The 55995-nt window shown below is 65.1% G+C and carries 54 protein-coding genes and 2 pseudogenes (2 of these 56 only partly in view); 33 read left to right on the top strand and 23 right to left on the bottom strand.

Annotated elements, in window-relative coordinates:
* Nucleotides 1-205, top strand: partial view of an MFS transporter gene (locus tag ACN0TP_RS07370; RefSeq protein WP_417218179.1) — the final stretch only. Its footprint begins 1118 nt before the window's first position; 205 of the gene's 1323 nt are visible here — the last part of the coding sequence; the start codon falls outside the window, past its left edge; its stop codon occupies nucleotides 203-205.
* 213 nt (nucleotides 206-418) lie between these two features.
* On the top strand, nucleotides 419-991 hold the full coding sequence (locus ACN0TP_RS07365) for an NADPH-dependent F420 reductase (protein ID WP_417218177.1): 573 nt from the start codon (nucleotides 419-421) through the stop codon (nucleotides 989-991).
* On the opposite strand, the gene ACN0TP_RS07360 is transcribed toward ACN0TP_RS07365, so the two are convergent.
* Complete coding sequence (locus tag ACN0TP_RS07360; protein WP_417218175.1) at nucleotides 988-1488, bottom strand: GNAT family N-acetyltransferase; 501 nt, start codon at nucleotides 1486-1488, stop codon at nucleotides 988-990. The genes ACN0TP_RS07365 and ACN0TP_RS07360 overlap by 4 nt on opposite strands.
* A gap of 73 nt (nucleotides 1489-1561) precedes the next feature.
* Between ACN0TP_RS07360 and ACN0TP_RS07355 the strand changes: the two genes are divergently transcribed.
* Both ACN0TP_RS07355 and ACN0TP_RS07350 read left to right on the top strand, forming a co-directional pair.
* Entirely contained in the window at nucleotides 1562-2812 is a 1251-nt protein-coding gene (locus tag ACN0TP_RS07355) for a phospholipase D-like domain-containing protein (protein ID WP_417218173.1), read from the top strand.
* Between the two features lie 150 nt (nucleotides 2813-2962).
* A complete protein-coding gene (locus ACN0TP_RS07350) occupies nucleotides 2963-3427 on the top strand; it encodes an SRPBCC family protein (protein ID WP_417218171.1) in 465 nt (154 codons plus the stop codon).
* Nucleotides 3428-3523: 96 nt separating this feature from the next.
* On the opposite strand, the gene arr is transcribed toward ACN0TP_RS07350, so the two are convergent.
* Together arr and ACN0TP_RS07340 are read right to left on the bottom strand one after the other, a co-directional pair.
* The gene (gene arr / locus ACN0TP_RS07345; RefSeq protein WP_417218169.1) at nucleotides 3524-3937 is read right to left on the bottom strand and encodes an NAD(+)--rifampin ADP-ribosyltransferase; all 414 of its coding nucleotides are present in this window, start codon (nucleotides 3935-3937) and stop codon (nucleotides 3524-3526) included.
* Nucleotides 3938-3948: 11 nt separating this feature from the next.
* Entirely contained in the window at nucleotides 3949-4512 is a 564-nt protein-coding gene (locus ACN0TP_RS07340; RefSeq protein ID WP_417218167.1) for a dihydrofolate reductase family protein, read from the bottom strand.
* Between the two features lie 78 nt (nucleotides 4513-4590).
* On the opposite strand from ACN0TP_RS07340, the gene ACN0TP_RS07335 reads away from it, so the two are divergent.
* The 4 genes from ACN0TP_RS07335 (at nucleotide 4591) to ACN0TP_RS07320 (ending at nucleotide 7315) form a co-directional block, all read left to right on the top strand.
* Nucleotides 4591-4935 carry a DMT family transporter gene (locus ACN0TP_RS07335; protein ID WP_417218165.1) on the top strand — a complete coding sequence of 115 codons (345 nt, stop codon included), beginning with the start codon at nucleotides 4591-4593 and terminating at the stop codon, nucleotides 4933-4935.
* Nucleotides 4935-5255 (top strand): DMT family transporter, encoded by a 321-nt coding sequence (locus ACN0TP_RS07330; RefSeq protein WP_417218163.1) that lies wholly within the window; start codon nucleotides 4935-4937, stop codon nucleotides 5253-5255. Before ACN0TP_RS07335 ends, ACN0TP_RS07330 begins: the two co-directional genes overlap by 1 nt.
* A 363-nt stretch (nucleotides 5256-5618) precedes the next feature.
* Complete coding sequence (locus ACN0TP_RS07325; RefSeq protein WP_417218162.1) at nucleotides 5619-6746, top strand: Fic family protein; 1128 nt, start codon at nucleotides 5619-5621, stop codon at nucleotides 6744-6746.
* 290 nt (nucleotides 6747-7036) lie between these two features.
* A complete protein-coding gene (locus tag ACN0TP_RS07320) occupies nucleotides 7037-7315 on the top strand; it encodes a hypothetical protein (protein ID WP_417218160.1) in 279 nt (92 codons plus the stop codon).
* Between the two features lie 164 nt (nucleotides 7316-7479).
* Here ACN0TP_RS07320 and ACN0TP_RS07315 read toward each other — a convergent pair whose 3' ends face one another.
* From ACN0TP_RS07315 to ACN0TP_RS07275, 9 genes are all read right to left on the bottom strand, one after another.
* Complete coding sequence (locus ACN0TP_RS07315) at nucleotides 7480-8340, bottom strand: ABC transporter substrate-binding protein (RefSeq protein WP_417218158.1); 861 nt, start codon at nucleotides 8338-8340, stop codon at nucleotides 7480-7482.
* Between the two features lie 27 nt (nucleotides 8341-8367).
* Complete coding sequence (locus ACN0TP_RS07310) at nucleotides 8368-9132, bottom strand: amino acid ABC transporter ATP-binding protein (protein WP_417218156.1); 765 nt, start codon at nucleotides 9130-9132, stop codon at nucleotides 8368-8370.
* Nucleotides 9132-10031: an amino acid ABC transporter permease gene (locus tag ACN0TP_RS07305; protein ID WP_417218155.1), complete on the bottom strand. Its 900-nt coding sequence runs from the start codon at nucleotides 10029-10031 to the stop codon at nucleotides 9132-9134. The genes ACN0TP_RS07310 and ACN0TP_RS07305 overlap by 1 nt, the downstream gene beginning before the upstream one ends.
* Nucleotides 10032-10041: 10 nt before the next feature.
* Nucleotides 10042-11490, bottom strand: a complete 1449-nt coding sequence (gene argH, locus ACN0TP_RS07300; RefSeq protein ID WP_417218153.1) for an argininosuccinate lyase — start codon at nucleotides 11488-11490, stop codon at nucleotides 10042-10044.
* 304 nt (nucleotides 11491-11794) lie between these two features.
* Nucleotides 11795-12856, bottom strand: coding sequence for a LacI family DNA-binding transcriptional regulator (locus ACN0TP_RS07295; RefSeq protein ID WP_417218151.1), 1062 nt, complete (start codon nucleotides 12854-12856; stop codon nucleotides 11795-11797).
* 345 nt (nucleotides 12857-13201) lie between these two features.
* The gene (locus ACN0TP_RS07290; protein ID WP_417218149.1) at nucleotides 13202-14344 is read right to left on the bottom strand and encodes a M20/M25/M40 family metallo-hydrolase; all 1143 of its coding nucleotides are present in this window, start codon (nucleotides 14342-14344) and stop codon (nucleotides 13202-13204) included.
* Complete coding sequence (locus ACN0TP_RS07285; RefSeq protein ID WP_417218148.1) at nucleotides 14260-14703, bottom strand: hypothetical protein; 444 nt, start codon at nucleotides 14701-14703, stop codon at nucleotides 14260-14262. Before ACN0TP_RS07285 ends, ACN0TP_RS07290 begins: the two co-directional genes overlap by 85 nt.
* A gap of 382 nt (nucleotides 14704-15085) precedes the next feature.
* Nucleotides 15086-15553 carry a hypothetical protein gene (locus ACN0TP_RS07280; RefSeq protein WP_417218146.1) on the bottom strand — a complete coding sequence of 156 codons (468 nt, stop codon included), beginning with the start codon at nucleotides 15551-15553 and terminating at the stop codon, nucleotides 15086-15088.
* Nucleotides 15550-16710: a hypothetical protein gene (locus tag ACN0TP_RS07275; protein WP_417218144.1), complete on the bottom strand. Its 1161-nt coding sequence runs from the start codon at nucleotides 16708-16710 to the stop codon at nucleotides 15550-15552. The genes ACN0TP_RS07280 and ACN0TP_RS07275 overlap by 4 nt, the downstream gene beginning before the upstream one ends.
* Nucleotides 16711-16852: 142 nt before the next feature.
* On the opposite strand from ACN0TP_RS07275, the gene ACN0TP_RS07270 reads away from it, so the two are divergent.
* From ACN0TP_RS07270 to ACN0TP_RS07260, 3 genes are all read left to right on the top strand, one after another.
* Nucleotides 16853-17170: a calcineurin-like phosphoesterase C-terminal domain-containing protein gene (locus tag ACN0TP_RS07270; protein WP_417218142.1), complete on the top strand. Its 318-nt coding sequence runs from the start codon at nucleotides 16853-16855 to the stop codon at nucleotides 17168-17170.
* A gap of 177 nt (nucleotides 17171-17347) precedes the next feature.
* Nucleotides 17348-18187: a GIY-YIG nuclease family protein gene (locus ACN0TP_RS07265; RefSeq protein WP_417218140.1), complete on the top strand. Its 840-nt coding sequence runs from the start codon at nucleotides 17348-17350 to the stop codon at nucleotides 18185-18187.
* 258 nt (nucleotides 18188-18445) lie between these two features.
* Complete coding sequence (locus ACN0TP_RS07260) at nucleotides 18446-18808, top strand: hypothetical protein (protein WP_417218138.1); 363 nt, start codon at nucleotides 18446-18448, stop codon at nucleotides 18806-18808.
* Here the strand turns inward: ACN0TP_RS07260 and ACN0TP_RS07255 are convergent.
* Both ACN0TP_RS07255 and ACN0TP_RS07250 read right to left on the bottom strand, forming a co-directional pair.
* Entirely contained in the window at nucleotides 18805-19836 is a 1032-nt protein-coding gene (locus tag ACN0TP_RS07255) for an IS30 family transposase (RefSeq protein ID WP_417218225.1), read from the bottom strand. The two genes, ACN0TP_RS07260 and ACN0TP_RS07255, sit on opposite strands and share 4 nt — an antisense overlap.
* Before the next feature lie 169 nt (nucleotides 19837-20005).
* A protein-coding gene (locus tag ACN0TP_RS07250) for an IS3 family transposase (RefSeq protein ID WP_417218136.1) occupies nucleotides 20006-21390 on the bottom strand; the annotation gives its coding sequence in 2 pieces (ribosomal slippage) (nucleotides 20006-21072 and nucleotides 21072-21390; 1386 coding nt in all).
* Nucleotides 21391-21636: 246 nt separating this feature from the next.
* On the opposite strand from ACN0TP_RS07250, the gene ACN0TP_RS07245 reads away from it, so the two are divergent.
* From ACN0TP_RS07245 to ACN0TP_RS07235, 3 genes are read left to right on the top strand one after another with little or no spacing between them, the layout of a single operon-like run.
* Nucleotides 21637-22074, top strand: a complete 438-nt coding sequence (locus ACN0TP_RS07245) for a hypothetical protein (RefSeq protein ID WP_417218134.1) — start codon at nucleotides 21637-21639, stop codon at nucleotides 22072-22074.
* A 42-nt stretch (nucleotides 22075-22116) separates the two neighbouring features.
* The gene (locus ACN0TP_RS07240) at nucleotides 22117-24108 is read left to right on the top strand and encodes a site-specific DNA-methyltransferase (protein ID WP_417218133.1); all 1992 of its coding nucleotides are present in this window, start codon (nucleotides 22117-22119) and stop codon (nucleotides 24106-24108) included.
* The gene (locus ACN0TP_RS07235) at nucleotides 24105-27041 is read left to right on the top strand and encodes a DEAD/DEAH box helicase family protein (protein WP_417218132.1); all 2937 of its coding nucleotides are present in this window, start codon (nucleotides 24105-24107) and stop codon (nucleotides 27039-27041) included. Before ACN0TP_RS07240 ends, ACN0TP_RS07235 begins: the two co-directional genes overlap by 4 nt.
* Nucleotides 27042-27153: 112 nt before the next feature.
* Here ACN0TP_RS07235 and ACN0TP_RS07230 read toward each other — a convergent pair whose 3' ends face one another.
* The 4 genes from ACN0TP_RS07230 to pdxA all read right to left on the bottom strand — a co-directional run bounded on the left by ACN0TP_RS07230 (nucleotide 27154) and on the right by pdxA (nucleotide 31387).
* Nucleotides 27154-27786, bottom strand: a complete 633-nt coding sequence (locus ACN0TP_RS07230) for a type IIL restriction-modification enzyme MmeI (RefSeq protein ID WP_417218224.1) — start codon at nucleotides 27784-27786, stop codon at nucleotides 27154-27156.
* 27 nt (nucleotides 27787-27813) lie between these two features.
* On the bottom strand, nucleotides 27814-28269 hold the full coding sequence (locus ACN0TP_RS07225; RefSeq protein WP_417218223.1) for a type IIL restriction-modification enzyme MmeI: 456 nt from the start codon (nucleotides 28267-28269) through the stop codon (nucleotides 27814-27816).
* Between the two features lie 68 nt (nucleotides 28270-28337).
* A complete protein-coding gene (locus ACN0TP_RS07220) occupies nucleotides 28338-29138 on the bottom strand; it encodes a DeoR/GlpR family DNA-binding transcription regulator (protein WP_417218131.1) in 801 nt (266 codons plus the stop codon).
* 29 nt (nucleotides 29139-29167) lie between these two features.
* Nucleotides 29168-31387, bottom strand: a complete 2220-nt coding sequence (pdxA, locus tag ACN0TP_RS07215; protein ID WP_417218129.1) for a 4-hydroxythreonine-4-phosphate dehydrogenase PdxA — start codon at nucleotides 31385-31387, stop codon at nucleotides 29168-29170.
* A gap of 297 nt (nucleotides 31388-31684) precedes the next feature.
* Between pdxA and ACN0TP_RS07210 the strand changes: the two genes are divergently transcribed.
* From ACN0TP_RS07210 to ACN0TP_RS07165, 10 genes are read left to right on the top strand one after another with little or no spacing between them, the layout of a single operon-like run.
* Nucleotides 31685-33235 carry an ABC transporter substrate-binding protein gene (locus ACN0TP_RS07210; protein WP_417218127.1) on the top strand — a complete coding sequence of 517 codons (1551 nt, stop codon included), beginning with the start codon at nucleotides 31685-31687 and terminating at the stop codon, nucleotides 33233-33235.
* A 2-nt stretch (nucleotides 33236-33237) separates the two neighbouring features.
* Nucleotides 33238-34173: an ABC transporter permease gene (locus tag ACN0TP_RS07205; RefSeq protein WP_417218125.1), complete on the top strand. Its 936-nt coding sequence runs from the start codon at nucleotides 33238-33240 to the stop codon at nucleotides 34171-34173.
* Nucleotides 34170-35105, top strand: coding sequence for an ABC transporter permease (locus ACN0TP_RS07200; RefSeq protein ID WP_417218123.1), 936 nt, complete (start codon nucleotides 34170-34172; stop codon nucleotides 35103-35105). Before ACN0TP_RS07205 ends, ACN0TP_RS07200 begins: the two co-directional genes overlap by 4 nt.
* Entirely contained in the window at nucleotides 35102-35983 is an 882-nt protein-coding gene (locus ACN0TP_RS07195) for an ABC transporter ATP-binding protein (protein ID WP_417218121.1), read from the top strand. Before ACN0TP_RS07200 ends, ACN0TP_RS07195 begins: the two co-directional genes overlap by 4 nt.
* On the top strand, nucleotides 35976-36806 hold the full coding sequence (locus ACN0TP_RS07190) for an ATP-binding cassette domain-containing protein (RefSeq protein WP_417218119.1): 831 nt from the start codon (nucleotides 35976-35978) through the stop codon (nucleotides 36804-36806). Before ACN0TP_RS07195 ends, ACN0TP_RS07190 begins: the two co-directional genes overlap by 8 nt.
* Nucleotides 36807-36855: 49 nt before the next feature.
* Nucleotides 36856-37851, top strand: a complete 996-nt coding sequence (locus ACN0TP_RS07185; protein WP_417218117.1) for an aldo/keto reductase — start codon at nucleotides 36856-36858, stop codon at nucleotides 37849-37851.
* A 46-nt stretch (nucleotides 37852-37897) separates the two neighbouring features.
* The gene (locus tag ACN0TP_RS07180) at nucleotides 37898-38674 is read left to right on the top strand and encodes an HpcH/HpaI aldolase family protein (protein WP_417218115.1); all 777 of its coding nucleotides are present in this window, start codon (nucleotides 37898-37900) and stop codon (nucleotides 38672-38674) included.
* A complete protein-coding gene (locus tag ACN0TP_RS07175) occupies nucleotides 38671-39942 on the top strand; it encodes a sialidase family protein (protein WP_417218113.1) in 1272 nt (423 codons plus the stop codon). Before ACN0TP_RS07180 ends, ACN0TP_RS07175 begins: the two co-directional genes overlap by 4 nt.
* Entirely contained in the window at nucleotides 39942-40178 is a 237-nt protein-coding gene (locus tag ACN0TP_RS07170; protein ID WP_417218111.1) for an SDR family NAD(P)-dependent oxidoreductase, read from the top strand. The genes ACN0TP_RS07175 and ACN0TP_RS07170 overlap by 1 nt, the downstream gene beginning before the upstream one ends.
* Before the next feature lie 42 nt (nucleotides 40179-40220).
* Nucleotides 40221-40394 (top strand): hypothetical protein, encoded by a 174-nt coding sequence (locus tag ACN0TP_RS07165; RefSeq protein WP_417218110.1) that lies wholly within the window; start codon nucleotides 40221-40223, stop codon nucleotides 40392-40394.
* A gap of 862 nt (nucleotides 40395-41256) precedes the next feature.
* Here the strand turns inward: ACN0TP_RS07165 and ACN0TP_RS07160 are convergent.
* Complete coding sequence (locus tag ACN0TP_RS07160) at nucleotides 41257-42213, bottom strand: hypothetical protein (RefSeq protein ID WP_417218108.1); 957 nt, start codon at nucleotides 42211-42213, stop codon at nucleotides 41257-41259.
* Nucleotides 42214-42418: 205 nt separating this feature from the next.
* On the opposite strand from ACN0TP_RS07160, the pseudogene ACN0TP_RS07155 reads away from it, so the two are divergent.
* A pseudogene (locus tag ACN0TP_RS07155) lies at nucleotides 42419-42553 on the top strand (IS3 family transposase); the annotation flags it as partial.
* Nucleotides 42554-42640: 87 nt separating this feature from the next.
* Here the strand turns inward: ACN0TP_RS07155 and ACN0TP_RS07150 are convergent.
* Nucleotides 42641-43846: a Fic family protein gene (locus ACN0TP_RS07150; protein ID WP_417218106.1), complete on the bottom strand. Its 1206-nt coding sequence runs from the start codon at nucleotides 43844-43846 to the stop codon at nucleotides 42641-42643.
* Nucleotides 43847-44315: 469 nt separating this feature from the next.
* Between ACN0TP_RS07150 and ACN0TP_RS07145 the strand changes: the two genes are divergently transcribed.
* The 6 genes and pseudogenes from ACN0TP_RS07145 to ACN0TP_RS07120 all read left to right on the top strand — a co-directional run.
* Nucleotides 44316-45560 carry an alanine racemase gene (locus ACN0TP_RS07145; protein WP_417218104.1) on the top strand — a complete coding sequence of 415 codons (1245 nt, stop codon included), beginning with the start codon at nucleotides 44316-44318 and terminating at the stop codon, nucleotides 45558-45560.
* Nucleotides 45561-46886, top strand: coding sequence for a D-arabinono-1,4-lactone oxidase (locus ACN0TP_RS07140; RefSeq protein WP_417218102.1), 1326 nt, complete (start codon nucleotides 45561-45563; stop codon nucleotides 46884-46886). It abuts the gene before it with no gap.
* Between the two features lie 159 nt (nucleotides 46887-47045).
* On the top strand, nucleotides 47046-48680 hold the full coding sequence (locus tag ACN0TP_RS07135; protein ID WP_417218100.1) for a CocE/NonD family hydrolase: 1635 nt from the start codon (nucleotides 47046-47048) through the stop codon (nucleotides 48678-48680).
* A gap of 165 nt (nucleotides 48681-48845) precedes the next feature.
* The gene (locus tag ACN0TP_RS07130) at nucleotides 48846-50069 is read left to right on the top strand and encodes an amidohydrolase (RefSeq protein ID WP_417218098.1); all 1224 of its coding nucleotides are present in this window, start codon (nucleotides 48846-48848) and stop codon (nucleotides 50067-50069) included.
* 10 nt (nucleotides 50070-50079) lie between these two features.
* Nucleotides 50080-51465, top strand: a complete 1386-nt coding sequence (locus ACN0TP_RS07125) for an FAD-binding oxidoreductase (RefSeq protein WP_417218096.1) — start codon at nucleotides 50080-50082, stop codon at nucleotides 51463-51465.
* Nucleotides 51466-51494: 29 nt separating this feature from the next.
* Nucleotides 51495-51744 (top strand): annotated as a pseudogene (locus ACN0TP_RS07120) (LLM class flavin-dependent oxidoreductase); the annotation flags it as partial.
* Here ACN0TP_RS07120 and ACN0TP_RS07115 read toward each other — a convergent pair.
* The gene (locus ACN0TP_RS07115) at nucleotides 51744-53048 is read right to left on the bottom strand and encodes an MFS transporter (protein WP_417218094.1); all 1305 of its coding nucleotides are present in this window, start codon (nucleotides 53046-53048) and stop codon (nucleotides 51744-51746) included. The pseudogene ACN0TP_RS07120 and the gene ACN0TP_RS07115 sit on opposite strands and share 1 nt — an antisense overlap.
* 50 nt (nucleotides 53049-53098) lie before the next feature.
* Between ACN0TP_RS07115 and ACN0TP_RS07110 the strand changes: the two genes are divergently transcribed.
* Together ACN0TP_RS07110 and ACN0TP_RS07105 are read left to right on the top strand one after the other, a co-directional pair.
* A complete protein-coding gene (locus ACN0TP_RS07110; protein WP_417218092.1) occupies nucleotides 53099-53845 on the top strand; it encodes an AraC family transcriptional regulator in 747 nt (248 codons plus the stop codon).
* A 268-nt stretch (nucleotides 53846-54113) separates the two neighbouring features.
* Nucleotides 54114-55136 (top strand): LLM class flavin-dependent oxidoreductase, encoded by a 1023-nt coding sequence (locus tag ACN0TP_RS07105; protein WP_417218090.1) that lies wholly within the window; start codon nucleotides 54114-54116, stop codon nucleotides 55134-55136.
* 27 nt (nucleotides 55137-55163) lie between these two features.
* Here the strand turns inward: ACN0TP_RS07105 and ACN0TP_RS07100 are convergent, their stop codons facing one another.
* Both ACN0TP_RS07100 and ACN0TP_RS07095 read right to left on the bottom strand, forming a co-directional pair.
* Nucleotides 55164-55682: a tetratricopeptide repeat protein gene (locus ACN0TP_RS07100; RefSeq protein ID WP_417218088.1), complete on the bottom strand. Its 519-nt coding sequence runs from the start codon at nucleotides 55680-55682 to the stop codon at nucleotides 55164-55166.
* A gap of 58 nt (nucleotides 55683-55740) precedes the next feature.
* On the bottom strand, nucleotides 55741-55995 hold the 3' portion of the coding sequence (locus tag ACN0TP_RS07095) for a sulfatase-like hydrolase/transferase (RefSeq protein WP_417218086.1). Its footprint extends 1296 nt past the window's final position; only the last 255 of its 1551 coding nucleotides appear in the window; its start codon lies off the right edge, out of view — the gene reads right to left on this strand; it ends in the stop codon at nucleotides 55741-55743.

Here is a 55995-nt window from a genome sequence, read left to right as displayed (position 1 = left end):
GTTCCCCACGAACATCAGGACCACCGGCATGTCCATCGCCTACAACGTCGGCGTCACCCTGTTCGGCGGTTTCGCCCCGCTGATCCTGGCCTGGCTGGTCAGCACCACCGGCTCGCTGCTGGCACCGAGTTACTACTACATCATCATCGGGCTGATCTCACTGGTGGGGCTGCTGGTGGCCCGCCGGAGCTTCGGGAAGCGCTGAACCGGCGCAACAATAGGGCAGTTCGACGGCGGACCCCAGCGTTCCGCCGTCGAACTTCTTTTGCGTGCCCCTAGGTCGGGTGATCGACCGGAACGCCCCGGGCACACCGGCCGGCGATCATCGCCAAAACGATACCAAGACTCTTGACGCTTCAAGCAGTGAGGAGTACAGTATTACTTGAAAGATCAAGTAAACTTTATGAAGGAGTACATCATGGCGAACGTCAGCATCCTCGGGTCGGGCAACATGGGCCAGGCCATCTCGTCCATCATCAGCGCCGGCGGAAACAACGTCGAGCTCCTGAACAGCCAAGACGCCGACCAGGCGGTCACCGGCGACATCGTCATCCTGGCCGTGCCCTATCCGGCGCTGCAGTCCATCGTCGAGAAGCGCGGTGACCAGCTGGCCGGCAAAATCGTCGTCGACATCACCAACCCGCTGAACTTCGAGACCTTCGACTCGCTCGTCGTCCCCGCGGATTCGTCAGCAGCGGCCGAGCTCGCCGCGGCCCTCCCCCAGTCCAGGGTCCTGAAGGCCTTCAACACCAACTTCGCCGCCACCCTGTCCTCCCGTTCGGTGGGGCCGAACGCCACAGCTGTTCTCATCGCCGGCGACGATGCTGCCGCCAAGGCCGAGCTGGCCGGGATTGTCAGCGCCGGCGGCGTGAAGGCGATTGACGCCGGAGCACTCTCCCGCGCCCGCGAACTCGAGGCAGTCGGCTTCCTGCAGCTGACCCTCGCCGCAAGCGAGAAGATCCAGTGGACCGGCGGTTTCGCAGTCGCCTAAAGCTCCATGGCGAAGACGCGGTGGGCGGGAGACCGCCCGCCGCGCCTGTCAGCCACGCGGCGCATCCCGATCTTCTCTGCCACACGTCCGGACGCTCGATTGCCCGGGTGGATGATCGCCACGAGTTCGCTGGTATCGACCTGGTCGCGCGCGTAGTCGCGACACGCTCCAGCGGCCTCGGTGGCGATCCCGCGGCCCTGCCAGGCCGTGGCGACGTGGTACCCGACCTCGAGCTTCGCCACACCGTTGACGTCTTGCCACGTGAGGCCGCAGTCGCCGATGAACTCGCCCTCACGTGATTCGATGATCCAGAGCCCATATCCATGCTCGGCGTAGTTGGCCTGGTTCCAGGCGATCCACGCCGCCGTTTCTTCCCGCGTCTTCGGCGCGGGATAGAACCTCATCACCGTGGGGTCGCCGAGCAACCGGGTCATCAAATCCACGTCGGCCAGTGTCATCTCGCGGAACCTCACTCTGGACGTCTCACCCGGTGGCATGCAGCCCACGCTACCGCCGGACCACTGCAGCGGAAGCGTGCGCCGGCATGGTCTCGGCAGCTAGTGTCTGCATATGCCTTCACCGATCCCGAAGCCCGTTGCCGAAGTACTGCAAAAGACCACCGCCCGGCTGGCCCTGGCGTTCGCCGCCCTCCAGGCCTCCGTCATCGCTGGGCTAGTGATCTTCGATGCCATCAAGCGCCGTCAACGGACCCAGCGCACGGGGTTCCCCCGGCCGGGCTCCTTCGATGCCCGGGTCGCGGACTCGGACACGAAGATCTACACCTACGGCGAGGACCTCTACGAGGACATGATCGCCGCCATCGACGGCGCCCGGGAACAGGTCCTGCTGGAGACGTACATCTGGAAGGGCGACGCGACGGGACGCCGCTTCAAGGAGGCCGTGAACGCCGCAGCCCGACGCGGCGTCGACGTCTTCGTCATCTACGACGGCTTCGCCAACCTCGTCGTCCCCGCCTCCTTCTACGATTTCGACCCGAAAGTTCACGTCTACCGGTTCCCGGTCGTGCGCCCGTCGCGGTTGTTCACCCCGCTGCGCAGCACCGGTCTGGACCACCGCAAGATCCTGGTCGTCGACGGCCACACCGGGTTCGCCGGGGGCTACAACATCGGGCAGCTCTACGCGACCGAATGGCGCGATACCCACCTGCGCATCCAGGGACCCGCGACCTGGGAATTGCGCCAGGCCTTCCTGGACGTCTGGAACACCGCCTACGGCCGCCCGGAAATCGGACACGAGCCGCCCCGCACCTGGGATCCGCACCTGCTGGCGGCCAACAACATGCCCTCCCACCTGGTGTATCCGATCCGTGGTCTCTACCTCGACGCCATCAACCGGGCCAGCGACCACATCTACATCACCACCGCGTACTTCATCCCGGACCAGCAGATCCTCGATGCCCTGTGCGCCGCCAGCCGGCGTGGCGTCGATGTCCGGCTGATCGTCCCGGAGGATTCAAACCACGTGCTGGCCGACTGGCTCGCCCGCGGCTTCTTCACCAGGATGCTCAAGGAGGGGATCAGCATCCTGCGCTACCGCAACGCCATGATCCACGCCAAGACAGCCACCATTGACGGCCAATGGTCCACGATCGGCACCGCCAACATCGACCGGCTGAGCCTGACGGGGAACTACGAGACCAACCTCGAGATCCACGATCCGGACATCGCAACCAAAATGGAGCAGATCTTCGAGGTCGACAGCGGGAACTGCAGCCAGCTGACGCTCGCCGAGTGGAGCAAGCAGAACCCAGCCGCCAAGTTCAGCGAATGGGTCCTGGTCCCCCTGCGCCCCTTCATGTAACAAGGCGCGGGCAGACAGCCACCCACTCACGGCCGGCCCTTGACACGTGTCGTGGACGTCATCTGCCAAAACGCCTATCGTGGGGCGTTCGGGCCGGAACCCTGGGGTTCCGGCACGGACCGCAACATCGTCCAACGAAAGGTGCAGGCCATGACCGAAACGAAAATCACCGCTTCAAGGAACATCGATGCTCCGGCTGACACTATCTTCCGGGTGCTCTCCAACCCGGAACACCACGCACAGCTCGACGGCTCCGGCATGGTGCAATCCGATGACAAGACGGACCGCATCACAGCCACGGGCCAGGTCTTCACGATGAACATGACCTGGGACAAGATGGGCGGCGACTACAAGACCGACAACCATGTGGTCGGTTTCGAGGAAAACAAGCTGCTGGCCTGGAAGACAGCTCCCCAGGGGGAACAGCCTGCTGGGTGGGAATGGGTCTGGGAACTCGAGCCCCAGGGACCGGATGCCACGTCGGTCTCGGTCACCTACGACTGGAGCGGCGTCACCGACAAGGAGACCCTGAAGAAGACCAGCTTCCCCGTGGTCGGCCAGGAAGCCCTCGAATCGTCACTGGGCAATCTCGCCGCCGCCGTTTCACAGGCCTAAAGCGGGACGCCCCGGCGGCCTCGCCGCCGCCGGGGACCTCGCCCCACCGGCTTCCCCTCCTTTACCGCAAGACCGATCGCAGGTGCGCCGCCTCCGTCAGTTGATGATCTCGCCCCGCTCGTCCTCCCGCAACGCGGCCAGGCGCTCCCGCCACATCTGGAGCGCGTCGGGCGTCAGCCGCGTCCAGCCAGTGACCTCGCCGACGATTCTCAGCGGAGCGCTGGTGCGATAGGAGCGCGTGGGATTGCCGGGAAACTTCTTGTCCGTCACGTTCGGATCATCCTCGAAACCACCCGTCGGCTCCACCACGTACACCCGCGGGATGGCTCCATCCCCGGCCAGGTCGGCGGCGATTTCCGCGGCGAGCCCCGCCCCGTCCGGCAGCGCGGTGAAGTAGACGTGGTTCATCACGACCTCCGGACGGTAGTTGGACCTGTAGCCCGCCGCGAGCAGGTCACCCACCTGCAGGTCGGCCCGGGTGCCGTGGTAGAACGGCCCCTCCTCCTCCATGCCCACCCGGATTACCGGCGGACCCGGTAGCGCAGGAACACTGCTCCGGAGCCAAAGGGGCGCGTCTCGACGAGTTCCAGGTCCACCCGCTGCCCGTCGTGGCCGAAGTAGGGAGTCCCCCCACCGACCAGCACTGGGCACACCATCACCTGGTATTCGTCGACCAGTCCCTCGGCGGCGGCATCGGCGGCCAACGCCGCCCCGCCGATCGCGATGTCGCCCGCTCCCGGTCCGTCGCGCAGCGCGGCGATCTCCTCGGCCAGGTTCCCGGTGGCCAGGCGCGCATTGCCCTGGACCTCGGCCAGCGTCCGGGAGAACACCACCTTCGGCAGCGCCTTCCAGAGTCCGGTCCACTCGCGCTCCGCCGCATTCAGGACGGGATCCTCATCGGCGGTTTCCCAGTAGAGCATCGTCTCGTAGAGGCGCCGACCCAACAGATGGGTGCCGACCGCCTTGAGCTCGTCGAGGTAGAACTGGAAGACCTGTTCGTCCGGTTCAGACCAGTCGAACGTCCCGTCGGGCCCGACGATGTAGCCGTCCAGGGAAACGCTCATCGAATAGGTCACGCTGCGCATGGGAGCCCCTTCTGGTTGCTGGGGTCGATCCTACGGCGCTCCGCCACGGAAAGACACGGCAACTGGGACAATCAACGCATGACCCAGTGGATCCTGTTGGCCTGCGCCATCCTCAGCGAGGTGACCGGCTCCATGTCCCTCAAGGCGGCACTCGGCCATCCCGGCTGGTACGCGGTCACCGCCGTCGGCTTCGTGGTCGCGTTCGCCTGCCTCTCGCAGGTCCTGCGCCGGGGCATGCCGTTGGGTGTCGCCTACGGGATCTGGGGCGCGACCGGTGTCGCACTCACCGCGGCGGCCTCAGCCGTCGTCTTCGCCGAACCGATCACCGGCACGATGCTCGCCGGCATCGTGCTGATCATCGCCGGCGTCCTCACGGTGGAGCTCGGCTCCCAGCACGCGGCCCGGATCCGGGCGGCCACCTGATGGCCTGGATCCTGCTCCTGGCAGCCATCGTCAGCGAAGTCGGCGCCACGCTCTCGCTGCGCATGGCCACCCACGGCAGCAAGCGCTGGTACGTCCCCGTCACGGCCGGCTACCTGCTCGCCTTCACCTGCCTGGCCCTGACACTGCAGGCCGGCATGCCCCTGGGTGTCGCCTACGGGATCTGGGCGGCGCTCGGCGTCGCGCTGACCGCCATCGCCAGCCGCGCGCTGTTCGACGAGCCACTGAACTGGATCATGGCCACCGGCATCGTCCTCATCATGGGAGGGGTCCTGCTCGTGGAAACCGGCTCGGCCCACTGACTGCAAGCGGCCACGGAGTACGACGGCGGCGCTCGGCTTCCGCCTTGACAGTCCGGACCCGGGGGTTTTGGGTTCTCCCCGGCCACTTCGCCAGGCCCGCATTCAGCGATTTGTGCACATTCGTGTACGAACTGTCCCTACCTGTGTGATTCACGCGTTGGACTCCCACGCAATGAGTTTTCGCATGTGGACGGGACGTTGAAAAATCATGGCGCACTTATTGCGTGTGCCGCCCTGTGCAGCTTCTCACACCACGACGGAGCCTGTGGATAATCCATGCACAAGAATTTGCATGTGGACAATTCGTTTAAAGAATATGCCGTTTTCTTTACACGAGAGACTTTGGGTTGCTAAGTTTCACACATGACCACCTGGCAGCCCCATAGCCCCTATAACGCCCTTCCGCCACTGCCGCCGAAACAGGAAGTCGAGACCACTAGAGTTCTCAAACTGACAATAGAGGCGCGGTCTTCCCTTGCCGCGCTGAACCAGGCCGCAACGACCATGACTAATCCAGCCGTTCTGATCAACGCGATACCGCTGCTGGAAGCACAGGCCAGTTCGGAAGTCGAAAATATTGTGACGACCGCTGACGAGCTGTTTCGACATGCCCACGATGAAGCATCCGCCGATCCAGCAACGAGAGAAGCACTGCGTTATCGTACTGCACTATTTGAGGGATTCCGGTCGGTTTCGCAAAGGGGGGTCGTTACTTCAAATACTGCACGCGAAGTTTGTTCAATCATCAAGACGCATCGCTTGGATCTCCGAACTGGCACCGGGACCTACATCGGCAATCCCGCCACGAAAGTCGCTGTATACACACCGCCAGAGGGTAGGGCAGTCATCGACCAAAAGCTCACCGACTGGGAGCTGTTCGTCAACGGGTCGGAGGGTCTCGATCCATTGGTGAAAATGGCGTTGGCGCATTACCAATTCGAGGCGATCCACCCCTTCGACGATGGCAACGGCCGCACTGGAAGAGTGCTCAATGTTCTGATGCTCGTCGCAGCCGGCCTCCTAAGCCAGCCAGTGCTGTACTTGTCAAAATACATCATCGGGCACAAGAACGATTACTACAGTGCGCTTCTTGCGGTTACGGCCGAAGACGCCTGGACAGACTGGATTGAATACATGCTTGAGGGGGTTCGACAGACGTCCAACTCGACGCTCCAGAAAATCGGCCGGGTCCATCAACTCCAGTCCGCCATGAAGGAACAAATTGGAGCCACAATCTCTGGGGCGAACATCTCACTCTTGGACGTGCTGTTCGAGCAGCCGTATTGCAGAATCTCGAATGTGATGACCGACTGTCATGTATCACGTCCAACGGCCACCAAGTGGCTCAAAGCGTTGGCCCAAGGCGGGGTACTCCATGAGGTAACGATGGGCAGGGAACTGCTATTCATCAACTGGCGATTCATGGACCTGCTCGTTCGAGACGAACCTGAGGTGGGCGACGAATCAGACCAGCGTCCCTTCTGGCTTTAGCCACGACTAGCTGCACAGCCCGACAACCGATGCAGCAGCAAAGAACCACGGCGCTAACTGCAGGCCGCTGGCTCCAAGGCCCCTCTCATCGGCGTAGCGGTGGTCCCGAACAGAGGCGTGGTCTTGATCGTGGCGGCGTATCGTCTCATCAGATCCATCGCCGATCTGGTTAATAGTTCGGAGGCCAAGGAACGCACCGGACGGACACCCTGACACCTGACAATCTGCTGCCATCCCAGTCCGCGCAGCCGCCCGGATGCTCAAACCAACGACTCGACCGGGGGAACACCATGGATGCACGCCGACCACCAGCAGCCAACCCCTTCCTGACCGGAGCGCTGACGCTGCTGGCCGGGCTGGCGATCCGCTGGGTCGGGCCGCTCATCCCCTCGAGCGATGGCGGCGAGGGCAGCAGCGTCACGGCGGTTCTCATCGGCCTCACGCTGATCCTGGTCGGTGCCGTCGTCCTGATCGTGGCAACCTACAGGGTCATCGCGTCCATCGACTTCCCGGCCAACCAATCCGGAGCCGGGGACCGCACCGAGCAGCCAGGGCACCCGCGGGCCTGACGGCGGGACCTCCTCAGATCCCGCGGGTCGCTTTCGTCGTGGGCAACTTCTTGGTCGTCGAGGCCGGTCAGGTTGTAGTTTCAGCGACCGCCCAACCCCGTCAAGGGGAGCGCGACGCCGGCATGTGGGCCGGACCGTCGAGCTCCCCTGTCATTGCCCTTCGTCTACGAGGTTGCTCCGTTGATCGTCGGTTCCATGGCTCCGTAGTCGATGTCCCACTTCTTGAGCACATCGTCGTAGGTGCCGTCTTCGTGCATTATCTGCAAGGCCTTCAGCACAGCATTGGAGAGCTGGTCGTTGCCCTTCTTGACCAAGATGCCCAGTGGCTTGCTGGGGAGCGGATCGAGGACGTTCTTGTATTTTCCGGGATCCGTCTGTTCAAAATAGGCCAGGTTCTCGGCGCTCTGCGCGGCCAGATCGGCGCGCCCCTGGTCTATCTGCAGCCGAGCAGCGGTTCCTGAGTCCGTCGACAGCAGTTCAATGGCCGGCTTTCCCTTGTCGGTGCATTCGGTCTTTCCGAGTGCTTCAACTTGTGCGTAGTAGTCCGTCTTTCCGCTGACCGCTATCTTCTTGCCGCAGATGTCATCGGCTGCCGTGAAGTCCTTTGCGCGTTTCCCGGTGGTAAAGAGCCGTCCTTCGGACTTGAAGTAGTCGACGAAATCGGCCGTCTTCTGCCGTTCCGCTGTATCTGACATACCGGACATGACGAGATCCACCCTGCCGGTCTGCGCGGAGTTGATCAACTGGTCGAAGGGAGACTCCACGATCTCGATGTCGACTCCCAGGGCTTTTCCGAGCTCCTGCTGAAGGTCCACGTCGGCACCGACGTACTTTCCGGATTCATCCTTGAACTCCATGGGGGGCAAATTCGCGGACAAACCGACTTTGAGCTTTCCCGAGGCAGCGATGTCGGCCGGAAGACCTTCACTGCTCTCGCTGGCGGAGGTGGTTCCACCGACACACGCGGACAAGGCAATGGAGGCCGCGAGGGCGAGCGGCAGGGCGATGAGGGTTCGTTGACGCATGTTTTTCTCCTTGGGGTTGGGCTGCACTTAGAGGACTCGGGACAGGAATGAGCGGGTTCGATCGTTTTGGGGGTTGTCGAGCACCTGCCCGGGAGAACCAATCTCGACAATTCGGCCATCGTGCACGAAGGCCACACGGTCAGCGACTTCACGGGCAAAGCCGATCTCGTGGGTCACGATCACCATGGTCAAACCGGAGCTGGCCAGGTCCTTCATGACATCGAGAACCTCGCCAACCAGCTCGGGATCGAGAGCCGACGTGGGCTCGTCGAAAAGCATCAGTTCCGGACGCATCGCCAGGGCTCGAGCAATGGCCACGCGCTGCTGCTGCCCGCCGGAGAGTTGCTTGGGGTAGGAGTTTTCGCGTCCCGCCAAACCCACTCGCTCCAGTAGTTCAGTCGCGTACCGCCGGGCAGCTGCCGGCTTTTCCCGCTTCACCAAAACGGGCCCCTCGATGATGTTCTCCAGAACGGTTTTGTGGGGGAATAGGTTGAATCGCTGGAAGACCATGCCGATGCGGCTTCGTTGGCGAGCTGCCGCCTTGTCGTTCAGCTCATAGAGCCGGTCCTGCACCTGGCGGTACCCGACAACTTCGTCCCCGAACCAGATTCGTCCTTGGGAGACGGTCTCCAGATGATTGATGCAACGCAGGAAAGTGCTTTTCCCGGACCCCGAAGCCCCAAGGAGGCAGACGACTTCCCCCTGCGCGACCTCGAGATCGATGCCCTTCAGCACATCGAGTGCCCCGAAGCTCTTGTGGACTTGTTCTGCCCTGACAAGCGTCTCAGCCATCAGATGACCTTCCTTTTGGTTCCGAAGAATGCCCCCAGGGACTGGAGTGGAGTGGGCGGAAGCTCCTTGCTGCTCGAGCCCTTGGCAAAGTGCCGTTCCAGGTAGTACTGACCGATGTTCAACACGGAGACGGCACCGAGGTACCAGACGGCGGAGACGATGAGCAGCTCCATGATGCGGTTGTTCACGAAGTAGACGTGTTGGGCCGCGAGTAGAACCTCGTTGACTCCGATGGCCGAAGCCAGGGACGTCGTCTTGAGCATGCCGATGACTTCATTGCCGACCGGCGGGATGATGACGCGCATGGCCTGGGGAAGCACGATGCGTCGCATGTTCTGGAGTCGGGTCATGCCAACTGCTTGAGCGGCCTCGGTTTGTCCCTCATCCACGGAAAGGATGCCACTGCGTACGACTTCCGAGGTGTAAGCACCCTGGTTCAGCCCCAGACCGATGGAGGCGGCGACAAACGGGGTCAAGACATCGATCATCCGTCCCTGATAGATGCCGGGGATGCCGATGACAGGAAAGATGAGGGCCAGGTTGAACCACATCAGCAATTGGAGATAAACAGGGGTCCCGCGGAACACCCAGACATACAGCCATGCAACGCCATGCACCACAGGGTTCGTCGAAAGCCGCATTACTGCCGTCAGTACACCCAGGACCAGACCAATGGCCATGGCCACGACGGTGAGGATAAGGGCTACGACGATGCCTTTCATGATGGCCGCAGCCGTCAGGTGCTCCCGTACAGTGGGCCAATTGATCTGGGCTTGTGCGAAGGAGATGGCGAGCCACAGGAGGAAGACGACGACGCAGGCGGCGCCGATCCAACGCCCCGGATGCCGTCGCGGGACTATGCGCAATTCGTTCGCCGCAACTCCGTCCTTGGTCTCCATTGTCGTTGTACTAGGCATCGAAGGGGGTTCCTTTCAGCGCGTTGACGTCGCCGGCCCACTCGCGGAATGGCTCAAGCCTCTCCCGCAGGCGGACCAACTGTTCTGCAACTCGGGCCGGCGCAGTTCCTCCGAACCCCGAGCGCGCGGACAAAGCGGCCTTGAGTGTGAGGACTTCACGGACCGCCGGAGTCAGTCGAGCATCCACAGCAGCGAGCTGGTCATCGTCGAGATCGGCGAAGCCGATGCCCTCCGTTTCACAGAACCGCACCAGTGCACCGGATACCTCGTGCGCCTCGCTGAAGGGTGTCCCCCGCGAGGCCAACCAATCGGCCACCTCGGTCGCCAGCGTGAACCCCGCTTCCGCCTGGCGTTCCATCTTGTCCTTATTCACCGTGAATGTGCCGACCAGACCTGCGAGGGCCGGCAAGGTGACCTCCAACGTGTCCACTGCATCGAACACTGCGTTTTTGTCTTCAGCCAGGTCCCTGTTGTACGCAAGCGGCAGGGACTTCACGGTAGCCATCAGCCCCATCAGGTCTCCCAGAACCCGACCCGACTTCCCCCGGGCAAGTTCGGCGATATCGGGGTTCTTCTTTTGCGGCATGATCGAACTGCCGGTGCAATAGGAGTCATGCATACGAATCCAGCCGAACTGTTGTGAAGCCCAGCTGATGATTTCCTCGCATAGTCGGGAGAGGTCGACCAGCGTCAAGGAACAGACAAAGAGAAACTCAATGGCGGCGTCACGGCTGCCCACGGCATCTATGGAATTCTCGGCACTCTGCCGATAGCCCATCTCCCGGGCGGATTCCTCCGGGTGGATCGCAAAAGTGGATCCAGCGAGTGCCGCAGCACCCAGAGGTGACACGGCGGCGCGGTAGTCCCAATCCTGAAAACGGTGCAGATCCCGCATGAGCGGTTGCGCATGAGCCAGTAGTTGGTGTGCGAACACGACCGGCTGGGCAGACTGCAAATGGGTGAACCCGGGTACGGGTGTTTCCAAGTGGCTGTCAGCTTGACTGGCAAGGGCCTCGATGACAGTAACCAGCTGGGCAGCCACTCCTCGGGCTTTCTCCCGCATGTACAGTCGAAGATCATTAGCGGCTTGGTCATTGCGAGATCGGCCCGCCCTGATTTTGCCGCCTTCGGCTCCCATCCGCTCGATCAATAGACGTTCCAGAAAAGTGTGGACGTCTTCGTCGCCCGCGACAGGCACCGCAGTACCAGTGGCCACGTCGGATTCCACGGCATCGAGAGCAGCCAGGAAGCGTTCGAGCTCGGCAGAATCCAAGAGGCCACTCCGATGCAGTTCCCGCACGTGGGCCCTCGATCCTCGCAAGTCGTAGGGGGCCATGGCAAAGTAGCGGGGGTCCGACCGGGAGAAGCGTGTCAATTCGGGGCTGGGTGCGCCGTCAAAACGGCCGCCCCACAAGTTGTTGGTACTGGCAAGAGTGGGCATTCGGACCTCATCTTCAAGAGTTGCACCCGCGTCTTAGTAAACGGGTGTTACTTGGTGGTAAACCATCCAGCGAGCGAGAAATGACTCCAGGCATTCAGGTTGGGGAGTGCGGCACGGGGCTGAATCAAAATCCTCTGGCTAGCGTCGGGGGTGTTGACGAGAACTCAGAGACCGGTGTCTCACATCACACAAGAGTGCCGGAGACCGGTGTCTCATGTCAATGGTTTGATCCGAATAGCACCATTGAAGGCCCAAAATTCGGATGATACTGCCCATGGAGATGCGAGATCCAACGGTAGGGGGCTTACTGTGCCGGCGGTGCGACCGATCCGCGCGGCACAAAAGTTGAGTCGAGTTGGAAATCGCCGTTCGTTCCCGAGCCGCCCTGAGCTCGTTGAATCAGCACCTCTGCGGCCTTGGCGCCCAAGTCGACTGCCGGCAGCGCAACGGCAGTGACCGGCGGATCGCTGACCTGCATCCATTCGGCGTCGTCAAGGCTGACCAAAGAAAGGTCCTGAGGCATCCGAACACCAGCCGCCCTGATCGCCAGGAAGGCCGGAAGCGCGACGCGATTATAGGAGGCAATCAAGGCAGTGGGGCGATTCCTTGCGGGCCTTCTCAACATAGCGGTAACCACAGACCTGACCTCATCGGGAGTCATGGCCCCCGGAAGAAATTCGTAGTCGATTCCTGCACCGCGGGCCGTCTCCCGAATTCCGCGGACCTTCTCCGCGATGGTGGAGATCGGCAGCGGAGTTCCAGCTTCCAATTCCTCGGGGGTCTTGGATGTGCCAGCCAAGAAGGCAATCCGCCGGTGACCACGATCGATCAAGTATTGGGTCATGGTGCACGCATCGGCATAGTTGTCCGTCCCCACCCAATCGGCAGGCACGTCGTCCGGACGGCGATCCAACAGGACGAGAGGGCGTCCCATCCGCACGACGTCCAGGAGATGGCTCGTATGTGGACGCGACGATGCAGCAATAATGAGCCCATCCACACGCTTGTTGAGAAAGACCTCAATGGCGTCTCTTTCGTCTTGGACACGCTCCCCGGAGCTAGCCAAAATGACGTCGTAGCCAAGTTCCTTCGCCTTCAGCGCTACACCTTGGACCGCGCGGGCAAAATATGGATTTTCGATATCACTGACAACCACCCCGATGGTGTTGGACTTCCCCAGGCTGACGCTTCGCGCCAAGGTGTTGGTCCGATATCCGAGCGACGCGGCGGCACGTAGCACAGACGCCTGCAACTCGGGATTGACCGAACCGTATCCACCTAATGCCCTGGCCGCGGTGGACCGTGAAACGCCTGCAGCCCTCGCAACATCCAACAACGTGGCCTTGCCGAGATGTCCTGAATTCATGTTTCTTCCTGGCCGCAGAGACGGGTGTCTCACCGTAGCCTATCCGCCACACGTCGAGACACATCGCCGGTGTCGCCTCAAGAGGTCGCCGAACGTCACGCCCGCGGGTTGCTGCACAGGCGGCTCGATAGGTTCCACGCGAATTCCATGCCGCCCCTGTTCGGCGTCCCACCACAAACAGTCAACCCCGAATGGCCACACGGACGAATCGAATTCCCCTCTTCAGCGCCACTATCCCGACCTCAGACTTCCAATCACTCGCTAACACCGGCAAAAGACGACACCTGGCGAGGAGGGCACCGGTCGGTCAGCCCGGGCCCGACGCGCCAGCCGAACCGAAACGACTCACGTAAGGAACTGCTTGAACACGCCGTACATGTACTCGCTTCCCTGCTGCAGCGCCTCGACGTAGATCCTCTCGTTGTTCCCATGCAGGGCGACCAGCTGCTCGTTGTCGATCACGTACGGGTAGACGCCGTAGCCGGGAATGCCCTTTTCCCGCCACGGGGCCAGGCTGGTTCCTGCTTCGAACAGCGCCGGTGCGAACGCCGCGTCCGGGTAGGTCGTCGAGGCCGAGGCGGAGAGGGCCTCGAACAGGTCGGTGTCCACGTCGGCCGCGGGGGTCGCCCTGGTCTTGTCCAGCTGGTCAAGCGTTTCCGCCTCGTTCATCTCCTCGGAGACTGCCAGTTCAACCGTGATTCCGCGCTTCTTCATCATCTGGCGCACCTGGGCCAGGAAGTCCCGTGGCTTCTGCCCGCCGGGAATCGCCCGGCAATTCACCCGCACATGGGCGGAGGACGGAATGACGTTTTCCTTGTAGCCGGCGTCCTCGATGACGAAGGCGTGGGTGGTCCGCAGTAGCGCACTATGCAGATTGGGGTAGCTGGATCGCTTGACCATGACCACCGTGGCCCGCTCCAGGGCGTTCTGGCTGTGCGGCTTCAGCATGAGCCGGATCGCCTGCTTGAACCGGCGGTCGCCTGACGCATCGGCGAGTGCCGAGAAGTACTCGCGGGTCACCTTCGTCAGGTGCACGGGCGCCTGCCACGCCCCCAGTTCCGCGACGCCACGCGAGAGCGCGACGACTGCCGAGTCGGGCATGGGCTTCGAGGAGTGGGTTGCGGTCCCGTCGGCGGTGAGGTCCAGGTTGAAGTAGACCTTGTCCTGCCGGGTCGCGGTGATGAGCATCGGGGTGGTCTTGTCGTCCTGGGCCAGGAACCAGCCGCCCTCGGTCAGCACGGCACCGGCGTCGAGTTTGTCCCAGTGGTTCTTCGCCAGCCAGGAGGAGCCGAAGGATCCGGCCTCCTCGTCGCAGTCGGTGAGCACGATGATGTCGCGGTAGAACGTGGCACCCTCGGCCAGGTGGCGCAGCAGCGCGCTGATGGTCGCGGAATTGGCGCCCTTCATGTCCAGCGCCCCGCGACCGTAGATCTCTCCGTCGCGCACCTCGGCGGCGAACGGGTCGACGTCCCAGTTCTCCCGCTCCACCGGCACCACGGGATGCGGGCGATGAGGTGCACGTTGTCCGGTTGCGGCCTATCGATGATCTCCACCGGCACACCGGCCCGCTCCCAGACGGCCTGGAGCATCTCGGCGTGCTCGCGGGTCTTGGCGCCCTGACCGTGATTCTGGGTGTCGAAGCGCAGCATCCGCTGCAACAGGTCCAAAGCGTCCTGGTCGGCCTCGGGAATGGCGACGGCCGCTGCGGCGGGGCGCGCTCGGCCGGTTCCGGCAAGGAGGCCCGCTCCCCCGAGTCCCGCGACACCCAATGCGGCTGCACCTCCCAGGAAGGCACGACGGCGGACGGGACTGGTGGTCACGTGGGACAGGATGCGCTGATCGGACATCGGAAGACTCTTTGTTTCGATTCTTGTCAATCACTTCACGAATAGTTTCACCCTTCTCCCGAACTTCCCATCAATCAACAGGTGAGGGACATCCAGATCGACAAGCGGTGTGGCGGACGCGGTGAGCGGGCTCCCAAACGATGGGCAAGTCGTCATGGGCTCGTCGCGGCCCGGCAGGAAGCGGCCAATGATTACTCGAGGGGACTGAGCCCGCGCAAACGAATAGATGACCCCATTGCGACGGTGTGGGAAGAAGGCCCTAGGACCCCAGCCGGACGAGTAGACCTTGGGCTTTTCGCCTCTGTGGCGAATATGGAATTAGCGAAAATTCACGAGAACTTGCTTGAAATTGGACGGCCTTATTAGCCTGCCACTGCGCATGTCAGAACAGTTGACCTTCGGCGACCGTCTCGTTAGTCGGAATTTCACCGCGCTTCATTGCATGCATATACAGACGGGCTCGGAGCTCCTTGCGCTGAGGCTTTGACAACCGGCGGAAGTCAACAAAACAATGTCCAGGTGCGCGCTTCTGGCCCTCACCGAGCGGACACGCTGAATCATCAACGGCGTAGCTCTCTGAGGCGATCACCTCTTGCACAGCAATGCCCCATACCCCCAAAGATGGGTGCAGCGCGTTCCTCGTATGCCAGTCACGTGACTCCTGCGCCGTTACGGCAGTTGACCGGGAATACGACGGCATGTAGTTATCTGAGCTATTCGGGCCAAACGCTGTCGTTGCAACTTTGCCATCATCGATGAGCATGTGAGGCGCAATCTGTCTGTATATGAGCTCGCCCCCCTTAACCATTAATTGTTCGCCGGCTTGAAGCTCCACATCCGCTGCCCTCATGCCTCCTCACCCTCAACGAAGGCAATCGCAGCTGTCAGGTCAATCGCCTCGATATGCTGGCCCTCGCGCTGGTCCAGCCGAAGTGCGAACATCTCAAAACTGCCGTCGGAAAGGATTTCAACGCTGCGCACTCCAGCGGCATTGGCCCATTCAATGAGAACCCCACCGTCCTCCGTCGGAAAAACTCCGGGAACATTCGCATTTTCGCGATTCACGCTCTGCAAGAGTTTTTGTGCGGCGTCTAGTGCAGTTGATGAAATCTGCACGGCCTCGTCGCCGTCCCATCTGGAAGGCAACGCCGCAAAATCCCTGAGCCTGTCTCCCCAGTGTGTGTCATCGAACTCGATCCGTTCGATCGATGCGACTTCCCAGAAGCGGAACGGTTTCTTGTCTCTTGTTTGCAGATCGCCCGTAATGCGCGTCAACGGTCCTTCGACGGTGGAGTTGACGACCGAGCGAAAATCTTCGAGTAGTTCTGGGCGTTGGCGATACCAACCATGGACCTCGGCGCCGTCCGCGAGCACAAGCGTAAATTTCTTGTTGTCCGCATCGAGCACTGTTACCCGGCCCGTGAGGCTCTCCGAAGAAGACTGAAGTCCCCGGATATTCGGTTCCGGATCAGGCGAAAGAAGAAAATCCTCTATTGGGAAAAGGCGGTCGGCAGCATTGGCTCTCGTCTCAACAGTTATCGAAATAGGGCTGGAATTGGGCCCACCGGGATAAAACTCGATGCTCTGTTCTGGTTCAAGAGTCGTGCCGATGTGGGCGACGGCTTCTCGAAACCTATGGTTCTCGTCCGCCGTGAGCGACGGCAGGTCTGGAAGGGGCGCGTCAGAGTAAGCCGCGATTATGTACGCATCAGCAGCCTCTTGGGCCTCGGTCTGGTATTGGACATATGTCTGCTGCTGTTCGAAAGCAAGGAAAACATCTGCGCTCCCCTCATCGATACGCTCGATTGTCAGACGCACCGAATCATGGAAACCGCCCGGCAGATCCTCCTGCGGGTGCGCTTGACGCCACTCCGCCTCTGCAGCGATGCGAACAACTTCCTGATATTTCTGTAGCTCAGCTAGGGAATCGATAGGGAGCCGCCCGCCATCAAAACGGGCGCCGGTGAGCCTAACACGCTTTACGTCAGGCTTCCGGTCTTCTCCCATGGTCGCCATCCTAACGGCAAATTCTGACCTTCTTATCCTTGCATCATCGAACTTGTTGATGCGCCCGGCAAGGTAATTGGGTTCGGATCAGGCTTTGAACCAGGGGAAACTCTATGGAACTGGGCCGCCACTCCACCGCCTAATGCGACCGGTACGGGCCGACGGGACCAAACCACGCGGCGCAGCCCCCGACTCCATCGACGGAGCCCGCCCCACCCGCTCCACGCGCACCCAACAGCTGCAGGGCGAGGACGTCAAGACCGGCGTCGAGTACTCCGACCCCGCGGCCATCCAGGAGCAGTTCACCGGCGGCGGCGGACTGGCCGACCGCACCATGCACCTCTGGCGCCTGGACCTGCCACAGGACCTCGCCGCCGGCAAGCACACCGCGAAGGTCACCGCCACCGACGTCCACGGCCGCAAGTTCACCGAGTCCCTGCCGTTCGAGGTCACCGAGTAGGGAAGAACACCCGGCACCACCAGGGCGGAGTACGACGGCGGGATCTCACCTCGCGGTCGTGCTCCGCCTTTGGTCGCGATCTCCACGGGCCCGCGAAGTTCCCAATCATCGGCTTCCGAGTAGAGACTATGAATATCCAGCTACTGGAACTCCGCCAACCACGAAAGGCCGCAGACCGTGTACCCGAATCCCACAGGTGAACTCACTCTCGGCCACCTCTATCAAACTGCCGGTGTCGAGCCTGACGACGTGATGGTCATCCGACACACACTGACACCAAACGACCTGACTGATGAAAGCGACGCCAAGGGCACCCGTCTCATGCAGTACACGCGTGAACAGAGCCTGCGGAACAAAGTCAGCGCGCAACCGCCTCGACTCTGGTTGAACTTCCTGGCGACAAGCGGACGTCGCGCTCGTTTCCTCACCGCCTATGAAAACCATGGCGAGTTGCTGGAAGACCGCACCGCTACACATCGGTATTTCGATCTCCGGGAATCCGCCGTGTTCTCGGCTCTAGCGAATCGCCTCGTCATCGAGTGGACGCCTGACACGGTGAACTGGGCAAAAGCGGGAGCCAGAACACTCACCATGCCGGTCGTCGAAATCGCGGATCCCCACATCGAGCCGTTTCCCGGCTTCGACTCCCTGCTGGTGGACTTCAACCAGTTGCAGCGCATCCTGCATGACGACCGATATGCCCAGTGGCGCACCGCGCTCGCTGCCGTGCAAGGGATCTACCTCATCGCGGACCGCAAAACCGGACACCTTTACGTTGGTAAGGCTGACGGTGCAGAACGATTTCTTGGGCGTTGGTCGACCTACGCAAAGACCGGACATGGCGGAAACGTCGCGTTACGGGAGCTGGCAGACGTCGATATTTCCCACCGCGAGCATTTCCAGTTCAGCATTCTGCAAGTATTTGACCCCACTGCGCCCATGGCAAAGGTCGACGCCGCCGAGTCACACTTCAAGAAGGTTCTGCTCACACGCGACTTCGGCCTGAACCGAAATTAGGAGGTCCCGCTGGGCTCACGCCGACGATGTGAATTTTCTGTTCAAGACAACGGCTGGTTCACTATGTAGGCGGAAGTGAGGCCGCATCCGTGCCCTGCCCGATGCCCACTGGTTGTAGAGCCCGATGCCGCCCAAGCGGGCTTTGATCTTTTGCGATCATTTGCCCCCAGGCCACCCACGTCTCCCCCGTCGTTCAGGCCGGCCCCCTACTGTGGCCACGGCCGCTTCCCGGCCCGAATCGAACACGAGGAGACCCCCATGCGTCACCGTACAGCGACCGGCCTGGCGGCCGTTGCCCTTGTTCTTCCCGCCGTCATGGCCCCAGCCATCCCGGCCGCCGCAGCCCCGGCAGGCCACGGGCACCAGGACGCCGCCTTCACCTTCGGCGTCATCGGCGACACCCCCTACGGCGCCGAACAGGTCGCTGCCTTCCCGGGCGTCATCGACCAGCTCAACGGCCACAAGGACCTGAAGTTCATTGCACATGTGGGAGACGTGAAGTCCGGCTCGGAGCGGTGCAGCGACGAACGAATCGGCTTCGTCAAGGAACAGTTTGACCGCCTGAAGGCCCCGCTCGTCTACACCCCCGGCGACAATGAGTGGGTCGACCCCGTGTTCTAAGCCGAAGTGCAACAGGGCATGGCCTGGTCCCAGCATAATTCCTGGAAGACCTCGGCCGGAGTGAGCCATCCGAGGCACTTGCGGGGGCGGTTGTTGATCTCGGCGATGAACTCATCGAGCTCGTCCTGGCTCAGGTCGGCGAAGCTGGTGCGTTTGGGCAGGTATTTGCGGATGCGTCCGTTGAAGTGCTCGTTCGTCCCGCGCTGCCAGGCCGAGTAGGGATCGGCGAAGTACGTCGGCACGGCCAGGGCGTCTGCCAGCTTGTAGTGCCAGGCGAACTCGCTGCCATTGTCGGCCGTTACCGAACGGACGGCGTGGGCGGGCATCGACTGGTAGATCTGCAGTTGGGCCTTCAGGGTCTGCTTCGCGGTGGTGTCGGGGATCCGCACCGCCTGCAGGTAGCGCGAGGTACGTTCGACGCTGGTGTGCAGGGCACCGGTGCCCGGGGCACCCAGCACGCTGTCCGATTCCCAGTGCCCGAACTCCAACCTGTCCTCCACGACGGCTGGGCGATCGTGGATGGAGGTCCGCCACTTGAACCGTTCCGAATGCGTGCGTCGGCCTCCCCGTCGTCGGCGGCGCTTGCGGCCGCGGCAGAGGTATTGCCAGAGTTCGCGCTCACGCTGGTCCTTGGAATAGATCCACGCATAGAGGGTCTCCGGGCACGCGCGCATGGCCGGATCCTCGGGAAAGTCCAGAGGCAGGCGGCCGCAGATCTCCTCGGGTGTCCACGCGCGTTGTAGATGGTCGATGACCCAGTTGACCAGCCGGTCGTTGAGCATCCGGTAGGGCTGGTGCGAGGCCGCCGCCCGCTTGCCCGGACGACGTTCGGCGTGGGCAGCCCGGTACTGGGTCCGGGTTGCGGGCCCGGTGCGCAGCGCCGCAGGCCGGTAGGGGGTATAGGCGGCTGAAGTGTTCGAGGTGCGCCATCTGCCCCGGCGCAGCTCGCGGGAGATGGTGGCCCGGTGCACGCCGAGGGTCCGGCCGATGGAGGCTTGGCTGGCGCCCTGGTCATGGAGCTTTTCGATCTGGATTCAGTCATCAAGGCTCAAATGCCGGTATTGTGTGCCCACGGAAGCGCAACCCCTTCAACGATGTGATCTGAACACCCACACCCTAGAAGGTGTTGCACTTCCGTTTAGAACGCGGGATCGGAATTTTTCAAGTCAAGCGGTACCAAGGTGAGTTAGGCGGCGGTTAGGCCGCCGATGTTTCGGGGCTCTCCTTTGGTTGGTTGATCCATGCCGGTCCGGGCAGGGCCAGGATCTTGGGATCGGCGGTGTGGCTGAAGCGGTGGGGGTGCTTGGCCCGTGCCGCTGCCAGGGTCTGCGAACGCTTCATCGCGACCGACTCGGCGAGGCCGTAGTGCACGTTCGCCGGGGTGTGGAACCCGATCCCGGAGTGCTGGTGGCCATGGTTGTACCAATCCACGAAATCGCTGATGAACACCCGCGCATCGCCCAGGGAAGCGAAGCGCTCGGGGAACGTGGGCCCGTATTTCATCGTTTTGAACAGGCTTTCGCTGTAGGGGTTGTCATTGCTCACCCGGGGCCTGGAATGGGACCGGGTGACCTCCAGGTCCGAGAGCAGCGCGGCGACGGTCTTGGACGTCATCGAGGTGCCGCGGTCGGCGTGCACGACCTGCGGGATCCCGTGGATGCCGAAGATCTCCTTCATCATTTCCACCGCCAGGGCCCCGGATTCGCTGGCGTGCACATGGGCGCCGACGATGAACCTCGAATGGATGTCCACCATCAGGTAGCAATCGAAGTACTTGCCCTTCACCGGCCCGGCCAATTTTGTTATATCCCAGCTGAGCACCTGACCAGGTGCGGTGGCGACCAGTTCCGGGACGGCCCGGGCGGGATGCCTGGCCAGCCGTCGGCGTTCGACGCTCTGCGCGTTCTCCTGCAACACCCGGAAAAACGTGGAGACCGAGCCGAGGTAGATGCCTTCATCGAGCAACTTCGCGTAGACCTGCAGGGGCGCCAGGTCCACGAACTCCGGGCAGTTCAACGCCGCGAGGATCTCGGCCCGCTCCGCTTCGGTGAGCTTGTTCGGCGGCGCCACCGGATCGTGGTCCACCGGGACGGCGGGCTTGCGGTAGATCGTGGTGCGGGAGAGCCCGGTCAGAGTCGCAGCCTTCCGCGTCGGGACGGATGCCTCCACGAATTGGCGGTAGGCGCGGCTCATTTCTTCCTGGACTTCGGCTCGTCCTGTGATTCGGCGATGGCGTTCTCGAAGAACGCCGAGAGTTTTCCCATCACGTCCAAGGCTGCCCCGGTCTGCTGCAACCGGCTCTCGCTCACCCCCAGCTGGCGACGCAAACGCGCGATCTCGGCCTGCTCCCGGGAGAGCTTGCCGATGGATTCCCCGGCCTTCTTGCCCTGAAGGAAGCCGGCATCACGCAGCTTGCGCCACTCGGTAATCTGCGAGGAATACAGTCCCTGCCCGCGCAGGAACGCGCCGCCTTCCCGGCGGGTGCAGGCGTCCTCGTACTGGGCCAGGAACTCGAGCTTCTGCGCGGGGGTGAACGACCTTCTAGGGGTCGGTCCACCGGCACGCGGTCCGGAACTACTCATGGGTCCATCTTGGCCCACATCGGCCAAAACTAGATTCGACATACTGGCTGGTTTCCTGGTTCTCGCCCCACGCGATCAAGCTGACTTGCTATGTCACCGTGGTACCGCTCAACCCTGACACGTAGGGGATCGCGGAAGAAAAGGACCTGATGGCTAAGCTGATGGACGGAAAAATGGCCGCCCACCATCGTCAGCAGCTGGAGTCTGAACTCGCAACGGTCCAACATGTCACAGGAGAGGTCACACATGGCCGCGAAGATGAATGAACCTACCTTGTCGCCGGCGACTGAGTCCAAGCTCCGTGCGGCCATGGGCCGGCTGCTCTCGACCAAGCCGCAGTGGACTGACGGACGCCTCATCAAGGAGAACCTATACAAGGAGGCCGGCGTCAGCCGGGCAACCATGAATCGCGCCGCCGCCATTCTGGCTGAGTGGGAGGACAAATCCGGTGGTCCACAACCCCGAGACCGGACAATCGAACAGCTACAGGCAACCGACGCTGAACTCCGAGCCACCATCAAGAACCTGCGGCGGAATATCCGCGACCTTGAGGTCCAGTTGACGGCCGCGGCAACCACAATCGGGGAACTCCATGTCGAGAACCAGATTCCGCGAGGCGAGGACCCGATACTAAACGTCAGTCCCCTGAGACGGAATGTCTCAGAGCCTCCCGCGCGCCAGTAGAATCGGTCGAAATACCACTGTCGATCAGAAGCCGGGGAATCCTTGAGTAAGTCGTTGCTGGAACAGTTGCCCGGAATCGTCGCAGAGGGCAAGCGCAAGGCAGCGCAGATCCTGGAGAATCTGGAAGGCCGCAATCGCGTTACGCTCCAGACCCGGGAGCTGGTGATCCCCAACAAGGACACCTTGGCAGACGACCTCTTCCAACAGTTCAGGACAGACAATGTTGACCAGGGTGCACCCAATCGTTTGATCTACGGCGACAACCTGTTGGCAATCGCCGCACTCCTGGCCGGCGACTCCGAGCACCCCTCCTTGCGCGGAAAGATCGACCTCATCTACATCGATCCACCTTTCGACTCAAAGGCCGACTACCGCACCAAGATCACGCTTCCGGGCACAACCATTGACCAGAAGCCCACGGTTCTTGAGCAATTCGCATATTCCGACACTTGGTCTGAGGGCACTGCGTCCTACCTAGCGATGATGACTCCACGAATCATCTTGATGCGGGAGCTCCTTTCGGATCACGGGTCTCTCTTCGTACATCTGGACTGGCATGTCAGCCACTATGTGAAGATCGTCATTGACGAAGTCTTCGGCAAGGACTGTTTTCAGAACAACATCGTTTGGAAGCGACAAACGTCCAGCGGATACAAGGGCAAGAATGCGATTGGAAAGAACCACGAAGATATTCTGCAATATTCCAAGACGCAGGAACCCATATTCAATAATGTCTACATTCCTTACTCGCAGGAATACATAAATCAACGATTCAGCCACCTGGAGGAAGGGACAGGCCGTCGGTTCAAGGATGCGTTCCTTGGATCCGCGACTCCTCAAAGCACCGTCGACAGGCTCAGATCTGAGAATCGCATCTACACCACGAAGACGGGCGGGATGCGACTGAAGGTCTATCTTGACGAAGCCCCAGGGATACCCATTGACGATGTGTGGACCGACATCAACTTTGTGAACTCGATGGCATCGGAGCGATCAAACTATGCGACACAGAAGCCTGAAGGTCTACTGGAGCGAATAATTACGGTTGCGAGCAATCCGGACTCAATCGTTGCAGACTTCTTCTGTGGTTCCGGAACAACGGCAGCCGTGGCAGAGAAGCTTGGCAGGAGTTGGATTACAAGCGACATCGGAAAGCCGTCTTCGATGATCACCCGCAAACGAATGATCGATCTCGAGTCTCGGCCGTTCTTGTTCCAGGCAATCGGCGATTATCAAGTCGAACAGGCCAAATCGGTACTAGGCCGAAAGTTCAGGGTCGGCGAGCTGGCCCAAGTGGTACTTCAACTATTCGGCGCCGTTCCGCTACCGCCAGAAGTAAACCAAGGTGGCGCATTCGGTCGAGTAGTCGACGAACATACCTTGGTGATCGCCACAAGCCCCAATGCTTTGGTTACAGGCGCGACGTTGAGGCGTGCTCAAGCAGCACGTCTTTCCACTATGGGCGGGTTCGACAAGGTCATCGTGCTCGGCTGGAATTTCGCCGATTCGATCAGCCAGGACATAGAGGCCCTAAACGATCCGTGTCTTGAAGTGCTGGTTATTCCGCCGGATCTCCTCGACAGACTCAAGAAGAAGGGGTCTGTAAGCAAGCTGGTCGAGGAGGTTCGGTTTTCGACTCTGCAGTACCTGCAGGCATCTGTCACAAGTCGGACTCGGAAATCAGATCTGGAGACGGTTAAGGTCGACTTGGAGAACTACGTCCTGCTATCCCCGGATGCCATCAGCCTCGACGAGAAGAATCGCCAGCAGTTGCTCGACGTCATGAACAGCGAGCCTCTGGCTCTACTTGAGTACTGGGCGATAGATCCCGACTACGACGGTCAGGTTTTTCGCTCTGTCTGGCAGGACTACCGAGGGAATACTGAAAATGATGGTGACATGCTGAGGGTCGTAACCACAGCCAACGTGGACGTTCCGTTCAAGCCGACACCTCGTCGTGTGTGTGTTCGCGCCGTTGATGTATTCGGTTTCGAGTCAGAGGTCATCATCGAGAATGTCGAGGCCGGAGTATGAGCGTCGCCACTGACAACTTTCCGCTGGCCACGGCGCTAGAAAAGATCGTCGGTGGACAGATACCCGACATTGTCAAGGGGGAACCGACCTCTCTGATGGATGAGGTCACTCCCGTAACCGCGGAGCTCTTGAAGTACTGGTTCCAGGAGGACTATGTTCAGCTGCGGCCCACGAACTTTCACGATGGCCAGCGTTCCGCGATCCTGCACATCATTTACGCCCACGAGGTATTGAAGGCCCCGAACCTCGAGCACCTATATCGCCAGATCGCCACGGAAGCACTTCTAAGCGGCGATACTCTCGGCGAGGTCACCCGCAAGCAGAACGACCATCCGAAGTACGCCGCCAAGATGGCCACCGGAACGGGCAAGACATGGGTTCTGAACGCCCTCCTGATCTGGCAGTACCTGAATAGCCGTGAATACCCGGAAGACCAGCGCTTCACAGCCAATTTCCTGCTAGTCGCCCCTGGGCTTATCGTTTACGACCGCCTGCTGGATTCCTTCCTTGGCAAGGAGAGGGAAGGAGAGCGGGACTTTGAAACCTCGGACATCTTCAAGAACCAAGAGATCTTCATTCCCGACAACTATCGCGATCAGGTGTTCGGATTCGTTCAGTCGTCGGTGGTCATGAAGGCCGACATCGGCAAAAAGGTCACCGGCAGCGGACTAATCGCCGTCACCAACTGGCATCTTCTGGCAGGAGTGGAGGACCCCGACTTCGTGCCTGATACGGACGCCCCTGGATCCGACGTCGATGCCAAGGCCGCCGTCGAGAGCTTCTTCCCCATCAGCCCCGGCACGAGCGCGGGCAACAGCCTTGAGGTGCTTGACCGCAAGCACTTGCGCGGCGGCCCCCTCGAATGGCTCAAGGACCTTCCTTCTCTGATGGTGTTCAACGACGAGGCGCACCACATCCACTCGATCAAGAAGGGCCGGCAGGTCGACGAGGTCGAGTGGCAGAAAAGCCTGACCGAGATCGCCTCCATCAAGGGCCACCAGTTCATCCAGATCGACTTCTCCGCCACCCCCTACAACGAGGTCGGCACCGGTGCCAAGAAAGGCCTCAAGTACTTCCCGCACATCGTCGTTGACTTCGATCTCAAGGAGGCGATGCGCACAGGGTTAGTCAAATCACTGGCCCTCGACAAGCGCAAAGAGATCGCCGACATGCCCCTCGACTTCAATGCCGAACGTGACTCCAAGGGCAAAGTCACCGGCCTGTCGTCTGGGCAACGCACTATGCTCCGTGCCGGCCTAACGAAGCTTTCGATGCTTGAGAAGAACTTCGGGCACGTGGATCCCGGCAAACACCCCAAACTGATGGTCGTTTGTGAAGACACATCGGTGACGGGCTTCGTGGAAGAGTTCCTCCAAGCCGAGGGGCTGGCCCAGGAAGAGGTACTGACTGTTGACTCCAACCGCAAGGGCGAAATGTCCAAGACGGAATGGGAGGTCACCAGGGAGCGTCTGTTCGACGTCGATCGCCATAAGGCCCCAAAGGTAATTGTCAGCGTCCTCATGCTTCGTGAGGGTTTCGACGTGAACAACATTGCTGTCATCGTTCCGCTCCGTTCTAGCCAGGCGCCCATTCTCCTGGAGCAGCTGATCGGCAGAGGCCTGCGCCTCATGTGGCGCGGCGACGAGCAGATCGACGAAATGAAGCGGGAGACCCGCAAACACATAGCCAACAAGCTCGAACCCGAGAACTACTTCGACGTTCTCTTCATCGTCGAGCATCCTGCCTTCTCCCGGTTCTACGAAGAGCTGATGACGGAAGGCCTGGCGGGCGAAGTCGGAGATGAATCGGACACCACTCCGCCCGCCACCGGCGACCTGGAAGTCGTTGAGCTCCGCACAGGATTCGAGGAGTTCGATTTCCACATCCCGATGATGGTCCGCGACCGGGAAGAAGAGCTCAAGACCCCGATCCTTGACCCCTACCGAATGCGACGCTCCCGTGTTCCCTTCGCCGACGCCAAAAAGTTCGCCGGAAAGGGCGACCGCTTCGTCTCCGTTGACGCGCAGACGAAGACCCAGTTCGGCGACTACCGGGTAGACGGCGGCGTCATGACCGCCACCGGGTACAATGACTTCCTCGCCCGGCTCACCGTCCGGATAACCGAAGCACTGGGCGGCACTCGTGCCGAGATGACCTCCAGCGCCAAGAAATACAGCTCACTGGCAGCCTTCCCCATGCTGCAGACCTTTAGGCCACAGCTCTTGGGATGGATCGACACCTACATCCGCAATCGATTCTTCGGCCAAGTCATCGACCCCCTCGAGGACGAGAACTGGCGGGTACTGCTTACGGACATGATCACCAATGAACTGGCCGGCAACATATCGTCGGCCCTCGTGCGGTCCTTGACCCAGGAAGTCGTTTCCATCGCGGAAGTGACCTCCCGCAGCCTGTCGGAAGTCTCAACGCTCAGCGTAAGGGCCTCGTCATGCGTCGACGTAGCCAAGTGCATCTATCCCAAGCTGCCCATCCCCACACATGGCGGAGGTCTTGAAAGGAAGTTCCTGGAATGGGCCAACAACGACACCAAGGTGCAAGCACTCTGCAAGATCAGCGAATACAAACACACCTTCGTCCAACGCCCCTACCTAAAGGCCGACGGAATGCCAGCCCGGTACTCGCCGGACTTCCTGTTCCGCACCGAAGACATGATCTACGTCGTAGAGACCAAGGCCGAATCGGCGCTCTCCGACATCAACGTCCAGAGAAAACAGTCCGCAGCGATCGCCTGGTGCGAACAGATCAACGAACTTGAGCCTTCTCAGCGCAGCCATCGCCGGTGGGCCTACGTCCTCCTTGGCGAGCAGGCCATCGAAGGCTCAATAGCCGGCAACGAAAGAGCCTCAGAATTGCTGGACCGCACGCGTCTGCGAACGCGAGAAGAAGAAATCGCGCAAGAACAAATCTGGTAGTCACGAGGCTCTGAGCAACGGAATATTAGATCGTCAGGCAAAGGGTCCACGAGGGAGAATTGCATGCATGACTAAAACCAGAGTCAGGCGAATGTCGATCCAAACGCATCAGCTACGCTGCAATCACCATGTCTCGTGAGACATCTGACTTGCGCAAAAAGGCAGGGTCCAGGAAGTTGAGTTCGGCGATGCGTTCCCACAGTGCCTGGAGCTTCTTGGCGCTGAATCGGGCGGTGTCGAGTTCTTCCTTGATATCGTCCAGAAAGAGGGGGCCGAGGGTGCGCAGGATGTCGCGCTCGGTGGTGTAGTGCTCCCCCAATTCGCGGCGGACGTCCTTGGCTTCCACGGCTTGGAACATGGACCCGAAGATCGCGGAGCTGATGGTTCCCCATTCGAAGTCCGTGGCGGAGAGCAGGGCGGTGCGCATCTGGGCATCGAAGTGGGTCAAGGGGATGGGCTCTGAGAGCACGGAGCCGTTGACGTAGGGGAGACACATGAGCAGCTCGTCCGTGCGCGTCGGGCCTCGCGTGGGCTCGATATCGAGGGTCTGGAACAGCTCGGCCAGAAGGCCGCCGAGGTCGGATCTGTCTTCGGTGGAGCGGTCGCGGACGACCTGGGCGAAGAGGCCTTGGTCGACTGGGCCGGTGTCTTCGGCGAAGAGCAGGAAGAGGATCCGGGTGAGGAAGACGCTCGTGAAGTGTTCCGAGAGCTTTTCGCGGGCGAGCTCGTCGTACAGGTCGGCCATCTTCTGCACGGCCTTCTTGTTCGCTGCCTACTCCACGCCGACCACTGAGGGCCTTCGAGTATAGCCGGCCATCCAGGAGAAGAGACCGATGCGCTGCGGCAACTGGCTGAGCTTGAACTTCACTACGGGGAAAGGTAACGAGGTCATGTCGTAGACCTCGAAGTTCTCGAAGTCGGAGACGACGACGGTATGTGCGCGTTCCCGGTCATCCAGGTCATCGAGGTAGTCGAAGGCCTGCTCAGCGGCCCGCGCCAGGTCCTTGCCTCCGCTTTTTTGCTCGACGACCATTTCGCCCGGCCAGAACACGTCAATTCGCCCATCGCCGCCAGTGCTTAGGCGGTTGGCATGGCGTTCGAAGAGGACGGTTCGCTTGTGGTCAATGCCGAAGACTGCCAGGAACTCGGCCCAGAAGAGCTGGGAGTTGACGTTCTCCTGGGTGGCGCCCTTCCAGCGGGTGGCGCACCGCCCGGCGTTGCCTCTGATAGTTCCAAGAGAGAACTGGCCCTTCTTGGCGGTTTTCGCAAACTGGCCTGCGTCGTTCGTCTGGTTAGTCAGGACTCGCGCGCCGCCGGAACCACTGGAGCGACCGTCGCCACGGCCACCTCGACCCCGGCCTTGCGGAACGGTTCCAACTGCTCCTCGGTCGCGGAATCGTCGGTCACCAGCGTCCACCCTTCGGGCAGTTTCGCCCAGGCGTGGAAGGGAGCGGCCCCGAGCTTGGAGGCGTCGGCGAGCACGACAACCTCGTGGGCCTGCCGGCACATCATCTCCTTGAGCCGGGTCTGCTGCAGGTCGGCCTCGCAGATGGAGTCCACGGCAACGCCGTCCGCCCCAAGAAAGACGCGGTCGAACGTCATGCGCTCCAGGGCCGCCTCGGCCAGCGGGCCGACGAATCCCTGGCTGGGGTGGCGCAGTGTGCCGCCGAGGCATTCAACGTGGATGGCGTCGACGTCTGCCAGTTCCTCGAGCACGGCCAGCGAGGTGGTGGCGACGGTGAGGGAGATATCGTGTTGCAGCTCGACGGCCAGCGCAGCGACCGAGGAGCCGGCATCGAGAAGGATGGATTCGCCGTCGTGCACCAGGGTCCGGGCCAGGCGGGCCATGGCGCGCTTGGCGGCGGCCGCCTCCTGGTTGCGTTGGCGGAAGGTGGATTCGCCGCCATTGCCGGTCAGCGCCATGGCGCCGCCGTAGGTGCGGGCGATCTTGCCCTCGGACGTCAGGCGGGCGAGGTCGCGGCGGATGGTGGAGGCGGTGACGTCGAAGCGGGCCGAGAGTTCCTCGACGCTGGTCAGGCCGCTGGTGTGGGCCAGGAGCACGATGTCGTCCCTGCGCTGGCGTGCGCCGATGGACATGGATGCTCCTGTTCCGCGCCGGCCGGCCATCAGTGGACCGGGCTCGGCGAAAGGTTGCTGGCCTGGTGAAGTGCTTCGATCATGCTACCCACCTCCACGACTCCCGTCCCGGCGATGTCGAACGCGGTGCCGTGGTCCACCGAGGTGCGGATGACCGGCAGGCCGACGGTGATGTTCACGCCGGCCTCGATGCCCAGGACCTTCACGGGGCCGTGGCCCTGGTCGTGGTACATCGCCACGATGAGGTCGTAGTCCCCGCGTCCGGCCAGGAAGAAGGCGGTGTCGGCGGGCAGCGGGCCGATGGCGTTGATCCCGTCGGCGGTGAGGACCTCGAGGGCCGGGATGATCTTCTCCTCCTCCTCGCCGTAGCCGAAGAGGCCGTTTTCCCCGGCGTGCGGGTTGATGGCGCAGACCCCGATCTTGGGGTTGGCGATGCCGGAGCGGACCAGGGCTTCGTGGCCGCGGCGGACGGTGCGTTCGACGAGCCCGGGTTCGATGCGGGCGATGGCGTCGATCAGCCCGACGTGGGTGGTCACGTGGATGACCTTCACCTTGGGGGTGGAGAGCATCATGGACACCTCGTCGACACCCATGAAGTGGGCCAGCAGTTCGGTGTGCCCGGGGTAGATGTGTCCGGCACTGTGCAGTGCGGCCTTGTTCAGCGGTGCGGTGCAGATGCCTTGGACGTCGCCGGCCATGCCGAGCTCGCAGGCGATGCGGATGTAGTGGTAGGCGGCGTTGCCGGCCTCTGCAGATTCGCGGCCCCAGGGCAGGTCCTCGGAGAGCAGGTGTGGGTCGATGACGTTGATGGTCCCGGGGACGAAGACAGCCTCGGAGACCTGCTGGATCTCCACGATGTCGGCGGTGACGCCGAGGGCCGCGGCGCCGAGGCGGAGGCGGTGGGTGTCGCCGATGACGATGGGGCGGCATTCGCGGTAGGCGCGTTCGTCCAGCAGGGCGCCGACGGTGACCTCGGGGCCGACGCCGGCTCCGTCGCCCATGGTGACGGCGATGAAGGGGCGCGGGTCGGTGGTGGTTGCTTCCATGGGATCTCCCGGGGAGGTGGGGGCTCCGCGCAGGGCGTGGAGCGTGTGGATGGCTTCTGTGAGGACGGTGGGGGTGCCGAAGGTGCCCGGTTTCGCGGCGACCAGTCGGCCGTCGTCGGCGCGGGTGATGACGACACCGTGTTGGATCTGGTTCAGGGGGACGAGTTCGTTGATGCCCAGGCGGTCCAGGACGGATCTGGCGGTTTCGCCGCCGGTCAGGACCAGGTCGGCGTCCGGGGCTGCGGCCAGTGCCGTGGCCACCGCGGCGTCCAGCTCCCGGTGGGCTGCGGCGGGGTCGCGGAGCGTGGTCGCGTCGGCCACGAGGGCCGCTGTGGTGCCGGTGGCCAGGAGCCGCGCTGCGGCCTCTGCCCCGGCCGCCCGGAAGACGGGGATGCCTGCCTCTTCGAGGTGGCCGACCTGCTCGGCGGCTGTCGGGCTAGCGGATCCAACCACCGCGAGGAGGGCCCGGGTGCCTCCCTCCGGGGATGCGGCAGGATCCGCGAGTTGCCGCCCGTTCAGCGGTGCCAGAACCCGGGCGAGCGAACGGGCCAGGGCTCCGGTGCCGACCAGGGCCACGGGGCACCGGTGGGAGGCCAGCGTCAGGTCGGCGAAGGCGGTGGCGATGCGGTCCAGGTCGGCGGCGGTCTCGCAGTCGACGATGGCGGCATCGTGTCCCGCCAGCGCGGCGCCCAGGCGGTGGTGGAGGGTGTCCTTCCTGACGTCTTCGAGGGCCACGCCGACGGTGGCCAGCGTTCCCAGGGCGTCCGCGACGGTGTCCGGAGCGCGGCGGTGCTCCACCTGCCAGAGGCCTGTATCGGCGAGCGCCTGTCCGTTCACGAGGGGGATGCCGTCCACGACAGTGCGTCCGTGCTCGGGCAGCGCACCGGCGATGACCAGCCGGTAGCCGGCGGCGCGCAGGGCCTCGAGTTCGGCGGGGATGTTCCCGCGCCAGAGCGAATCGATCTTCTTGAACAGCACGGTGCCGGGCGACGGGGCGGTGGGCAGCCGGCGGGCCACTGCCTGCCGGGCCTCCTCGGCGGGGAGCTGGCGCGAATGGGTGTCGATGACGAGGACCCCCGCCGATCCCGACGGCCCGGTGTCCCCGCGCAGCCGGATCACGGTGGCCGCTCCGGCGTCGTGGAATTGCGCTGCCGTTTCGGTGGCACCGGTGAAGTCATCGGCGATGGCCAGTACGTGCTGCATCCGCTGTTCCTCCTCCCGGGATCGTCGTCCGGCGGGCGCTGCTGCGTCCCGTCGTTTCCCACCCGCCGCCCGGTTTCCGCCGGTCTGCGAGGGGTGTTCCTGCACTCATCATGACACAACTTGCGCGAATCGCGCTACCGGTATTGCGCACAACACGCAGCTATGGCAGAGTGACGCAGACAACATCTTTCGGGCAGGTTCCGCACCGCACCACGGACGGCCACGGCCCTTGAATAATTGGACTTCACTTCACGAACCGAGAGGTCGATGATGACCGTTCCACTGACAGGACACGACATGTCCCGCCGGCAACTGCTGCGCTGGGGAGCAGCAGGAGGGCTCCTGCTGGGCGTCGGTGCCACCACCACCGCCTGCGCCGGCCCCACCGGCCTGCCCGGACCACAGACGTTGACCCTGGCGCTGAACCGCTCGCTGGTCAGCCTGGACAACAAGCTCAACCAGTTCGACGCCGCCGTCACCGTCCAACGTGCCGTACGCCAGGGCCTGACGGCCATCGGCCCCGACATCAAGCCGATTCCCGTGCTGGCCGAACGCTTCGAACTCACCGCCCCCACCCGCTGGACTGTAACGCTGCGTGAGGGCATCCGCTACTCCGATGGCTCCCCCGTGCAGATCCAGGACGTCGCCACCGCGTTGAAGATGTACGAAAAGGTCAACGGCTCCTTCGTGGCCAGCTTCTTCCCCGAGTTCCCCACGGTGGTTCCGCAGGACGAGCGCACCTTCTACCTGGACACCGTGCGCCCCGTGCCGATCCTCGATGCCCTCATGGCGCTGATCCTCATCACCCCGGCGAAGGACAACAAGGCGGCCGAGCTGCAGACCGGCGTCGGCACCGGCCCCTACAAGGTGGCCAGCTTCAACCGCGGTGCCGGCACCTACTCGCTGGTCCGCAACGACGAGTACTGGGGCGAGCGCCCGCAGATCGAACGGGTCAACGTCCGCTTCCTGCCCGAGGAATCCAGCCGGGTCATCTCCCTGCGCTCGGGCGAGGTCGACGTCATCGACTCGATCTCCCCGGACTCGGGCGAACAGCTTGCCGGGCTGCCCGGTGTGGTGCTGGAAGAGGCCTCGAGCCTGCGGCTGAACCAGATCTTCTACAACTTCCGCAAACCCAAGAGCCACCCGGTCTCCGATCCGAAGGTCCGCCAGGCACTGTCCATGGCGATCGACGGCCAGTCACTGGTCCGCGACGTCCTCATGGACTCCGTCACCCAGGCCGAGGGCGTCACCCCTTCATCGCTCTTCGGCTACTCCAAGACCGGCGACTACGTCTACGACCCGGCCGAGGCCAAGAAACGGCTCAAGGCCCTGGGCGTGGACAACCTGACGCTGAAGATCATCTGGGAGACCGGGGAGTTCGCCGCCGACACCTCCATCATGGAGGCCCTGTCCGCCATGTATGCCGACATCGGCGTGAAGACCCAGCTGCAGCAGTTCGAACCCGGCGGCAACATCCTGGACTGGCGCCAGGGCAAAACCGGCGACTGGGACCTGCTGGGCAACGGCTTCTCCAGCCCCACCGGACTGGCCATCACCATGCTCCAGGGCATGTACGCGGGAACGCCCGAAAAGGAGAAGACCCGCGACACCTACCAGGGCTACGTCAACGAGGCAGTCGCAGCGAAGATCGCCCGCGCCGCCTCCGAAGTCGACGAGGCCTCCCGCAACCAGCTGCTGGCCCAGGCCCAGAAGGCCGTCTGGGACACCTGGCCGTGCGCCTGGGCCTTCGTCCCGAAGTCGGTGCTGGCCCGGCGCCAGCGCGTGGACCACCTGGCCCTCTCCGCGGCCAATTCCTATCCGCTGTCCGACGTCACGCTGGAGGCCTGACCATGTTGACCTACCTCCCCAAGCGCATCGGGCAGGGCCTGCTGACCGTGTTCCTCACGGTCTCCACCGTGTTCCTGCTCATCCGCATGGCCCCGGGTGATCCCGCAGCGGCCTTCGCCGGGCCGCTGGCCACCAACGAGCAGCTCGCCGCGGTCCGCGAACAGTTCGGCCTGGACAAGCCGTTGCTGGCCCAATACTGGATCTTCCTGCAGCAGCTCGTCACCGGCAACCTCGGCACCTCCTATTCGTTCCAGGCGCCGGCCGCGCAGGTGGTGCTCGAACGCCTCCCCTACACGCTGACCCTGGCCACGGCGGCCATCGTCCTCGCAGCGGTGATCGCGATCCCGCTCGGCGTGTGGATGGCACGACGCACCAACACCGGCAAGGAACTGGGCGTTAACATGCTCACGATCACCGGACAGTCGATGCCCGACTTCTGGACCGGCATCATGCTGCTGACCGGCTTCTCCGTCCTGCTGCCGATCTTCCCCTCCTCCGGCTTCGCCACGTGGAGCGGCTTGGCCCTGCCGGCGATCACCATCGCCATCCTGCAGGTCGCCCTGGTCTCACGGATGGTCCGCCGGGAAATGACGGCGAACTTCTCCGCCCCCTACCTCACCGTTGCCCGCTCCCGCGGGGTCAGCGAATCCCTGTTGACCTGGCGCTATGCCATGGGCAACGCGGCCATCCCGGTGTTCACCGCCCTGGGCACCCGCTTCGCCGCCATGCTCAACGGCGTGGTCGTCGTCGAGGTCGTCTTCGCCTGGCCCGGCGTCGGCTCCCTCATTGTCCGGGCGCTGGAAACCCGCGACTACCCCCTCATCCAGGCCGCTGTCCTGATCACCGCGCTGCTCGCCGTGGGCGTCCAGCTGCTGATCGACCTGGCCTACCCGCTCCTCGATCCCCGGGTTCGACTCGGAAAGGCGGCCACAGCATGAGCACCACCACCCCCTCCCTGGCCGGGACCACGCCGGAGCGCACCACGCGCCCCAGCGGCGTCACCGCCCACGACCTGGCCACCTCGGGTGCCGCCCGACAGGCACGATCCACCCGGATCAAACTCTGGATCGGATCAATCTGCACCCTGGTGGTCTTCATCCCCATCCTGCTGGCCCAGGTGCTTCCACTGGCCGACCCGAACGCCCAGGACCTCTCCCAGCGCCGGCTCGCCCCGCTGGTCGCCGGACACCTGTTCGGCACCGACCAGCTGGGACGTGACCTGCTCTCACGCATCCTGCACGGCGGCCAGGTCTCGCTGACCATCGGCGTGCTCGCCGTCGTCGTCTCGGGTGCCATCGGCATCATCCTCGGCGCGGCGGCCGGCTTCTACGGCAAATGGGTGGACATCGTCATCTCCCGTGTCCTGGAAGCCCAGATGTCACTGCCCCTGCTGATGATGCTGCTGCTGGTCGTCGCCCTGTTCGGTCCCTCGATCCCGGTGATCACCTTCGTCATCGCGATCGCCCAATGGCCCGAAGTCGCCCGGCTGACGCGCTCGCTGGTGTTGGTCGAACGCGAAAAGCCCTATGTCGCCGCGGCCCGGATCCTGGGGCTGCACAAGATCCAGATCCTCATCCGCCACGTCATCCCGAACGTGTTCAAGCAGGCCTCCCTGGTGGTCCTGCTGCTCCTGGCCCAGGCGGTGCTGCTGGAAAGCGCGCTGAGCTTCCTGGGCGCCGGACCGCAGCGCCCGTTCGCCACCTGGGGCCGGATCATCTCCGACGGCCAGGACTACATCACCACCTCCTGGTGGATGGTGACCCTGCCCGGCCTGATGATCGCCCTGCTGGTCATCGGCGTGAACCTGCTCGGCGACGGATTGCGCGACCGCAAACCCCGCACCAAGCGCCTGAAAGGAGCCACCCGATGAGCGCGCAGCCCGAGGCCACGGCCACCACCGACCTGTTGGACGTCCGGGACCTCGTCGTCGAGTTGATGACCGACAACGGGATTGTCCGGGCCGTCGACGGAGCCACCTTCCGGGTGGGCCGCGGCGAGACGGTGACCATCATCGGCGAGTCAGGTTCCGGCAAGTCCACGACGGCCATGGGCATCCTGCAGCTGTTGCCGAAGGACCTGGCGGTCGTCTCCGGCACCGTGAAGGTCACCGGGCTCGATGTGCTCAAGGACCGCAAGGCCATCAACAAGGTCCGCGGGCGCACCGTCGCCCTGATCCCCCAGGACCCGATGACCGCGCTGAGCCCGGTGCTCTCCATCGGCAGCCAGCTGACCGAGGCCATCCGGATCGCCTCTCGCTCCACCTCCAAGTCGCGGGCCACCGCCCGGGCCGAGGAGCTGTTGGCCTCCGTCCACATCCCCGAGCCGGCGGCCCAGCTCAGGAAGTACCCGCACCAGCTCTCCGGCGGCATGCTCCAACGCGTGCTGATCGCCATGGCGCTGGCCAGCGAACCGCAGCTGCTGATCGCCGACGAGCCGACGTCCGCCCTGGACGTCACAGTGCAGGCCGGCATCCTCGACCTGTTGCTGGAGATCCAGGAGCAGCGTGGCACCGGCATCCTGATGATCACCCACGACATCGGCGTCGCCCGCCTGGTCTCCGACACGATCCACGTGATGAAGAACGGACGATTCGTCGAATCCGGGCCCGCCGCCACGATCGTGGACGCACCGCGTGAGGAGTACACCCGCAAGCTCCTCGGTGCCATCCCCCAACTGGGCCCCTGGGACGAGAGCCCCACCCAGGACACCGCCGTCGAACCTTTGCCGCAGGAGGCACACCGTGACTGAGCCCTTCCTCACCGTCGAGAACCTCACAGTCGACTACTCCACCAAGGCCGGGCCATTCCGTGCGGTGGACGATGTCTCCTTCAGCGTCGGCCGGGGCAGCACCCTGGCGGTGGTCGGGGAATCCGGCTGCGGGAAGTCGACCATCGCCAAGGCAGTCATGCGGCTGCTGCAGCCCTCCAGCGGTCGGATCGTGCTGGACGGCACCGACCTGGTGCCGCTGAACGACGCCAGGCTGCGGCCGCTGCGCAAACGCTTCCAGATGGTCTTCCAGGACCCCTACGGTTCGCTGGACCCGCACCTGAGCGCCGAGGACATCGTCACCGAACCGCTCAGGATCCAGGGGGTGCGCTCCGCCACCGAACGCAACGCCGAGGCCCGCCGGCTCTTCGACCGGGTGGGGTTGGCCGAGTCCTCGCTGGCCCGGCGTGCCAACGAGTTCTCCGGAGGGCAGCGCCAGCGCATCGGGATCGCCCGGGCGCTGGCGTCCAAGCCGGACCTGCTGGTCTGCGACGAGGCCACCAGCGCGCTGGACGTCTCGGTGCAGGCGCAGGTGCTGGAGCTGCTGCAGGAGATCCAACGCGATACCGGCATCACCTACGTCTTCATCTCCCACAACCTGGGAGTGGTCAAGGAGATCAGTGATGAGATCGTGGTGATGCGCAAGGGGCGGATCGTCGAGGCGGGAACCACCGCCGACGTGCTGGCCACCCCGCGCGAGGACTACACCCGGCGGTTGCGGCGTGCCGCGCTGGACCCCACGACCATGGAGGGCATCAAACCCCGCCATCTGGTGTCCTCGCTGGCGCAGAAGACCCCGGCCTGAGCCCCCGACCCACCGACCTTTCGACCCCGACGAACACCCCAGGAGCACGATGACCACCCCGCAGACAGCACCCGACGCCACGGCGAGAGCCGGCCAGGACCCCTTCTCCGGCCTGGTACTGGGCACCATGACGTTCGGCGACACCGTCGACGAGGCCACCGCAGCCCGCATGCTCGACACCGCCCTGGACGCCGGCATCCGCCACATCGACACGGCCAACGCCTACGTCGGCGGCGAGACGGAGCAGATGCTCTCCCGCCTGCTCACCGGACGCCGCGACGAGGTCTTCCTCGCCTCCAAGGCCGGGATGCCGCACGCCGATGCCGGCGAGGACGCACTGCTCTCCCCCGCTGCGCTGCGCCGCAGCGTCGAGGCGTCGCTCACCCGGCTGGGCACCGACCGGCTGGACCTGTTCTACCTGCACCAACCGGACAACTCCACCCCGTTGGCCGACACCCTGGGCGCGGTGGCCGAGCTGGCCGCCGAGGGCAAGATCCGCTCCCTGGGCGTCTCCAACTACGCGGCCTGGCAGATCGCCGACGTGGAGGCCGCCGCGGCCGCCGCCGGCGCCCCGGCACCGGTGGTCGCCCAGCAGCTCTACAACCTGGTGGCCCGGCGCATCGAGGACGAATACCTGCCCTTCGCCGCCTCCCACGGCGTGCGCACCATGGTCTACAACCCGCTCGGCGGCGGCCTGCTCACCGGCCGGCACAGCTACGGCGAGCGCCCCGCGGAGGGCCGGTTCGGCGACTCGCGGCTGGCGGCGATGTACACGCAGCGCTACTGGGACGCCACGCTCTTCGAGGCGATCGACGCGCTCTCGGGCATCGCCGCCGATGCCGGCCTGACGCTGATCGAACTCTCGCTGCGCTGGCTGGCCCACCACCCGGGCGTCGATTCACTGCTGCTCGGCGGCTCCAAGCCGGCCCAGCTCGAATCCAACATCGCTGCCATCTCCGCCGGCCCGCTGCCCACCGACCTCGTGGCCGCCTGCGACGCCGTCGGCGCCTCGCTGCGCGGACCCATGCCCGCCTACAACCGCTGACCAGCCCCGTACTCCCCCCACACCCCACGAACCGAAAGCAGGAACCATGACGTCGAGCGTCGCCGCCGAATTCGCCCGCAAGATCCGAGCCCGCGAACGCGCGGTGGGCTACTGGATCGTGCTCGATTCCCCCGTCTCCACCGAACGCATCGCCCGCGCCGGCTACGACTACGTCGCCCTGGACGCCCAGCACGGGCTGATCGGCTACTCCGGCATGCTGCACGGCCTGCTGGCCATCGACGCCGGGCAGAGCGCAGCCGGCCTGGTCCGCGTGGAGGCCAACAACCCCACGGCCATCGGCAAGGCCCTGGACGCCGGAGCCGTGGGCATCATCGTCCCGCTGGTCAACACCGCTGAGGACGCCGCAGCAGCGGTCCGGGCCGCGAAGTACCCGCCGCACGGGGACCGCTCCTACGGGCCCATGCGCTCCGCACTGCGGGTCGGCCCGGTCCCCGCCGAGGCCGACGCCGCCACGCTGGTCTTCGCCATGATCGAGACCCCTGACGGGCTGGAGAACGTGGAGGCCATCGCCGCCACCCCCGGGCTCGACGGCGTCTACGTCGGCCCCTCCGACCTGGCCCTGGCCGTCGGTGCCGGGTTCCCGGGCGACCCCGACGTCGCCGAGGTCTTCGACGCAGCCCTGGTCCGCGTCGCAGCAGCGGCCGAGGCCGCCGGCGTGGCAGCGGGCATCCACAACGCCACCGGCGAACTCGCGGCGCAGCGCCTGGGCTCGGGCTACACGTTCGCCACCGTCGCCTCCGATCTGACCCACCTGGAGCTCGCGGCGAAGGCCCACCTGGACGCGGCACGGGGCAACGCATGAGCACCGCATCCCCGAACACCACCGGCTACGACGCCATCACCCCCGACGGACGGGTGCACCCGTCGGCCGACGGCGCCGATGCCCTGGCCTTCGCCTACCTGCCGGCCCCCACGGTGCAATCGCACGCCGCCAACCTCGCCACCCTGCCCGACGGCCGCCTGGGCTGCGTCTGGTTCGGCGGCACCCAGGAGGGCGTGCCGGACATCAGCGTCTGGTTCTCCACGCTGGGCCGCACCGCCACCGGCTGGGACACCACCTGGTCCGAGCCGGTGCGCCTGACCGATGACGGCACCCGCTCCGAGCAGAACCCCATCCTCTTCGTCCACGGCACCGAACTCTGGCTGCTCTACACCGCCCAGCACGCCGGAAACCAGGACACCTCGGAGGTCCGTCGCAGGATCTCGCACGACGGCGGTGCCTCCTGGGGCGACACCCACACCCTGTTCGGTGCCACCGAAGAGGGCGGAGTCTTCGTCCGCCAACCCCCGGTCCTCATCGATGGCCGCCTGCTGGTGCCGATCTTCCGCTGCGTCACCGTCCCCGGCGAGAAATGGGTGGGCAACGAGGACGACAGCGCCGTCATGGTCTCCGACGACGACGGCGCCACCTGGACCCGCCAGCTCGTCCCGGGCTCGCTGGGCTGCGTGCACATGAACATCCACCCGCTGCCCGACGGCACCCTGCTGGCCCTCTACCGCAGCCGCTGGGCCGACTGGATCCATTCCTCCCACTCCACCGACGGCGGGGCGACCTGGAGCGAACCGGTCCCCACCGAACTGCCGAACAACAACTCCTCCATCCAGTTCACCCCGCTCTCCGACGGCCGGCTCGCCCTGATCTACAACCACAGCCAGGCACAAGCCGACACCGAGCGCCGCGCCTCGCTCTACGACGAGATCGACGACGACGGCCTGGCCGACACCCAGGAGACCCTGGCGGAACCGGTGGCCCCCGCCGCCGGCGCCGCAGGTTCCGACAGTGCCGCCGACGCGGGACCGAAGGCCTTCTGGGGCACCCCGCGGGCACCGTTGACCGTCGCCATCTCCGAGGACGGCGGGCACAGCTGGCCCATCCGCCGGGACCTGGAAACCGGCGACGGGTACTGCTTGTCCAACAACTCGCGCGACGGGCTCAACCGGGAGTTCTCCTACCCCTCCATCCACCAGAGCGCGGACGGCCAACTGCAACTGGCCTACACGTACTTCCGCCAGGCCATCAAATACGTGAGGGTCTCCCCCGACTGGGTCTACGGCGGAGGCGACGCCTGATGGCACGGCACGCCGTCGTCACCGGTGCCAGCTCCGGTATTGGCCACGCCATCACCACCACCTTGCTGGCCGCGGGGTGGAAGGTCACCGGGCTCAGCCGCCGCGATCCCGGTTTCGCCGTAGGGTCCGGGTCCTTTGAGTGGCTGGCTGCCGACCTCTCGGAGCCGGACTCGTTGCCCGGCCTCCTGCAGGAGGTCGGCCCGTCGACGCGGTGGTCCACGCCGCGGGCTTCATGACCACCGCGCCCCTGGCGGCCTGAATCCGGCGCGCTGCGCGGCATGTTCGCCGTGCATGGGGCGGCTCGGCCCTGGTGGATGCTCGGGCGGATCACCGACGGCGGCCGCGTGATGCTCATCGGCAGCCGGACCATGAGCAGGGTGGCCGGCAAGGCACTACGCAGCCACCAACCGCCATGGTCGGCATGGGCCGCAGCTGGGTATCAACTGGCCTGACGATCACCTGCAACATCGTCGCCCCGGGTCCCACCGACACCCCCATGCCTCCGACCGGACGAACCGGGGTGCCGCCGAAGGTCCCGGCGCTGGGAAGCTGTGACCCGGACGACGTCGCCGCACTCGTCGCCTTCGCTGGGCGCGCACGGATCGTCGATCACCGGCAGACGGTGACGATGTGCGGGGCGCCTCACTGTAGGTCGCCCGCGTCCTGCACGGAGGACGTGGTGGTGGTACCACTACCCGAAATCTCGGAACAGACCAGCTTGATCGTTCCATGGTCGGCAGCCCGGGGGCCTGCCTGCCGACCGGTGAAATTTACCACCGGATCTTACCGGGATGCAGTCGCGGTCACGTATTCATGCCGTGCCAGTGGCCCGGACTCAAGGTCTCTTCCGGTCCGCAGTCTGGATCTTGCGGGAGACCTTGGTGGCACCCCTGATGGGCTTGCCGCTGCGGTACCACTGGTAGGACACCTCGTGCCCTTCACCCAAAGGCCGCTGAAGGGTCGCGGACGACTTCGACCGCGAACCCGGCGCGGTGGTTACCTTCGTGTCGATCGGTATGTCGGCTGGGTCCGCAGCAGGGGCTTCGTTGCCACCGAGGTGAGCGTACGGTTCGCGTACCTGGCTGGCGGCCGGTCACCGCAACCGCCAGGCGCTGCTTGTGGTCGGCGCGAACTGCGGTATGACGATTTCGTGGCGCCCGATTGCCTTGCCGTTGCGGGTCCACTGGTGGTCAGGTAGTGCCACGCGTCCAGGACGGCGAGGGCGTGGAGTTTCACGCCCACAGTTTTCCATGGCCGATTCGAAGGACCGGATCTCGGCCGGGTGGCAACCAGGGTGGCCGCGGCGACGTGCGCTCAGGACCGTACTGGGTGATGGGTGCCTGCGTGGTACGGGGACGTCGTCGCGGAGATGACCCGGGCGCGCAACCTGTGACCGACATCGGTCGCCTTCAACGCGAACGTGTCCCCGGTCGCGCCGGCGATCATCTTGCCGTCGCGGAACCACTGGACCGAGGTGGTGACCGGTCCGCCGTACGCGAAGAGATCCCCCGGATGCTGGTAGCCGACAGCAAGAGGCTTGGTGAACACCGGGGTGGCCATCGTCGGGGTCTTCGGTTCCAGGGAGCCCAGGCCGATCACATCACTGGTAGCGTGCCTGGCCCGGCGGACCCCGTCGGGGAAGACGGTCATCGAGGACAGGCTGACGGTCCGGTCGGAGAACTGGTCGTAGTCCCAGTTGTCCAGCAGATAGGTCGGCCCGTCGCTGTGCCCGCGCTTCACGCTCGACCACCCGAATGTGGTCTTCGCCCCGGCGCCTGCCTTGATGGATGCCGTCAAGGTGGCACCTACGGCGGGTTTTCCGGTGATGGTCGGCGTGTTGTCGATCGGGTGGGCCGGGTCATCGACTGTGACCGGTTCCAGCGGCAAGATGGTGTCGTTCCCGTTGTCGTCGCTGACACGGATCGTGTGCCCTGAGTAGAGGCCGTAGGGGACGTCGTCGGCGTTGTAGGCCCAGGTCATCAACCAGGTGCCGTCGGGTCGAAGTTGGGCCGAGGTCATCGTCCCGTTCGTCATACGCATGCCCGCGTAGCCGGGGTTCCATAGCTGGAAGTCCCGAAGCCACAAGGTGTTGTCCCGGGCGGTAACGGTGACCGTGTATGTCTTGCCGGGCACCACGGTGCGAGGGTAGTCAACGGAGAGGATTTCCGGGGGAATGTCATCCCCGTTATCGGCCATGGCCGACGGGGCCAGTCCGGTGGCAAGTGCCAAAGCGGTGGCAGCAGCCAGCGTGGAGCGAAGCAAGCGGTTCATGCGGGTCCCCCAGGAGCAGTGATGCGGTGCAAGCCGAATCATATCTGTTGCCCGGGAAAAAGGGCCAGCATGTGCTTGTCCGTGAATCGGCAGGGTGGCACCCTAATCGCTAACGCGGGACACGGTGGTGCCGAAAGTCATCAGCAGCCGGTGTCCCCGCACCCGTAACCACCAGGCCGGCAAACGCCAGGATGGTGCCGACCGTAGGCAGCTGGCCCGCAAGGACGTCATTCGCTATACCGAGGGGTTCTACAACAGTCGCAGGCCTCATTCGGCGCTCAATGACCGACGGCCGAACGAAGTCCACTGCAGTTACCAGCAGCCGGCCACGGCAGCGTAGAGAAACTACTAATCCGCTGTCCGGAAACTCCAGGGCAGAGCAGGCTGGCGCGGCCATTCCCTTCAGGTTTGGGCAGCCCGCAGACCGTCACACGGGTCGGCGCCTCCTGGCACGTTCGGCGAACTTTCCCAGTGCGTCCAGTACGGCGGTCGCTTCATAGGTCCGATTACGCCGGCTGGCAGAAGTCGGGGCGAGTATCCCGTCGTCCACGAGGCGACCAATGCCGTTTTGAGCGTTTTGCGCGGTGACCCCCAATTCACTGGCGATGGTTCGCGCATCGATCACGGGGTATTCGATCAGCAGTTCGATCGACCGCCAACCGGCCGACCCGCGGCGAGCTGAGGTTGTTTCCATGGCCCAGCGGTGGAACTCCTCCAGGTCCGACACGAGTTGGCGGCCGTTGGACAAGGCGGCCGTCAGGGCCTTCGTAAAGGCCCCGACAATCGGCTGCGGGTTGCCCGTCCGGTAGGCCGTCAAAGCGTCGAAGTATCCAGCGGTGTCTTGCAGGAGGCCCGCTGAAACCGGGATGGTCAGGTTCCGCGTCACGCCAAAACGGTGCAATAGGGAATGGACCAGGGCGCGCCCGGTGCGCCCGTTGCCGTCGGGAAACGGGTGGATCGTTTCGAATTGTGCGTGGGCGACCGCGATGTGGGCCATGAGCGGCACGTCGGTGCGCTGGCAGAAGCTGACCAGATCCTCCATGAGAGCAGGCACCCGCTCGTGGTGGGGCGGAACGAAGGATGCCGAGTGTGGACTGTTGGCCATTCCGCCCCCAACCCACACCTGCTGGTTCCGCCACGTTCCGGTGTACTCCGGGTGGGTGTCTTCGAGCAGGGCTTTCTGCATGACGATGATCGCTGCTGTATCCAACCCGGGGGAGAGCTCAATGGCCGCTTCCATGGCCCGGACGTTGGCGACCACGAGCCGCGCATTTGACCCTGCTTTCCCACCGAGTTCGGCCAAGGCGATGCTCTTGGGGTGTGCAGTCAGCTGTTCGATCTCCGAGCTCGAGGCGCTTTCACTACGCAACAGGATCGAGGCGAAGGGCGCCGTGCGCCTGCCATATTCCGCATCGAATCGGGCGAGCTCGGTGAGCGCGTCTTCGGCGGCGACCTCCGTAGCCGCGTCGAGCGGCGGGACGCGCAGGCCGGCAATGAATGGTGGGATGGAGGCGGTGTAGGGGCACCGCGCGCGGAGCCGGGCGCGATGGGATGCCGCAGGATCGTGGGGTGCGTCCCAGGGAAGTCGCTCGGAACCGGCGGCGGGCCACATGTGCGGATCATCGGGCTGCACAGCTGGCTCCTCGCCACCGGTAAGTGATGCTTTCGTACGAACTTACCATCGGTTAGGTACTTAACCAATGGTAAGGAATTCGATGGCCATTGGCTCGTCAGGCCCCCACGCCGCCGGGACCATTGGAGCAACCGTCGCTACGGCCACCCCGACCCCAGCCAGGCAGAACGGCCCAGCTGCACTTCGACGTGCAAGACGCCTTCGTCAGTCCATGCGGCCGTCCCCTTCTCCAAAGCCTCGTGACCAGCCCCTGGCGGAAAAGCTCCCGGCCAGCCGACAGTGAAGTGCATCCAGGCTTTGCGCCTTGACCTGGGCCGCGCGTCATTTGTGCAAGCCCTGCTTGCACAATTGCCTGCCACCTGATCACGAGCAATTTGCACGATCGGACACCACAAGCGACCCTTCCGACGCCGACCGTTCCCCTAGACTCGGCACCAAAGACGTACCCGAGACTGGAGCACCACCGACGATGTCCCCGCGCATTCCCCCGGCGACAACTCCCGACTTCGCCGCCTACCGCGGCGCCCTGTCGGCCGCCGGCCGAGACACCCGACCGGCGGCGTTGCTGGATCTGGACCTCTTCCACGCCAACGCGACGGCCATGGCCGTCCGCAGCGGTGGCACACCGATCCGCGTGGCCAGCAAATCCCTGCGGGTGCGCAGTGCACTGCAGACCGCCCTCGGACTGCCTGGGTACTCAGGGGTCCTGGCGTTCACACTCCCGGAAGCCCTCTGGCTGGCCGAAACCGGGGTGCGGGACATCGTGGTCGCCTACCCGACCGCCGACCGGCAGGCCCTGGCCACGCTGCTGCGCTCGGAGGCCCGCGGGCACGTGAGCGTCATGGTCGACTCCCCCGAGCACCTGGAGCTCCTCCGCACCGTCGCCCGCACGGCCGACGCTCCCGCCCATGCCGGCTTCCGCGTGTGCCTGGATATCGACGCTGCCTACCTGCCGGCCAGGAACCGCAGCGAGGCACTGACCCAGCGGCTCAAGGTCGGCCCCCTGCGCTCCCCCATCGCCGCCGTCGAGCAAGCCACCGACATGGTTCGCGCGTGCGAGGCCAGCGGCGTCGAACTAGTCGGGATCATGATGTACGAGGGTCAGGTCGCCGGGATTGCCAATGGTGCCCGTACGCCCCGTGGCGTGGCAGTGCGGGCCATGCAGGCGCTATCCACCCGCGACCTGGCAGCCTGGCGGGCCGAGGTGGTGGCGGCGGTCCGCGAACTCGTCGACCTTCAGTTCGTCAACGGCGGTGGCACCGGATCGCTGGAGAGCACTTCGGCCGAAGCCGCGGTCACGGAGGTGGCGGCCGGCAGCGGGTTCTACGGCCCCGAGCTCTTCCAGCACTACCGCGGATTCCGCCCGGCACCTGCACTGCATCTGCTCTTCGACGTGGTCCGGCGCCCATCGCGCGACACCGTCACCGTCCTCGGCGGCGGCTGGGTCGCCTCCGGCCCGGCCGGTACTGACCGGCTGCCCGTTCCGGTGTGGCCGGAGGGTCTGCGCTATGCGCCGCGCGAAGGCCCAGGCGAAGTCCAGACCCCGCTCACGGGTCAGGCGGCGGCGGGGCTGCAACTGGGCGATCCGGTGTTCTTCCGCCATGCCAAGGCGGGCGAGCCGATGGAGCGGCTGAACCGTGTCCTCGTCTACAGCGGCGGGGAGATCATCGACGAGTGGCCCACGTACCGTGGCGAGGGAAAGGCGTTTTTGTAGATGGCACACCAGTTCAGCCGTGGATCCTGGTCGTGGAGCAATTGGGCGGCCAGCGCGAGCAGCCGGCCCACCGACGTCGTGCTCCCCCGCAGTGATGCCGACGTGGCAGCCTTGCTGGCCCGCGCCACCGCTGAGGGGCGGCGGGTGAAGGTGGTGGGTGCCGCGCATTCGTTCACCGACATTGCAGCCACCGACGGGACGCTGGTGAGCCTGGACGCGATGCAGGGGCTCGAGCACGTGGAGGCCGCGACCGGGGAGGCGACGTTGCGCGGCGGAACACGGCTCTCCGCCGTGGCGGCACTGCTGGCGCCCCACGGGTTGGCGCTGCCGAACATGGGCGACATCGACCGCCAGTCGCTGGCCGGGGCGTTGGCCACCGCCACCCACGGAACGGGGTTGGGCTTCACCGGCTTCCCGGGCCTGGTCACCCGGATGCGGCTGGCCCTGCCGGACGGGTCGATCGTGACGTGTTCGGCCACCGAACGCCCCGAGTTGTTCCAGGCCGCACGGGTGGGGCTCGGCGCGATCGCCGTGGTGCTGGCGGCAACCCTGCGGTGCGTGCCGGCGTTCCGGCTGCGGGCCGTGGAGGCGCCGGAACCGTTGGAGGGGATGGTCGAATCGTTCGTGGAGCGCTCCGCTGCCAGCGACCACCTGGAGTTCTACTGGTTCCCCCACACCGGCACCGCGCTGGGGAAGACGAACACCCGGCTGGACGCCGACGCGCCGCTGGACCCGATCGGCCCGCTGTCCCGGCTGGTCGACGACGAGCTGCTGGGCAACGGGGCGTTCGCGCTGATGTGTGCCGCCGGGGCGAAGCTGCCCGCCGCGATCCCGCCGTTGAACCGCTTCGCAGCGAAGACGCTGGCCGCGCGTGACTACACGGATGAATCGCACCGGGTGTTCGTGACGGCCCGGCGCGTGCGGTTCCGGGAGATGGAGTATTCGCTGCCGTTGGAGGCGTTCGCCGAGGTGTTCGGCGAGCTCCGATCCGCGATCGAGGGCTACCGGGAACCGATCAGTTTTCCGGTGGAGGTCAGGACCTCAGCCGCCGACGACACCTGGATGGGGACATCGGCCGGGCGGCAGTCCGTCTACTTCGCGGTGCACCGGTACGCCCGGCAGCCACACCAGGAGTTCCTGGAGCACGTCGAGCGGGTGTTCACCGCCCATGGCGGCCGGCCGCATTGGGGCAAACTGCATTCGCGGAACGCCGGCTACCTGGCGGGCGTCTACCCGGAGTCCGGGCGGTTCACCGCGGTGCGGGACGTGATCGACCCGACGGGGACGTTGCTGAATCCCTACCTGCGACGGGTGCTGGGCGCCTGAGGCTGGACTCCGCTGCCGATCGCCGTCACCAACGCCTGGGCATCCACACCTGGTAGGCCGGGTACCGTCCACCTGCCATTAACGTACGCCCCATAGGATGACACCTGCCCGGGACCCACCCGGCGTCCAGCATCACCTGACATCAACGAAGGAGCACGGTTGCCGAACCAGCGCCGACGACGGAAGGCGGGCATCGCCGTCGTCCTCCTGCTTGTGCTGGGAACGTCGGCCTGCACACCCTCCCCGGCCACCGAGGATCAGCCAGCGGCCAACCAACCCGACTGGTTCTCCTACGACCGCCCGGCCGAATACTCGGTCACCACCTCCCGCGTTTCGGTGCCCGTCACCGACCAGGGCCGGCGATCCCCGGGAACGCTGAGCTGCCTGCTGCACCGTCCCGCCGAAAACGGGGCACCGGCACCCGGCAGATTCCCCGGGATTTTCCACCAGTTCACCCCCTACGGCCCGGCAGCCGCACCCGTGGCGACCGACAGCAAGGAGAAGTACCTCGCGGAACACGGTTACAACGTCCTGCGCTGCGACGTCCCGGGCACGGGGTCCAGCGCCGGCCACGGATACGACCTGGACTGGTCCGTCCAGGACATTGCAGCCCGCGACGCGATCGACTGGCTGGGCAGCCAGTCCTGGTCCACCGGAAAGGTCGGAGCCAGTGGCCGCAGCTACGGCGGGTGGACCGCGCTGCGTGCCGCTTCCGAACGCCCGAAGCACCTGGCCGCGGTGCTCGCCCACGTGGCACCGTCCGACATGTATGAGCAGTTCTTCTATCCGGGCGGCAACCTCGCCGGCGCGGATGTTGCCTGGACCCGGGCGGTGACCTCGCCCGAGGCGGGCTACCCCCTCCGCCAGGTCAGGACCTGGCGCGCCCACCCGCAGCGGGACGGCTACTGGGCGGATCTTGATCTGTCCCGCCGGCTGCAAAGCGTCGAGGTCCCCGTCCTGAACAGCGGCGGCTGGTACGACGTCTTCCGCAACGGTGCCGTGCAGAACCACGCGGATCTGGTGGGGGCCGGGAGGGCCGACACCTCCTACCTGGTGATGGGCCCCTGGGCCCACGGGCGGGCCGACCTGCAACCGGCGCACCCCCTGCCGTTGGGCGGCCAGCTCGCCTGGTGGGACCACTGGCTCTCCGACGATGCGGCCGGCCAGCTCCCCGAGAAGCACATCTCCAGCTTCGCGATGCCCGCCGCCGGATCCCCCGGCTGGTCCTCCTGGGACGCCTGGCCGAAGACGACGACGTCGACCGTGTACCCCTCGCGCGATGGCGGCCTGGCCGGGTCGGTCCCACCGGAATCGTCCGTGGGCTTCGACGCGGACACCACGGTGGGCCAGTCGACCACCTGCCTGCTGCGCTGCGCGACCCCGGAGACCTCCACCGCCCCGGCCGCCGACCGTGCCGGCATCGCCAGCTTCACCACGGCACCCGCAGGGGAGCCGCTGCACCTGCTCGGCAGCGTGCGCGCCCGGCTGTCCATCACCAGCCACGCCACAGCGGCCCACCCGCTGGCGGTCAAGGTGCTGGATGTGGGCCCCGACGGCCGGACCGTGGAGGCAGCTGCCGGTTGGACGCGGGTCAACGCCGACGCCCGGGGCCATCGAACGCGCCACAGCATCGACCTCCAGGCCACGGATTGGATCGTGGCGCCCGGGCACCGGATCCGGATCGACCTTTCCGCCGGGGACTCCCCCAAGCTCGGCTCCTCCGACGTCGACGGGATGGTCACCGTCCATACCGGCCCGAACGGCTCAAGGTTCGAGCTGCCCGTTCTCCCCTGACACAGTCGCCCCCCTGACACACCAGACGCGGCTCGGCGTCATGAGTGGTCATCGCCTGCTGGTCCGCTTGGGTGCCACGGAAGGCGGGAGTAGCTTGGGTTCAGGATCCGCATCCAGGCGAGGACCGCCGTCGTCCACGCCCGCCATCGAACCGGAAGGTTGACCATGGGCATTCCAGACATCTTCGACACCCTCGACGCCCAGCTTCCCTGGCAGCGCGATCTCTACCGGGACCTGCATCGCCACCCGGAGCTGAGCCTGCAGGAGCACCGGACGGCGGAGCGCATCGAATCCGAACTCACCGCGATCGGCTACACGGTCCAACGCATCGGCGGCACCGGAGTGGTCGGCGTGCTGGAGAACAGCCCCGGGGCCACCGTGCTCTCCCGCGCCGACATCGACGCCTTGCCGGTCACCGAGGACACCGGGTTGGACTACGCCTCAGTAAACGACGGCGTCATGCACGCCTGCGGGCACGACGTCCACATCACCTGCCTGCTCGGCGCCGCCCGCCTGCTGGCCGGGCACCGCGACGCGTGGTCGGGCACGCACATCGCCCTGTTCCAGCCGGCCGAGGAGACAGCGGCCGGCGCCCGGGCCATGGTCGACGACGGCCTTCTCTCCAAGGTGCCCAGACCCGACGTCGCGTTCGGCCAGCATGTGATGACCACCGAGGCCGGGACCATCGGCACCACCGCAGGCCCCGTGCTCTCGGCCGGCGACTCGCTGAAGATCACCGTGTACGGGCGCGGGGCGCACGGGTCCATGCCGCACAACTCCGTGGACCCGGTGGTGCTGGCCGCCTCGATCGTGCTGCGCTTGCAGACCATCGTCTCCCGCGAGATCGAGCCCGGGACGTTCGCCGTCGTCACCATCGGCGCCTCCAATGCCGGGACCAAGTCCAACATCATCCCCGATCGGGCCGAACTGCTGCTGAACCTGCGCACCTACGACGAGGCCATCCGCACGCACATCATGGAATCGATCGAACGGATCGTCCGCGGTGAATGCACGACGGCGGGGTCCCCGCGGGAGCCTGAGTTCGAGTACTACGACCAGTTCCCGCTGACCGACAACGACGCCGATACCAACGCCCTGGTCACCGAGGCGTTCACCGGGCACTTCGGCGCCGGCCGCGTCGCCCACACCGCGCCCTACACGGCGTCGGAGGACTTCAGCCGGATACCCGACGCCTTCGGCATCCCCTACACGTACTGGACCGTCGGCTCCGTCCCGGCGGACAAGCTCCGCCGGGCCGAGGCCTCCGGAACCGTCGCCCAGGACATCCCGGCGAATCACTCCCCCTTCTTCGCCCCGGCGATCGACCCGACCCTGGAGACCGGCACCCGGACGCAGGCCGTCGCCGCGCTGGCCTACCTGGCGGGTTAGGGTCGGATCCATGACCACCACGAACAGCACCACCACGATCGTCGACGTCCTGCAGTCGGAACTGCCCGGCCGCGTGGATACGGATCCCGTCCTGCTGCACACGATGACGGCCGACCGTTCGGGGCACCGTTCGGCTGGCTCCCCGCTGGCCGTGGTCCACGCCGGGTGCATCGAGGATGTGCAGGCAGTGTGCCGCATCGCCTCCGGGCACCGGGTCCCCGTGGTGACCCGCGGCGCCGGGACCGGGCTGGCCGGCGGAGCCATCGCGAGCCCCGGGGAAATCGTCCTGTCGTTGGCCGGGATGACCCGGATCCTGGAGATCTCCACCGGAAACCGTCTTGCCGTCGTCGAACCCGGAATCATCAATGGCGACCTCAACCGGGTGCTGGCCGGGCACGACCTCTGGTGGGCCCCCGACCCGGCGAGCAAGGACATCTCCACCGTCGGCGGCAACATCGCCATGAACGCCGGAGGGCTGCTGTGCGCGAAGTACGGGGTGACCCGCGAGGCGGTGCTCGCGCTGAAGGTGGTGCTCGCCGACGGGCGCCTGATCACGGTGGGGCACCGCACGGTCAAGGGCGTCACCGGGTTCGACGTGTGCGCCCTGATGATTGGTTCGGAGGGCACGCTGGGCATCATCGTCGAGGCGACGCTCAAGCTCCAGCCCCTCGTCGCCGGCGAGGTCGCCACGGTGGGAGGGTTCTTCGACTCCGTCGAGGACGCCGCGGCAGCAGCTTCCGCCATCACCGCCCAGGGTCTTGTCCCCTCCATCATGGAGCTCATGGATGGGCGGACCATCGCGGCGATGGAGCGGTTCGCCGGCGACGCGGTGTTCGGCGGGGCCGGGGCGTTCCTGCTGGTGCAGTGCGACGGGCCCGCCGCGCAGGACACCGCCGAGCGGGTCACCGCGTTGGCCACGGCCGCCGGCGGGCGGGTCGAGACCACCACCGATCCCGACGAATCCGACCGGCTCGTGGGGCTGCGGCGCAATGCCTTCCCGGCCCTGGAGGCCATGGGCACGATGCTGGTGGAGGACATGGCGGTGCCGCGTGACCGCATGGCCGACGCCTTCGCCGCGATCCGCCGGATCGAGGAGAAGTACGACGTCGCCATCCCCAGCACCTGCCATGCCGGGGACGGCAACCTGCACCCGAGTTTCGTCTACACCGGCGATACGGTCCCCGACAACGTCTGGGCGGCGGCCGGCGAAATGTTCCGCACCGCGCTCGACTTCGGGGGAACGCTGTCCGGGGAACACGGCATCGGGCTGCTCAAGCGCGCCTGGCTGCGTGACGAGTTGGGCGATGACCAATACGAGCTCCAGCGCGGGATCAAGGAGCTGTTCGACCCGCTGGGCCTCCTGAACCCCGGGAAGGTCTTCGTCCCGCAGGAGTAGGAACCACCCGCACCTGGTTGGAGCTGGATGTGGAGAGCATCGGATTCTTGTCCTTGGGCCACTGGACCGGCCACCCCCCAACCAGGCACGCGCAACGCTTCGGATGCGCTGCTGCAGGCGATCGACCACGCGGTCGCCGCCGAGGAGCTTGGCACGGACGGCACCTGCTTCCGCGGCCACCATTTCGCGCAGCAACATGCCTCTCCGTTCCCCCTGCTTGCGGCCATCGGCGCGCGGACCAACCGGATCGAGATCTGCACCGGCGTCATTGACCTGCGCTAGGGCATGTCGGACTTGTGACACTTGTGGGGCTGCTGCCCGCGGCTCCACCGCGGTTGCCAGCGAGGACCAGGGCGTAGGCGTCTACCGGATGGTGGCTGCTCGGCCTCGGCGCGGGTCACGTCGCTGGTTTCATTGACGGTCGTCTTCTCCACCTGGGGATCCTTCATGCCGAGCAGCACGAGGAGGGCGATCGCGGGCAGCGCGATGAGCGGGAGAAGCGCGTATTCGAGGCCGATGCTGTCGGCCAGCGCACCGATCGCCGGAGACGCCAGTCCCCCAACGGACACTGCCAGGCCGAGCGTGACTCCGCTGGCGGTGCCCATGTGGCGCGGCAGGTAGTCCTGGCCCAGGGTCACATGCAGGGAGAACGGCACATACAGCACGACCGAGGCCATCGCGATGAACACCCACGCCAGCGGCCCCGGCACGAGCAACATGCCCGCAAGGACGGGGACAGCGGACAAGTAGGACCACCGCAGGAGCGTCGTCCGTGGCCAGCGTTTGGCGAGGTGGCCGCCGATCGCGGTGCCGAACGCGCCGCCGATGTAGAACACGAACAGCGAAGCCGAAGCCAGCGTCCCGCCCACCCCGCGGTCCTCGTGCATGAAAAGCACGATGAATGAGCCAATGCCGACGAACACGATCGATCGGCACATGATCGCTGCCGACATGCGGGCGAAGGCACGCCAGTCGTCCCGGCCAGCGACCGCTATCGTCTGCTTCCCCGCGGAAGCGTTCGGAGCGTGGACGCGGCCGATCATGGCGGCGGCCAGGACGCCGGTGAGCGCCGGGATCATCAGCAGCGGGCTCGCGCCAAGCCCGAGCCCGCCGATGGAGGCGGCGACGGCCAGCGGGGCGAGGGCGAAGCCGATGTTCCCACCCAGGGAGAACCACGACATCATCACGTGGTCGCCGCCGCTGATCTCCCGCGCACGGCTGGCCCCGGCCGGGTGGAACGCCGCGACGCCGATCCCGGAGACCGCGGCGACGAGCGCGGTGATCCAGAACGAGTCGACGACGCCCATCGCGGCAATGCCTGCACCGGCCAGCAGCACGCTGACCGGGATGACCCACCGCATCTGCCACTTGTCGCCGAGCGCTCCGAACACGGGCTGCACGATCGAGGACACGAGGGAAAACGCGAGCACGATGCCCGCCGCGGCCGCGTAGGAGTAGCCGCGTTCCAGGACGAGGAACGGCACGAGCGCGGCGATCGCGCCCTGGGAGAAGTCGACCGTCACGTGGGAGTACGCCAACAGACGCGAGCCGCGGCGGGCCGAGCGGGGTGAAGCAGACGTCATGCTTCAAGCTTCATAGACGTCCGGGCGGCGCGCTTTAAGTAGACTGACAGATGATGACAGGAATCCGCCACACCTGCGCTGCACCCACCGAGACCCGCCGCCTCTCCCCCGGCAACGAGGTCGGTCCGCACTTCCACGACGACCACCAGCTCATCTACGGCAGCACCGGGGTCCTGGAGGTCTTCGTCCCCGAAGGCACCTGGTTCACCCCGTCCGTCCGCGCCGTCTGGGTGCCCGCCGGCACGGTCCACCACTGGCAGGTCCACGGCGCGACGACAGTTCGCATGATCGGCATCCCCACCGCAATGATGCCCTCGCCCGAGCACGTCCCCTCCCTGGTGGCGGTGGATGCGCTACTGCGGGAGCTGATCATCACCTGTTCCGAGCAGGGGTCCGCCGAGACGCCCGCCGCCCGTCGGCTGCTCCGCGTCCTCGTCGACCGGGTGGAGCCCTCGCACCAGGTACCGACCGTCGTTCCGACGCTGATGGACCAGAGGCTGCGCGACGCCCAGCGGATGTTGGAGGCCGACATGACCGCTTCGCCACGTCTGGCCGAGCTCGGCCGAGCGGTCGGCGCGAGCGAGCGGACCCTGTCCCGGCTGTTCGGCGACGAACTGGGCATGAGCTACACCGCTTGGCGCACCCAGCTCCGCCTGCACCGGGCGACACTGCTGCTCGCCGAGGGCCGGACGGTGACGCAGGCGGCAGCGGCCTGTGGGTTCTCCTCCCCGAGCGCATTCGTCAGCGCTTTCAGAGCCGCCTTCGGGCGGACGCCGGGATCCTTGTACCGCGCGTAGGCCAGTCGGCCCGAGGTCGCCAGGAGCTGCACCACTGGCGCCCATGAGGCATCCCGCGGCCCCTTCGGCACCGGGTTTGCCCTTGGTTCTTGCCCTTGAACTGGAGCGGCTGGGCCTGGGTCCCGACGTCATCGGATGGTTGGGCACCAGGGAAGCCGAAGAACTGCCCGCCCGCCTGTATCGGGATGGCCACTTGCCGATCCGCGACGCTCCGGCGCCCGGCGGTCATGACGGAATAGGAACAGCTCCCCGGAGGTTGGAGGATGATGTGAAGAACATCGGATTCCTGTCCTTCGGCCACTGGACCGACCACCCCCAGTCAGCGACGCGCAGCGCCTCGGATGCACTGCTGCAGGCGATCGACCTCTCGGTCGCCGCCGAGGAGCTGGGCGCGGACGGCGCCTACTTCCGCGTCCACCACTTCGCGCAGCAATATGCCTCCCCGTTCCCGCTGCTCGCGGCCATCGGCGCGCGGACCAGCAAGATCGAGATCGGCACCGGCGTGATCGACATGCGCTATGAGAACCCGCTGTACTTCGCGGAGGACGCCGGCGCAGCGGATCTGATCTCCGGCGGCCGGTTGCAGCTGGGAATCAGCCGGGGATCTCCCGAGCAGGTCATCGAGGGGTGGCGTCACTTCGGCTTCTCCCCTGCCGACGGCGAATCGAACGCCGACATGGGACGCCGCCACACCGAACGCCTTCTCGAGGTGCTCACCGGAGAAGGGTTCGCGCAGCCGAGCCCGAATCCCATGTTCCCCAACCCCGAGGGGCTGTTGCGCATCGAGCCGCACTCGGCGGGCTTGCGCGAGCGCCTCTGGTGGGGGTCCGGCTCGAATGCGACGGCCGTTTGGGCGGCCAAGCTGGGCATGAACCTGCAGAGTTCCACCCTGAAGGACGACGAGTCCGGCAAACCGTTCCACGTCCAGCAGGCGGAGCAGATCGAGCTCTATCGGCAGGCGTGGAAGGAAGCAGGCCACGAACGCGAACCGCGGGTCTCGGTCAGCCGGAGCATCTTCGCCCTGACGGAGGAGCGGGATTGGCAGTACTTCGGCCGTGACCGCTACAGCTCGGACCAGGTCGGGAACATCGACGAGAAGACGCGCGCCATCTTCGGCAAGTCCTACGCCGGTGCGCCCGACGAATTGGCCGAGGAGCTGGCCAAGGACGAGGCCATCGCCGCGGCCGACACGCTGCTGCTGACCGTTCCCAACCAGCTCGGTGTCGACTACAACGCCCACGTCATCGAGGCGATCCTGCAGCACGTGGCACCGCAGCTCGGCTGGCGCTGAGCCCGGGGCGCCCCGGAGAACTACGCGTCAGGACGTCTGCGGCGTTTCGTCGTCGATCGACTCCAGAAAGTCGGCGTTTCCCCGCAATGCCGCCTCATAGCGCAGCACCTCTTCGGTGGGGAACCGATCGGCGATCAAGCGGAGCACCGATCCGAGGGCTGCGCTGGGCCTGGCGGCCGCGTGCAGGGTGAGGGACTTGAAGAGCACGAGTGATTCAGAGTCCGGAAAGGCCCGGATCCCGTCGTCGAACAGGGCCAGGCTCTCCTCCACGTTCCCCAGGTTGCGCAGGGTGCTGCCGTACTGCAGGTAGCACTGGCGAAGCCACCGCCCTTCGAGCCCGGCATCCATTGCCCGCCGGTAGTAACCGGCGGCCACGGCCTCCTGGCCGTCGGTATCGTAGGCGCCGCCCAACTCATACAACGCCAACGGCTCTTCCGGGTGCTGCTCCAGGATGCGCGAGAACGCCTCAATGGTCGGGGCCATGTCCTCCCGGTCCCGGGCGGCGAAGACCTGGTCCAGCTGTGCACGGAGCTCATCGTTGGCCATCGTCGTTCCTGCTCCTCCCCGGCACGGACGGCGTCGCGCTGTTGGCGGGCGGGCTGCCCTACTGGGCGGGGTTCGAGCCGGCCCAGGCCTTCGCGTAGAACCGCGCCGAACGCGAGTTCAGGAGCTCTTTGTAGTCCCCCGGTTCCAGGGCCTGCGCCGAGTCGTCGGGAACCGTCGGGGAGAAGGCCGAAACGCCCAGCCCGGCCTCGTGGTTCTGCACCTTCAGGCCTGCGGCCTCCAGGAGCGTGGGGTACATGTTCAGCTGGTCCACGCGGGGACGCAGCGCGCTCTTCTTGTCCTCGCCGGGGATCCA

This window comes from Arthrobacter sp., assembly GCF_048266065.1.
Taxonomy (GTDB): domain Bacteria; phylum Actinomycetota; class Actinomycetes; order Actinomycetales; family Micrococcaceae; genus Arthrobacter_H.
Note: the sequence above shows the minus strand (reverse complement) of the source record. Positions and strands in the feature narration are given on the sequence as shown.

Coding starts and splice junctions, on each gene's coding strand:
- ACN0TP_RS07365 (WP_417218177.1), top strand. CDS start 419: ATGGCGAACGTCAGCATCCTCGGGTCGGGCAACATGGGCCAGGCCATC.
- ACN0TP_RS07360 (WP_417218175.1), bottom strand. CDS start 1,488: ATGCCACCGGGTGAGACGTCCAGAGTGAGGTTCCGCGAGATGACACTG.
- ACN0TP_RS07355 (WP_417218173.1), top strand. CDS start 1,562: ATGCCTTCACCGATCCCGAAGCCCGTTGCCGAAGTACTGCAAAAGACC.
- ACN0TP_RS07350 (WP_417218171.1), top strand. CDS start 2,963: ATGACCGAAACGAAAATCACCGCTTCAAGGAACATCGATGCTCCGGCT.
- arr (WP_417218169.1), bottom strand. CDS start 3,937: ATGGAGGAGGAGGGGCCGTTCTACCACGGCACCCGGGCCGACCTGCAG.
- ACN0TP_RS07340 (WP_417218167.1), bottom strand. CDS start 4,512: ATGCGCAGCGTGACCTATTCGATGAGCGTTTCCCTGGACGGCTACATC.
- ACN0TP_RS07335 (WP_417218165.1), top strand. CDS start 4,591: ATGACCCAGTGGATCCTGTTGGCCTGCGCCATCCTCAGCGAGGTGACC.
- ACN0TP_RS07330 (WP_417218163.1), top strand. CDS start 4,935: ATGGCCTGGATCCTGCTCCTGGCAGCCATCGTCAGCGAAGTCGGCGCC.
- ACN0TP_RS07325 (WP_417218162.1), top strand. CDS start 5,619: ATGACCACCTGGCAGCCCCATAGCCCCTATAACGCCCTTCCGCCACTG.
- ACN0TP_RS07320 (WP_417218160.1), top strand. CDS start 7,037: ATGGATGCACGCCGACCACCAGCAGCCAACCCCTTCCTGACCGGAGCG.
- ACN0TP_RS07315 (WP_417218158.1), bottom strand. CDS start 8,340: ATGCGTCAACGAACCCTCATCGCCCTGCCGCTCGCCCTCGCGGCCTCC.
- ACN0TP_RS07310 (WP_417218156.1), bottom strand. CDS start 9,132: ATGGCTGAGACGCTTGTCAGGGCAGAACAAGTCCACAAGAGCTTCGGG.
- ACN0TP_RS07305 (WP_417218155.1), bottom strand. CDS start 10,031: ATGGAGACCAAGGACGGAGTTGCGGCGAACGAATTGCGCATAGTCCCG.
- argH (WP_417218153.1), bottom strand. CDS start 11,490: ATGCCCACTCTTGCCAGTACCAACAACTTGTGGGGCGGCCGTTTTGAC.
- ACN0TP_RS07295 (WP_417218151.1), bottom strand. CDS start 12,856: ATGAATTCAGGACATCTCGGCAAGGCCACGTTGTTGGATGTTGCGAGG.
- ACN0TP_RS07285 (WP_417218148.1), bottom strand. CDS start 14,703: ATGTCCGATCAGCGCATCCTGTCCCACGTGACCACCAGTCCCGTCCGC.
- ACN0TP_RS07280 (WP_417218146.1), bottom strand. CDS start 15,553: ATGAGGGCAGCGGATGTGGAGCTTCAAGCCGGCGAACAATTAATGGTT.
- ACN0TP_RS07275 (WP_417218144.1), bottom strand. CDS start 16,710: ATGGGAGAAGACCGGAAGCCTGACGTAAAGCGTGTTAGGCTCACCGGC.
- ACN0TP_RS07270 (WP_417218142.1), top strand. CDS start 16,853: ATGCGACCGGTACGGGCCGACGGGACCAAACCACGCGGCGCAGCCCCC.
- ACN0TP_RS07260 (WP_417218138.1), top strand. CDS start 18,446: ATGCGTCACCGTACAGCGACCGGCCTGGCGGCCGTTGCCCTTGTTCTT.
- ACN0TP_RS07245 (WP_417218134.1), top strand. CDS start 21,637: ATGGCCGCGAAGATGAATGAACCTACCTTGTCGCCGGCGACTGAGTCC.
- ACN0TP_RS07235 (WP_417218132.1), top strand. CDS start 24,105: ATGAGCGTCGCCACTGACAACTTTCCGCTGGCCACGGCGCTAGAAAAG.
- ACN0TP_RS07230 (WP_417218224.1), bottom strand. CDS start 27,786: ATGGCCGACCTGTACGACGAGCTCGCCCGCGAAAAGCTCTCGGAACAC.
- ACN0TP_RS07220 (WP_417218131.1), bottom strand. CDS start 29,138: ATGTCCATCGGCGCACGCCAGCGCAGGGACGACATCGTGCTCCTGGCC.
- pdxA (WP_417218129.1), bottom strand. CDS start 31,387: ATGCAGCACGTACTGGCCATCGCCGATGACTTCACCGGTGCCACCGAA.
- ACN0TP_RS07210 (WP_417218127.1), top strand. CDS start 31,685: ATGTCCCGCCGGCAACTGCTGCGCTGGGGAGCAGCAGGAGGGCTCCTG.
- ACN0TP_RS07205 (WP_417218125.1), top strand. CDS start 33,238: ATGTTGACCTACCTCCCCAAGCGCATCGGGCAGGGCCTGCTGACCGTG.
- ACN0TP_RS07200 (WP_417218123.1), top strand. CDS start 34,170: ATGAGCACCACCACCCCCTCCCTGGCCGGGACCACGCCGGAGCGCACC.
- ACN0TP_RS07195 (WP_417218121.1), top strand. CDS start 35,102: ATGAGCGCGCAGCCCGAGGCCACGGCCACCACCGACCTGTTGGACGTC.
- ACN0TP_RS07185 (WP_417218117.1), top strand. CDS start 36,856: ATGACCACCCCGCAGACAGCACCCGACGCCACGGCGAGAGCCGGCCAG.
- ACN0TP_RS07180 (WP_417218115.1), top strand. CDS start 37,898: ATGACGTCGAGCGTCGCCGCCGAATTCGCCCGCAAGATCCGAGCCCGC.
- ACN0TP_RS07175 (WP_417218113.1), top strand. CDS start 38,671: ATGAGCACCGCATCCCCGAACACCACCGGCTACGACGCCATCACCCCC.
- ACN0TP_RS07170 (WP_417218111.1), top strand. CDS start 39,942: ATGGCACGGCACGCCGTCGTCACCGGTGCCAGCTCCGGTATTGGCCAC.
- ACN0TP_RS07165 (WP_417218110.1), top strand. CDS start 40,221: ATGTTCGCCGTGCATGGGGCGGCTCGGCCCTGGTGGATGCTCGGGCGG.
- ACN0TP_RS07160 (WP_417218108.1), bottom strand. CDS start 42,213: ATGAACCGCTTGCTTCGCTCCACGCTGGCTGCTGCCACCGCTTTGGCA.
- ACN0TP_RS07145 (WP_417218104.1), top strand. CDS start 44,316: ATGTCCCCGCGCATTCCCCCGGCGACAACTCCCGACTTCGCCGCCTAC.
- ACN0TP_RS07140 (WP_417218102.1), top strand. CDS start 45,561: ATGGCACACCAGTTCAGCCGTGGATCCTGGTCGTGGAGCAATTGGGCG.
- ACN0TP_RS07130 (WP_417218098.1), top strand. CDS start 48,846: ATGGGCATTCCAGACATCTTCGACACCCTCGACGCCCAGCTTCCCTGG.
- ACN0TP_RS07125 (WP_417218096.1), top strand. CDS start 50,080: ATGACCACCACGAACAGCACCACCACGATCGTCGACGTCCTGCAGTCG.
- ACN0TP_RS07115 (WP_417218094.1), bottom strand. CDS start 53,048: ATGACGTCTGCTTCACCCCGCTCGGCCCGCCGCGGCTCGCGTCTGTTG.
- ACN0TP_RS07110 (WP_417218092.1), top strand. CDS start 53,099: ATGATGACAGGAATCCGCCACACCTGCGCTGCACCCACCGAGACCCGC.
- ACN0TP_RS07100 (WP_417218088.1), bottom strand. CDS start 55,682: ATGGCCAACGATGAGCTCCGTGCACAGCTGGACCAGGTCTTCGCCGCC.